Annotated in this window: 47 protein-coding genes and 1 tRNA gene (1 of these 48 running past the window's edge); 11 read left to right on the top strand and 37 right to left on the bottom strand. The window is 57.9% G+C overall.

Annotated features, from left to right (window positions below):
* Window positions 1-280, top strand: partial view of a thioesterase domain-containing protein gene (locus tag AAFN47_RS14155; protein ID WP_499809892.1) — the 3' portion only. It extends 935 nt beyond the left edge of the window; 280 of the gene's 1,215 nt are visible here — the last part of the coding sequence; the start codon falls outside the window, past its left edge; the stop codon is at window positions 278-280.
* A 1-nt stretch (window position 281) separates the two neighbouring features.
* Here AAFN47_RS14155 and AAFN47_RS14150 read toward each other — a convergent pair whose 3' ends face one another.
* Both AAFN47_RS14150 and AAFN47_RS14145 read right to left on the bottom strand, forming a co-directional pair.
* The gene (locus AAFN47_RS14150; protein ID WP_499809891.1) at window positions 282-1,214 is read right to left on the bottom strand and encodes a choline/ethanolamine kinase family protein; all 933 of its coding nucleotides are present in this window, start codon (window positions 1,212-1,214) and stop codon (window positions 282-284) included.
* A gap of 17 nt (window positions 1,215-1,231) precedes the next feature.
* Window positions 1,232-3,649 (bottom strand): GcvT family protein, encoded by a 2,418-nt coding sequence (locus tag AAFN47_RS14145; RefSeq protein ID WP_499809890.1) that lies wholly within the window; start codon window positions 3,647-3,649, stop codon window positions 1,232-1,234.
* Window positions 3,650-3,783: 134 nt separating this feature from the next.
* On the opposite strand from AAFN47_RS14145, the gene AAFN47_RS14140 reads away from it, so the two are divergent.
* Window positions 3,784-4,554 carry a DeoR/GlpR family DNA-binding transcription regulator gene (locus AAFN47_RS14140; RefSeq protein WP_499809889.1) on the top strand — a complete coding sequence of 257 codons (771 nt, stop codon included), beginning with the start codon at window positions 3,784-3,786 and terminating at the stop codon, window positions 4,552-4,554.
* Here AAFN47_RS14140 and AAFN47_RS14135 read toward each other — a convergent pair.
* The 11 genes from AAFN47_RS14135 to AAFN47_RS14085 form a co-directional block, all read right to left on the bottom strand.
* On the bottom strand, window positions 4,542-5,342 hold the full coding sequence (locus tag AAFN47_RS14135; protein ID WP_499809888.1) for an alpha/beta fold hydrolase: 801 nt from the start codon (window positions 5,340-5,342) through the stop codon (window positions 4,542-4,544). The genes AAFN47_RS14140 and AAFN47_RS14135 overlap by 13 nt on opposite strands.
* Window positions 5,339-6,643 carry an O-acetylhomoserine aminocarboxypropyltransferase gene (locus AAFN47_RS14130; protein ID WP_499809887.1) on the bottom strand — a complete coding sequence of 435 codons (1,305 nt, stop codon included), beginning with the start codon at window positions 6,641-6,643 and terminating at the stop codon, window positions 5,339-5,341. Before AAFN47_RS14130 ends, AAFN47_RS14135 begins: the two co-directional genes overlap by 4 nt.
* A gap of 39 nt (window positions 6,644-6,682) precedes the next feature.
* Complete coding sequence (locus tag AAFN47_RS14125) at window positions 6,683-7,513, bottom strand: ABC transporter permease (RefSeq protein WP_499809886.1); 831 nt, start codon at window positions 7,511-7,513, stop codon at window positions 6,683-6,685.
* 26 nt (window positions 7,514-7,539) lie between these two features.
* Window positions 7,540-8,424 (bottom strand): ABC transporter permease, encoded by an 885-nt coding sequence (locus tag AAFN47_RS14120; RefSeq protein WP_499809885.1) that lies wholly within the window; start codon window positions 8,422-8,424, stop codon window positions 7,540-7,542.
* Window positions 8,421-9,785 carry an ABC transporter substrate-binding protein gene (locus tag AAFN47_RS14115; RefSeq protein ID WP_499809884.1) on the bottom strand — a complete coding sequence of 455 codons (1,365 nt, stop codon included), beginning with the start codon at window positions 9,783-9,785 and terminating at the stop codon, window positions 8,421-8,423. Before AAFN47_RS14115 ends, AAFN47_RS14120 begins: the two co-directional genes overlap by 4 nt.
* The gene (locus AAFN47_RS14110) at window positions 9,782-10,879 is read right to left on the bottom strand and encodes an ABC transporter ATP-binding protein (protein ID WP_499809883.1); all 1,098 of its coding nucleotides are present in this window, start codon (window positions 10,877-10,879) and stop codon (window positions 9,782-9,784) included. The genes AAFN47_RS14115 and AAFN47_RS14110 overlap by 4 nt, the downstream gene beginning before the upstream one ends.
* Window positions 10,880-11,089: 210 nt before the next feature.
* Window positions 11,090-12,007, bottom strand: coding sequence for an ABC transporter permease (locus tag AAFN47_RS14105; RefSeq protein ID WP_499809882.1), 918 nt, complete (start codon window positions 12,005-12,007; stop codon window positions 11,090-11,092).
* A complete protein-coding gene (locus AAFN47_RS14100; protein WP_499809881.1) occupies window positions 12,000-13,004 on the bottom strand; it encodes an ABC transporter permease in 1,005 nt (334 codons plus the stop codon). Before AAFN47_RS14100 ends, AAFN47_RS14105 begins: the two co-directional genes overlap by 8 nt.
* A 60-nt stretch (window positions 13,005-13,064) precedes the next feature.
* Entirely contained in the window at window positions 13,065-14,762 is a 1,698-nt protein-coding gene (locus tag AAFN47_RS14095; RefSeq protein WP_499809880.1) for a peptide ABC transporter substrate-binding protein, read from the bottom strand.
* Between the two features lie 597 nt (window positions 14,763-15,359).
* Window positions 15,360-16,793, bottom strand: coding sequence for an aldehyde dehydrogenase family protein (locus AAFN47_RS14090; protein ID WP_499809879.1), 1,434 nt, complete (start codon window positions 16,791-16,793; stop codon window positions 15,360-15,362).
* 23 nt (window positions 16,794-16,816) lie between these two features.
* Window positions 16,817-17,965, bottom strand: a complete 1,149-nt coding sequence (locus AAFN47_RS14085) for a fumarylacetoacetate hydrolase family protein (RefSeq protein WP_499809878.1) — start codon at window positions 17,963-17,965, stop codon at window positions 16,817-16,819.
* A 295-nt stretch (window positions 17,966-18,260) separates the two neighbouring features.
* Here AAFN47_RS14085 and AAFN47_RS14080 point away from each other — a divergent pair.
* Window positions 18,261-18,337, top strand: a tRNA-Pro gene (locus tag AAFN47_RS14080).
* 566 nt (window positions 18,338-18,903) lie between these two features.
* Here the strand turns inward: AAFN47_RS14080 and AAFN47_RS14075 are convergent.
* The 12 genes from AAFN47_RS14075 to AAFN47_RS14020 all read right to left on the bottom strand — a co-directional run bounded on the left by AAFN47_RS14075 (window position 18,904) and on the right by AAFN47_RS14020 (window position 33,163).
* Window positions 18,904-19,923, bottom strand: a complete 1,020-nt coding sequence (locus tag AAFN47_RS14075; RefSeq protein ID WP_499809877.1) for an aldo/keto reductase — start codon at window positions 19,921-19,923, stop codon at window positions 18,904-18,906.
* A gap of 17 nt (window positions 19,924-19,940) precedes the next feature.
* Entirely contained in the window at window positions 19,941-20,909 is a 969-nt protein-coding gene (locus AAFN47_RS14070; protein WP_499809876.1) for an ABC transporter permease, read from the bottom strand.
* A gap of 8 nt (window positions 20,910-20,917) precedes the next feature.
* Window positions 20,918-22,489, bottom strand: coding sequence for a sugar ABC transporter ATP-binding protein (locus tag AAFN47_RS14065; protein ID WP_499809875.1), 1,572 nt, complete (start codon window positions 22,487-22,489; stop codon window positions 20,918-20,920).
* A complete protein-coding gene (locus AAFN47_RS14060; protein WP_499809874.1) occupies window positions 22,486-23,739 on the bottom strand; it encodes a sugar ABC transporter substrate-binding protein in 1,254 nt (417 codons plus the stop codon). The genes AAFN47_RS14065 and AAFN47_RS14060 overlap by 4 nt, the downstream gene beginning before the upstream one ends.
* 182 nt (window positions 23,740-23,921) lie before the next feature.
* Complete coding sequence (locus AAFN47_RS14055; RefSeq protein WP_499809873.1) at window positions 23,922-24,839, bottom strand: alpha/beta hydrolase; 918 nt, start codon at window positions 24,837-24,839, stop codon at window positions 23,922-23,924.
* 54 nt (window positions 24,840-24,893) lie between these two features.
* Complete coding sequence (locus AAFN47_RS14050; protein ID WP_499809872.1) at window positions 24,894-26,921, bottom strand: alpha-ketoacid dehydrogenase subunit alpha/beta; 2,028 nt, start codon at window positions 26,919-26,921, stop codon at window positions 24,894-24,896.
* Entirely contained in the window at window positions 26,918-27,691 is a 774-nt protein-coding gene (locus tag AAFN47_RS14045) for an SDR family NAD(P)-dependent oxidoreductase (protein ID WP_499809871.1), read from the bottom strand. The genes AAFN47_RS14050 and AAFN47_RS14045 overlap by 4 nt, the downstream gene beginning before the upstream one ends.
* A complete protein-coding gene (locus AAFN47_RS14040; protein WP_499809870.1) occupies window positions 27,688-28,473 on the bottom strand; it encodes an SDR family oxidoreductase in 786 nt (261 codons plus the stop codon). Before AAFN47_RS14040 ends, AAFN47_RS14045 begins: the two co-directional genes overlap by 4 nt.
* An 18-nt stretch (window positions 28,474-28,491) precedes the next feature.
* Window positions 28,492-29,484: an ABC transporter permease gene (locus tag AAFN47_RS14035; RefSeq protein ID WP_499809869.1), complete on the bottom strand. Its 993-nt coding sequence runs from the start codon at window positions 29,482-29,484 to the stop codon at window positions 28,492-28,494.
* Window positions 29,481-30,476, bottom strand: a complete 996-nt coding sequence (locus AAFN47_RS14030) for an ABC transporter permease (protein ID WP_499809868.1) — start codon at window positions 30,474-30,476, stop codon at window positions 29,481-29,483. The genes AAFN47_RS14035 and AAFN47_RS14030 overlap by 4 nt, the downstream gene beginning before the upstream one ends.
* Window positions 30,454-31,932, bottom strand: coding sequence for a sugar ABC transporter ATP-binding protein (locus AAFN47_RS14025; protein WP_499809867.1), 1,479 nt, complete (start codon window positions 31,930-31,932; stop codon window positions 30,454-30,456). Before AAFN47_RS14025 ends, AAFN47_RS14030 begins: the two co-directional genes overlap by 23 nt.
* A 112-nt stretch (window positions 31,933-32,044) precedes the next feature.
* A complete protein-coding gene (locus AAFN47_RS14020; protein WP_499809866.1) occupies window positions 32,045-33,163 on the bottom strand; it encodes a sugar ABC transporter substrate-binding protein in 1,119 nt (372 codons plus the stop codon).
* A 204-nt stretch (window positions 33,164-33,367) separates the two neighbouring features.
* Between AAFN47_RS14020 and AAFN47_RS14015 the strand changes: the two genes are divergently transcribed.
* Window positions 33,368-34,378 (top strand): LacI family DNA-binding transcriptional regulator, encoded by a 1,011-nt coding sequence (locus AAFN47_RS14015; RefSeq protein ID WP_499809865.1) that lies wholly within the window; start codon window positions 33,368-33,370, stop codon window positions 34,376-34,378.
* Window positions 34,379-34,623: 245 nt separating this feature from the next.
* Here the strand turns inward: AAFN47_RS14015 and AAFN47_RS14010 are convergent, their stop codons facing one another.
* Window positions 34,624-34,782 (bottom strand): VOC family protein, encoded by a 159-nt coding sequence (locus tag AAFN47_RS14010; protein ID WP_499809864.1) that lies wholly within the window; start codon window positions 34,780-34,782, stop codon window positions 34,624-34,626.
* A 680-nt stretch (window positions 34,783-35,462) separates the two neighbouring features.
* Here AAFN47_RS14010 and AAFN47_RS14005 point away from each other — a divergent pair.
* The 3 genes from AAFN47_RS14005 to AAFN47_RS13995 all read left to right on the top strand — a co-directional run bounded on the left by AAFN47_RS14005 (window position 35,463) and on the right by AAFN47_RS13995 (window position 38,322).
* Window positions 35,463-35,858, top strand: coding sequence for a hypothetical protein (locus AAFN47_RS14005; protein WP_499809863.1), 396 nt, complete (start codon window positions 35,463-35,465; stop codon window positions 35,856-35,858).
* 1,022 nt (window positions 35,859-36,880) lie between these two features.
* Window positions 36,881-37,321, top strand: coding sequence for an excisionase (locus tag AAFN47_RS14000; RefSeq protein ID WP_499809862.1), 441 nt, complete (start codon window positions 36,881-36,883; stop codon window positions 37,319-37,321).
* 101 nt (window positions 37,322-37,422) lie between these two features.
* The gene (locus AAFN47_RS13995; protein ID WP_499810093.1) at window positions 37,423-38,322 is read left to right on the top strand and encodes a site-specific integrase; all 900 of its coding nucleotides are present in this window, start codon (window positions 37,423-37,425) and stop codon (window positions 38,320-38,322) included.
* 408 nt (window positions 38,323-38,730) lie between these two features.
* Here AAFN47_RS13995 and eutC read toward each other — a convergent pair whose 3' ends face one another.
* The 9 genes from eutC to AAFN47_RS13950 form a co-directional block, all read right to left on the bottom strand.
* Entirely contained in the window at window positions 38,731-39,444 is a 714-nt protein-coding gene (eutC, locus tag AAFN47_RS13990; protein ID WP_499809861.1) for an ethanolamine ammonia-lyase subunit EutC, read from the bottom strand.
* Window positions 39,445-39,464: 20 nt separating this feature from the next.
* Window positions 39,465-40,880, bottom strand: coding sequence for an ethanolamine ammonia-lyase subunit EutB (locus tag AAFN47_RS13985; protein WP_499809860.1), 1,416 nt, complete (start codon window positions 40,878-40,880; stop codon window positions 39,465-39,467).
* Between the two features lie 181 nt (window positions 40,881-41,061).
* Window positions 41,062-41,679: an HD domain-containing protein gene (locus AAFN47_RS13980; protein ID WP_499809859.1), complete on the bottom strand. Its 618-nt coding sequence runs from the start codon at window positions 41,677-41,679 to the stop codon at window positions 41,062-41,064.
* Between the two features lie 33 nt (window positions 41,680-41,712).
* Window positions 41,713-42,741 carry a dipeptidase gene (locus AAFN47_RS13975; RefSeq protein ID WP_499809858.1) on the bottom strand — a complete coding sequence of 343 codons (1,029 nt, stop codon included), beginning with the start codon at window positions 42,739-42,741 and terminating at the stop codon, window positions 41,713-41,715.
* Window positions 42,738-43,778, bottom strand: coding sequence for an ABC transporter ATP-binding protein (locus AAFN47_RS13970; RefSeq protein ID WP_499809857.1), 1,041 nt, complete (start codon window positions 43,776-43,778; stop codon window positions 42,738-42,740). The genes AAFN47_RS13975 and AAFN47_RS13970 overlap by 4 nt, the downstream gene beginning before the upstream one ends.
* Window positions 43,775-44,797 (bottom strand): ABC transporter ATP-binding protein, encoded by a 1,023-nt coding sequence (locus AAFN47_RS13965; RefSeq protein ID WP_499809856.1) that lies wholly within the window; start codon window positions 44,795-44,797, stop codon window positions 43,775-43,777. The genes AAFN47_RS13970 and AAFN47_RS13965 overlap by 4 nt, the downstream gene beginning before the upstream one ends.
* On the bottom strand, window positions 44,794-45,711 hold the full coding sequence (locus AAFN47_RS13960) for an ABC transporter permease (protein WP_499809855.1): 918 nt from the start codon (window positions 45,709-45,711) through the stop codon (window positions 44,794-44,796). Before AAFN47_RS13960 ends, AAFN47_RS13965 begins: the two co-directional genes overlap by 4 nt.
* Window positions 45,711-46,682: an ABC transporter permease gene (locus AAFN47_RS13955; protein ID WP_499809854.1), complete on the bottom strand. Its 972-nt coding sequence runs from the start codon at window positions 46,680-46,682 to the stop codon at window positions 45,711-45,713. The genes AAFN47_RS13960 and AAFN47_RS13955 overlap by 1 nt, the downstream gene beginning before the upstream one ends.
* Window positions 46,683-46,752: 70 nt before the next feature.
* Entirely contained in the window at window positions 46,753-48,330 is a 1,578-nt protein-coding gene (locus AAFN47_RS13950; protein ID WP_499809853.1) for an ABC transporter substrate-binding protein, read from the bottom strand.
* 305 nt (window positions 48,331-48,635) lie between these two features.
* On the opposite strand from AAFN47_RS13950, the gene AAFN47_RS13945 reads away from it, so the two are divergent.
* Complete coding sequence (locus AAFN47_RS13945) at window positions 48,636-49,880, top strand: NAD(P)/FAD-dependent oxidoreductase (protein ID WP_499809852.1); 1,245 nt, start codon at window positions 48,636-48,638, stop codon at window positions 49,878-49,880.
* Window positions 49,881-49,882: 2 nt separating this feature from the next.
* Here the strand turns inward: AAFN47_RS13945 and AAFN47_RS13940 are convergent, their stop codons facing one another.
* On the bottom strand, window positions 49,883-51,502 hold the full coding sequence (locus AAFN47_RS13940; protein WP_499809851.1) for a GMC family oxidoreductase: 1,620 nt from the start codon (window positions 51,500-51,502) through the stop codon (window positions 49,883-49,885).
* A 67-nt stretch (window positions 51,503-51,569) separates the two neighbouring features.
* Entirely contained in the window at window positions 51,570-53,051 is a 1,482-nt protein-coding gene (gene pdxR / locus AAFN47_RS13935; protein WP_499809850.1) for a MocR-like pyridoxine biosynthesis transcription factor PdxR, read from the bottom strand.
* A 197-nt stretch (window positions 53,052-53,248) separates the two neighbouring features.
* On the opposite strand from pdxR, the gene AAFN47_RS13930 reads away from it, so the two are divergent.
* The 3 genes from AAFN47_RS13930 to AAFN47_RS13920 are packed head-to-tail and all read left to right on the top strand — an operon-like array spanning window position 53,249 to window position 57,183.
* Window positions 53,249-54,358, top strand: coding sequence for a mandelate racemase/muconate lactonizing enzyme family protein (locus AAFN47_RS13930; RefSeq protein WP_499809849.1), 1,110 nt, complete (start codon window positions 53,249-53,251; stop codon window positions 54,356-54,358).
* Window positions 54,355-55,851 carry an aldehyde dehydrogenase family protein gene (locus AAFN47_RS13925; RefSeq protein WP_499809848.1) on the top strand — a complete coding sequence of 499 codons (1,497 nt, stop codon included), beginning with the start codon at window positions 54,355-54,357 and terminating at the stop codon, window positions 55,849-55,851. The genes AAFN47_RS13930 and AAFN47_RS13925 overlap by 4 nt, the downstream gene beginning before the upstream one ends.
* Before the next feature lie 27 nt (window positions 55,852-55,878).
* A complete protein-coding gene (locus tag AAFN47_RS13920) occupies window positions 55,879-57,183 on the top strand; it encodes an NAD(P)/FAD-dependent oxidoreductase (protein WP_499809847.1) in 1,305 nt (434 codons plus the stop codon).
* Window positions 57,184-57,671: the final 488 nt, after the last annotated feature.

Genomic DNA, 57,671 nt, shown 5'->3' with positions numbered 1-57,671 from the left:
CGCCTACCGCTCAGACGAAGCAATCCTCGCGTCCGAAAAACTCAGACGCGCCTTTTTCGCCTACAGTTCGGACAACAGCATCGCCAGTCACGTCGACATCATCGCCAGCGAATTCCTCGACCGGCGACTGAAAAACCCGATCAACCCGTTGCGGCTGATGATGCCGAACCAGACCGTTATCGTCCAGGGCGCGACCCACATGGACACAGTGTCGACGACCACGTCGGACAACAGCGATATCATCCAGCGCCTGCTGGACGAACCAATCACCGGCGTCTAGCTCAGCCGTTGCTCACGGCTTCCAGATGATCAGCGAATGAAGGCGCGTTCATGAGCGCCTTGCATCGTTCGAAACGGCCGACCGAATAGGCCCAGAAATCTTCCGCCGGATTGTCATCGGCGTGCTGGATCAGGCCCCAGAGCGTCCAGAGCAGGTCGCACATCGCCTTGTAGATGACCACCCTGCCCCGCTGCGCGGCCGTCGGCTCCTGTCCGAAATAGGCGCGCAGCATTTCATCGTCCTGCGCCTCGTCGAACCCGGCCTCCACGGACACATCCCCGACGTCCCAAAGCGGATCGTTCATGCCCGAATATTCCCAGTCGACAATCCACATGACGGTCCCGTCGTCGAGAAAATTCTCGCAGAGCGGATCGCAGTGACAGGGAGCGAGCGCCACTGGCGCCGCCTCAAGCGCTTGCTTCACTGGCTCGGCCGCGGCGACGATGTCGTGGTATCCGTCCGGCAGCGTGGCCTCCTTGTCAGCCAGAACCTTCAGATACTCCTCGATCATCGCGAAGAGCTCGAAGCGAAATTCGAATGTCTCGCCTGAGTTATGGAGCTTGCTCAGCGCCTCCCCCGCGCGGGCTGGCGACCCCGCCCTGGTCCTGAACAGATCCGGCGACATGGTCTCGATATCGTCGATCGCGCGGCTGATCATGACGCCGGAATCCGGGTCGCCCCACAGCACTTCCGCCGACACGCCGGCGCGCCAGGCGGCCTTTGCATTGTGGAGTTCGACCTTGCGGTCGATATAGGCCTCGGTTCCGGCGCCTGGAATACGAACGATGACGGACTGCCCGCCGGTCGCGACAAGGTAGACCTTGTTGGTCATTCCTCCCAGTCGTTTGATCGCGCAGTCCTGCGCCTCGACAGCCTCGAATCCGGGCGCATTTCGTAGAGCCGCGACAACGGCGCCGGTGTCTTCATTCGTCATCGTTCGTTCCCGTGTCCTTATATTTTCAAACGTTGATTGTCCGGATCATAGAGCGGCCCCTGGGCGCGCGTCACCGGGTAACGTTCGCCGAATACTTCCAGCTCGAAACCGGTTTCAGCCTCCAGATCGGCCGGCAGATACGCATAGAGGATCGTCTTTTCGACCGTAAAGCCATAGCCAGCGCTGCAGGCGAGAGAAACTGTTTCGCCATCGAGAAGCAGGGTCTCGCCGCCGGTCAATGGCAGTTTTTCACCGGTCACGAATGTGTTCAGCCGACGCTCCACCCCTTCCAATTTCTGCTTTTCGAGCGTCTTTCTGCCGATAAAATCCCCCTTCGACTTCAGGTGCACCCGGAAGCCGAGACCGGCTTCGATAGGCGTATAGTCTGGCGTTATATCCGCGCTCCAGTAGAGGTACCCCTTTTCCAGCCGCAGCGATTCTATCGCCCGATATCCGACATCGGCGACGCCGTGTGCGAGACCGGCCCGCCACAGCGTGTCGTAGACGTGTAGCCCGAACTCCGTTGGAACATGCAGTTCCCATCCCAGTTCGCCGACATAGCCGATGCGGATCGCGCGCGCCGGCGCTGCGCCAATGGCGATGTCGCGCACCGTTGCAAACGGAAACGCCTCGTTCGACACATCTTCTTCACAGACAGCCTGCAGAACATCGCGGGCTTTCGGTCCGCAGATGTTGATGACAGCGCGCGCGGATGTGACTTCAATCAACTGCGCACCGCCTCCCTGCGAAAGATGCCTGAGGATCCAATCGGAATCGTGAACGCCGAATCCGGATCCTGTGACGATGTAATAATGATCCTGACCGAGCCGGGTAATCGTGAGATCCGTCTCGATACCGCCCGCCTCGTTGCAGAACTGCGTGTAGATAACCGAACCGACAGGCTTGTCGACATTTGACACCGCCATTGCCTGCAAGGCTTCGCATGCGTCTGGGCCTATCAGTTCGAACTTGGAAAAGCTGGACTGGTCGATTAGCGCGACACGTTCGCGAACCGCCTTGTGTTCACCCGCTGAGAAGGCTTTCCAGCCAGGATCGAGAAAGGCAAGCTGATCGACCGGTTCCACGCCATCCGGCGCAAACCAGAGCGGCCGCTCCCAACCATTCTTTGACCCAAAGACAGCGCCCTTTTCCTTTAGGCGATGATAAAGAGGGCTTAGACGCAATTGCCGCGCCGTCTCGTGTTCCTGTCCCGGATAGCGCATTTTGTAGTGATGAGCGTAATGCTCGACGGCGCGGGGATACATGAAACTTCGCGCGCCGTGGTGTGGTCCAAACCGCCGAATGTCGAGCGGCCAGAGATCGAGGCTGGGCCTGCCTTCGAGTATCCATTCCGCGATCATTTCGCCGGCGCCGCCGCCGGCGGCGATCCCGTAAAGAAAGCCGGTCGCGGACATAAGGTTTTCGAAGCCCGGCGCCCATCCCATCACGAAATCGCCGTCCGCCGAATAGGGGATCGGACCGTTGATGACGGTGCGTATTCCGACTTCGTTGACGATCGGCGTAACCTCACCGGCCTTCACGGCCAGCGGCTCGAAACGTTCCAGGTTTTCAGGCAGGAGTTGGCGGGCGAATTCACCGGGAATTCCGCATTCGCCGAACGGAATGGTGTTGTCCTCGTAGCCACCAATGACCAGCCGTCCGCCCGCGTCCGGTTTATAATAGACAAGGCGTTCAGGATCGCGCAGCGTCGGCAGATTGTCTGGAAAGCCGGGGATAGGCTCCGTAACGATGTACTGATGCTCCACCGCGCATGCCGGAATCATGAGGCCAAGTTTGCGGCCGAGCTCGCGGCTCCACATGCCCGCCGCGAGCGTGACGGTCCGGGCCTCGAAGGCGGTGTCTCCCGCCAGCACCTGATGTACGCGCCCGTTTCTGACTTCGAAATCGGTGACCTTCGTGTTCTGGCGGATATCGACGCCAAGCTTGCGGGCCCCCGAAGCGATCGCCTGGCACAGGCTCGCCGGGTCGACATGCCCGTCGGAAGGTATGAAGGCGGCCCCTTCGAGACCGGCCGTCTCGATATAGGGAAACAGCTCCTTTGCTTCGGCCGGCGAAATCATGTGCATTTCAAGATCGAAGCTGCGCGCCATGGTGGCGAGCCGCTTTGCTTCGAGCAGCCGCTCCTTCGTCGCCGCTAATCGGAGGCTTCCAACCTTCTTCCAGTCGAAGGCCATGCCCGTTTCGGCTTCGAGCCGGTCATAGAGCGCCACCGACCGCTTGAGCATGCGCGTCGTGTTGCGGGACGAGCGAAGCTGACCGACGAGACCGGCCGCATGCCAGGTCGCGCCTTCGGTCAACGCCGATTTTTCAAGAAGGGCGATGTCCTTTTCGCCGGCAAGAGCGAGATGATAGGCGATGGAGCAGCCTATAATGCCGCCGCCGATGATCAGATGATTGACCGAAATTGCACTCACGCGCCGTACTCCGCTGGTTTGCCCGGAAAACATTATCCGAGCCAAATGGACATGAATCAACAAATATTGTTGTTTTATGTTGAAATATATAAACTGCTATGATCCGGATGTGGACAAGTGGAAGAAGCAAACCCATGTCGAAATATGAAACCGCGATACGCGAAGCCGTGACGCTGCGCGGCAGCGTTACAGTCGCTGAACTGGCCGACGCCCTCGACGTTTCCGGCCAGACGGTGCGCCGGATAATCAAGCCGATGGTCGACCGGGGCGACGTCAGGAAAGTCCACGGCGCCATCGTCAACGCAAGAAGCGCGATGGATCCGCCATTTCTTGCGCGCATGCATGAACAGCAGAAAGAGAAAGCGGCGATCGCGGCGGCGGTTGCGCAGCTGATCGATGATGACGGTATCGTCGCCATCGACACCGGCTCCACGTCAGCCTATGTGGCGCAGGCGCTGCGTGTTCGCCGCAACCTGACCGTCGTCACCAATTCGGCGTTCGTCGCAAGCACGCTGTCGATGATCGAGGGCAATCGGGTATTCATGGCTGGAAGCCGATTGCGCGATCATGACGGAGCCGCATTCGACCGCGCCGCGTTCGATGTGATCGCCGGCTTCCAGGTGGACTACGCAATCCTCTCGGCCTCCGAGGTCCATCCAGAACGCGGCTTCCTGGTTCAGGAACAATGCGAAAGGGATATCGCCGTGGCAATGATGGAGATCGCATCCAACTGCGTGATGGCGGTCGACGGCGCCAAGTTCAGGGACACGGGGCGGCGACCACTGCTGAGCCTGCCCAAGATGGCAGGCGGCAGCATCGTCGTTACCGAAGCGGCGCCGGACAGCCGCTTCGAGGCACTCCTGAAGCCGTTCCGCGTCGAGATTGCCGCCACTCAGGCTGGATGAGGCAAAAAAACGCGCAACGCCTTCAGCACTTCGTCAGGCTTCTCCCCCGGAAGCATGTGACCCGCGCCGGAGATCACAATCTCTCTCGCATCCGTCAGGGCGGCCGCCATCTTCCGTCCCTGCTTCAGCGGCGTCATCTTGTCATTCTCCGCGAGGATGCAGAGGCACGGACACGCAACGGATCGCGCGGCGTCCTCTCCCGCATCATAGTTGGCGCATGCAGACAAATCGGCGAACAAGGCGCCGGTTTCGTTGTTCGCCATCAAATGCCTGCCGAAATTCATCTGGTCGAGACCCGGCAGCGTAGCATCGTGAAAATGCCCTTCCCGGCCGTGTCCCCAATCCGTCATTGCGGCGATCGCCTTTTCCTCGCGGTTTTGCGCCATGTCGAGCAGAGCCGGATTGACCGGTATCGCGAGCGCCGTCGCAACCAGGGACAGCGACGCGACGACCTCCGGCCGACTGGACGCCAGTTCGAGCCCCACAAGTCCGCCCTGGGAGTGGCCAACAACATGGGCTCGCTTGACGCCTGTCTGCTTCAACAGGTCGGCGCACCATTCAGCCATGTCGCGAATGGAGGTTAGAGCCTCTCCGCCGGACAAACCATGCGCTGGCAGGTCGGGCATCAACAACTGCCAGCCGCGATTGGCCAGAAACCGACCCTGGAGCATCCATGTCAGATGGGTCTGCCCACTGCCGTGAAGGAGGAGCAAAACCGTTCCGTTCGGATCAAACTCTCGGCCGCCGGTGCTGACAAAAACCGGGGCGCCATTGACATCGATCTTCATTTCGAGCCTCCGACAGATTTGCCGGCGATCTTCAAAGCCCTGTCAAAATCCGCCGCCAGATCGTCAAAATCTTCGAGCCCAACGGAAATGCGGATCATGTCGTCAGTCAATCCGGCGTTTTCCATGGCCTGTGGCGTCAGGTGCGAATGCGTCGTCGATCCCGGATGAATGACCAGCGTTTTGGCGTCTCCTACATTGGCGAGATGCGAGGCGAGTTCCACGGATTCGATGAAGGCCCGTCCCGCCTCGCGCCCGCCTTTGACGCCGCAAGCGATGATCGATCCCGCACCTTTCGGCATCAGACGCTTCGCAACCTCATGATCGGGATGATCGGTCAGCGACGGATGCCTCACCCACCCGATCTGTTCATGCGCGGACAGGAACGCGAGCATTTTTTGCGTATTCGACATGTGTCGCTCCATCCGGAGGCCGAGTGTTTCAAGCCCTTGGAGCAGGTGGAAGGCATTGGTCGGCGACAGACACGGACCTACATTGTACATGCCCTCGGAGCGCACGCGCATTGTGAAGGCGAGCGGTCCGAATTCTTCCCACAGATTGACCTGCTGGAAGGCGTAATGCGGGCCTGTCAGCGTCGGGAAGCGATCGTCTTGCCCCCAGTCGAAATTGCCTCCATCGATGATTGCGCCGCCCATGGCCACGCCGTGACCGCCAATCCATTTCGTTAGCGAGTGAATGACTATATTGGCGCCATGATCAAGGGGCCTGAATAGCCATGGCGTATTGAAGGTCGCGTCGAGGACCAGGGGAACGCCGGCTTGCTCGGCGATAGCAGCAATCTTCGGAACATCCATGACGTCCAGACCCGGATTGCCGATCACCTCTCCGAAAATCATCTTGGTGTTCGGCCGGATCGCAGCGGCAAAGCCATCCGGGTCATTGGGTTTCACGAAGGTCGTCTCGATACCGTAACGGCTCAGCGTGTGTTCGAAGAGATTGATGTTCGCCCCGTACATTTGCGACGACGAGACGATGTGATCGCCGGCAGAGCACAGGGCCAGCACCGTCAGAAACAACGCAGACATACCGGACGCTACAGCGACGGCGGCGACGCCGTCTTCAAGCGCAGCGAGGCGCTGCTCGAGCACCGCGACCGTCGGATTACTCAGGCGGGAGTAGATGTGCCCGCCAATTTCCATATTGAAGAGCGCAGCCGCGTGTTCGCTGTCCTCGAAGACATAGGATGTGGTCTGGTGAATCGGCACGGCGCGCGAACCAAACCGCTCGTCCGGACTCTGTCCGGCATGCAATCCAAGCGTATCGAACTTGTAGTCGCCAGCCATGCGCTTTCCTCCTGAAAAACCGCTCTCCCTTAACAAGAACTATCGTCCAAGGCCACCGACGAAAAGCTCTTCCCTGACCAGCCTTTCCGACAGGGCGAAGAGCACGATGCCGGGAAGAGATGCGACGAGCGCGATGCCGGCCGCCGAAGCGTCGAGACTGCCTCCGGAGATTTTTGAGAAAAGAAGTGTCGGCAGCGTCACGATCCGCCCCTGCCCGAGAAAGAAGGTCAGCAGGAAGACATTGGACGACACAAGGAATGTGAAAAGAGCCCCTGCCACCATGCCGGGCATGAGCATTGGCAGCGTTACGCGCAGAAGGATCCGCCCCCGACCCGCTCCGAGTATGGCTGCTTGTTCTTCATAGTCTGGCGCCAGCCCCTGATAGACGGATGTCAGCATACGCACCATGTAGGGAATGGTCGGAATGAGATGCGCAATGATTATACCGGTATAGCTGCCCGCCAAGCCCAGACGGATATAGATCATCAGCAACGCCATGCCGACGACCGCTTCCGGCACGATCAGAGGCATCGACAACAGGAATTCGAAAGCCCGTTTACCCCTGAAACGGTCGCGAGCGAGCGCCCGTGCAGCCGGCAGGCAAATCACGAGGCACAGCAGCGTCGCCGCAAGGCCGATGAACAGGGTGTTGATCGTCGCTATTCCGACTTGCGAGTACGGCGATAGGACGTAGTCCCAAGCGAGCGGAACCGGTGAATCAGCACGGCGTTCCAGCCACCATGCGGACGGCAACAGATCCGGCCACGCCCAGCGAAACGCAAAGCTCTGAATGACAAGCGGCAAGAACGGGCCGAGGACGAACGCCACGACGGCCACAATATAAAAACGCTGGAATACCGAAAGTTTCATTTGCTTCGACGCCGACTGCATCTGGATCAGTTCCTGCCGATGCGTCGCTCGAAGCGACGATAGGTCCAGAGATAGGCCAGCAGGATGCACCCGGACAGCAAACCGATCGAAACAACCGCCGCCATGCCTTGCAGTTGAAGGGCGTAATCGGCGTCGTTGAAATAGCGCCAAGCGATTACCGGAAGCGTGTCTGGATAACCGCCGCCGAGAATGAAAGGCGCTTCGAAAGCGCCGATATTGAAGGAGAAACAGATCAATACCGCGGTGACGACGCCCGGCGCAATCTGCGGCAGCGTCACCCGGAAAAAGATCATCAACGGTCCGGCGCCCAGAAGCAACGCTGCTTCCTGTGTCCGCCGACCGATCCCCACCAGCACCGCCGCGACCGCCAGTGTCATGAAGGGAAGCTGTTTCCAGACATAGACTGCGATCACGCCCCAGCCGTAATGCGTTTTGAGAATGGACGGGAACTCGGACGGTTCATTGATCCAGCCGGCAAAGGCGGCGAGCCTCGACAACATTCCGCCATTTCCGAGCATGAGGATGGCAAGAGCGATGCCAACGGCATAAGGAATGACCAGCGGAAGCTTGTAGACGAATTTGACGAAGCGTCGCCCCGTGAAGCTATTCATCAAAGCAAGGCTGAGGATGAGTGCGAGGACCAGCGCCACGATGGTCGAGGCGACGGCGTAATAGAGCGTCAGACCGAGCGAAATCCAGAAAGCCTCGCCGCTCCACAGCCGGGTGAAGTATGAAAAATCGGGAAAAGTGTTGATCCCGAACCAGGGCGCGAAGCCAAGGCTCTGCAGTACAGCCAGAACGACCGCGCCTCCAAACAGGCCTCCAAGCACCAGAGCGACCGGCGCCAGTTCGAGAATGACGATCAGCCGCGACCGATCGCCCTGCATCATTCCGGCTCGGATTTGCCGACGGCGTTCGCCACTATATCAGCGATCGGCTTGTCGGAACCGCGTTCGATATATTCAAGCCAGGTCGCCTCGATGATATCGACAAGGCTGGCGTTCATGTCGGCGACGGCGTTGGCATCGAGATCCTCGCTTGTAACGCCATGATGGCTTGGCGCAGCGATCTTGACGAGTTCACGATCATTGGCGGACAATTGCGTCGGATCTATTCCCACCGGGTAGCCTACCGTCTTCAACTTCGATGCTTGGGCGTCCACGGAGGACATGTAGTCGGCAAACACAAGCGCGCTGGCCGGATTCGGACTGTTTAAGGGAATCGCCAGGTAGTTCTTGTTTTTGATCATCAGTTTTTCCGGAAAGATGAACTCTTGGGCGGCTTCCGGGTAGCGGCCGGTAATGAGCCCACTATTGACCGCATAGATCCCGAACTTGCAGTTGAAGTAGACTTCCGCGTTAAGGAACATGCTGTCGAGAGCGGCAGTGTCCTCAGGATAGCGCGGCTTGCCGCCGTCAGCCGTCGCCAACAGCGGTTCGATCGATTTCAGATAATCCAGTCCGGGAGCGATCAGACGCGCAAGTTCTTCAGCACCAAGTTCATCGACCGATTTCTGGAACGGCTCCGCGCCGTTTCCGTCGGGATTGTGCGCGTAGATTGCTTCCTGCACGAAGGTGTTGCCGACATAGTGAGGTGGTTTTACGTAGGTAAACTTGCCGGGGTTGTCCTCCAGATAGGCCTTGAGATTGGCGAATGTCGATGGGGTATCGGACGCCTGAACGTACTGACCATTCACGGCGCAGACATATTGTTCGCCCGACCACGGCACCTCCCTCCCCTTTGTCTCGGTTCCGAAATCACGGAGATTGGGGCCCGAGAGCGGGCTGGCGGTATCCCAAACGAAATTCTTCGAGTTGGGCAGCGTCTCGGCGAAACTTCCCCACAACGCGTTCTGCTGGGAGAGCGTGAAGAAATTCTCGCCGTTCAACCAGATAGCATCAACGCTGCCCTCGCCTTCCGCCTTGCCTGCGGCGAGCTCGGTCAGCACAAGATCCACCGCGTCCTTGGTTGCGGCGATACGCACAGGATTGAGCTTGACGCCGTGTTCCGCCATGGCCGGCCGAACCACGCTGTCGATCCACACGTTGAGTGTGTCGTCACCGCCCCAATAGTAGAAATTCAGTTCCTTCTCACTTTTGGCTGTAGCCTTGACCTTGTCCCATGCGATTGCGCCAGCCAGATAATCCTGGCGGAAGGAGGCGGCCGGATCCGCCGCGCGGGCAATCGGCGCCGCTCCTGCAAGGCCAATGGACGCGGCAAGAAGCGCGGCGACCACGCGAGACTTTGTCATTCTATGTTCTCCTTTATAGGGCGGAACGCGCTCGCGCCGCTACGCTCGGGCGGAAACAGCCATAGATGCCTGGCTGGAACCGACAGGTGAAGCGCGGCGCCCGGCTCAAGCCGGCGCGTCGAATGCTCCTCGACGGTAAATTGCATGTCTGCGGCCTCCACGACATAAGAAACCGTGGCGCCGTGAAAATCCACCCGGCTGACGACAACCGGCAGCAGATTGGACTGGTCCGGACAATAGGAAGGAAAAAGTGCGAGAGCCTCGTCTCGTATCATGGCGGTGACGCGTTTTCCGGGTTCGACAGCGATGTCCTTGGAAAGCTCGAGCCCACCCCACGGCATGACCAGTCGTCCTTCGGGACTGACGGTTCCGGCGAATATGTTGGTGGCCTTAAGGAATCGCGCCACCTCCGTATCCGCCGGCCTGTGATACACGGCGTCCGGCGTATCGAACTGCCTGAGCCTGCCCTCAAGCAGGATCGCCACGCGGTCAGCGATCTCCATGGCTTCGTCCTGGTCATGCGTCACGAAAACGGTGGTGATCCCGTAGCGTTGCTGCAAGGTTCTGACGAACCGGCGCATGTCGATGCGCAAGGCCGTGTCAAGGCTGGCGAACGGTTCGTCCATCAGGAGAATGCGCGGTTCGGTGACCAGTGTCCTGGCGATGGCGACCCGCTGCATCTGGCCGCCGGAAAGCTGAGCGGGAAACCGGTCTCGATACGAATCGAGCTGAACGATCTGAAGGATCTCGCGCACCCTCTTTTCGATGTCTCCCCGCGCCAGTTTTCGCGCCTTTAGCCCGAATGCGATGTTGTCCGACACGCTCATATGCGGAAACAGGGCGTAGTGCTGTGAAACCATGCCTACGCCGCGCTTCCTTACAGCGACGTCCGCCATGTCGCGGCCATCGAAGCGAATGGTTCCGGAACCCGGAGCATCAAGTCCGGCGATAAGCCTAAGCAACGTCGTTTTACCGCAACCGGAGGGGCCGAGCAGCGCGACCAGTTCACCGGAACCGACGTTTAGATCGATGTTTTCCAGCGCCGTGAAAGCGCCGAAACGCCTGCTGACGGCTTCCAGTCCGAGAGCGCTCACAATATAATCCCGACGATGGCGCAAGGCCAATTTTGCGGCAACCTTTTTCCATTCACTGCCGTGTCTAACTGTCTCAAAAACCCGCACTCCGGAATTCTCAGGTTCGGCGGGAATGCTGCTGCCATTACCGCCAAACTGTGCGTTTCACGGCTATATTATTGATTCTGTCGCGTAAAACCACTCACATTGCACGCTCGAATTCGTGAGCAGCTATCGGCCACGGATGCGTGGATCAAGGGCGTCGCGGAAACCGTCGCCTATATAGTTAACGCTGAGCACCGTGAGCGAAATGGCGAGTCCGGGCCAGATCACGCGTTCGGGATATTGTTGCAGATAATCCGTGGCGTCATAGAGAAGCCGGCCCCAAGTCGGAAAATCCGAGGGAAATCCAAGCCCCAGGAAGGAAAGCGCGGATTCGGTAATGATCGCGTTGGCGATGCCAAGCGTCGCGGACACCGTGATGGGCGAAAGCACATTCGGAAGAATGTGGCGCAGGATCATGCGAAATGGCGACGTGCCGATCGATTTCGACGCTATCACGAACTCGCGTTCCTTCAATGCAAGCACGTCCCCGCGCACAATACGTGCGGTCTGCATCCAGGATGTAATGCCGATCACGAAAACGATCAGGAAGAATATGCCTGTCTCCGGACCAAAGGCCGATCGCAGCGTGTCCCTGAACAGCATGATGATGACCAGCAGCAACGGCAGGAGCGGCAGCGCCAGGAACAAATCCGTCAAACGCATGAGCGGGCCATCCAGCATATGAAAATAGCCCGAAAGCACTCCGATCAAGGCTCCGACCACCAACGCCAGGAGCATAGCGGAAATCCCGACGGCGAGCGACACCTGCCCGCCGGCCAGCAACCGGGCGAGCGTATCGCGACCGAGCTGGTCGGTGCCCATCGGGTGGTTCCAGCTCGGACCCTGGCTGCGAGCGCGAATGTCGATGTACTGAGGATCTATCGACCAGAGATAGGGCCCGAAGAAGACTGCAAGCAGAATGAAGATGAAAAACGCCATTCCCAACATGGCGCCGCGATGGCGGCGAAACTGATCCCAGACATCAAGCCACTGGGAGCGCGGCTCTGTCGTGTCCACGAGGGTTGAATGGACGGCCTCAGTCATAACGAATCCTTGGATCGAGAAGTCCGTAGAGCACATCGGCTATCAGATTGAAGAACACGATGAGCGCCGCGAAGATGAAGGTCAGCGTCTGGACCGTCGGCACGTCGCCGCCCTGAATGGCGATGATGAGCAACTGTCCGAGGCCGTTCACCTTGAAGATCTGCTCGGTGATGATGGCCCCGCCAAAGATCTGCGGCACGCCAAGGGCGATGACGGTCACCACCGGGATCAACGAGTTTCGCAGTACGTGGATCAGCACCACGCTACGCTCGCGCACGCCCTTGGCGCGCGCCGTGCGAACATAGTCCTGATTGAGATTGTCGAGCGCTGCGGCGCGCATGAATCGGCTGATCTGCGCGGCGTTGTAGAGGGCGAGCACACAGACCGGCATGATCATCTGCCGGACCTGGAACAGGAAACTGTCCCAGTCTGTCACCTTGTGCGTCGTGTCGTATATCGACGGAAACCAGCCGAGCCAGACGGAAAAGACGACAATCGCAAGGACGCCGGTAAAGAATGTCGGCACCGAAAATCCGATCATTGAAACGAGCGTTCCAATCTGGTCGAACCAGCTATACTGGCGGTAGGCGGAATAGATGCCGATCGGCAGAGCGATCATTACGCCGACGACATACGACATCCCGACCACCCACAATGTCTGCGGAAGACGCTGCACGATCAGATCCACGACCGGCGATCGCGTCTGCCAGCTTAACACCCGAAGGCGGTCGCCCTGTTCAAGGCCCAGCCAACTTTCGATGACGTTCAGCGGCTCATTGATGAAGAACTGCTTCAACCACAGCAGAAACCGGATATGGACCGGCTCGTTGAAGCCTAGAGACTCACGAATCTTTTCACGGACTTCCGGCGGAATTGTAAGCGGCAGGTTTGCGGTGGGATCGCTCGGAGCCAGGTCCAGCAACAGGAAAATGATGAGGCTGATGACCAGCAGGGTCGGGATTGCAAGGAGCAATCTTCTTATCGTGTAGTGAAACATTGCGTCGGCATCTCGCGCCTGCAGGAAAGCCGCCCCGGGTTTCCGGGACGGCCATTTTGGTTACTTGACGCGATACCAGTCCGCGACGTTCCACAGTTCGGAGTCCCAGACGTTCAGGACAACGCCGCCGAGCGTGTTGGATTTCGCCGAAACACGTCCGCGATCAACGAGAGGAATGAGGACATACTCCTGCATGAGCATGTCGTTCATTGCCTTGGCGAGCTTGGCGCGTTCTTCAAGCGCGCCGGTCTTCGCCATTTTGGCGACAAGGGCGTCATACTCTTCGCTGCAGTAGCGCGGCATGTTGTTGCCCTGCCACTGTGTTTCAGGCCGCGGCGCCTGCTTGCACTCCCAGTTCGCCATGTAGGATTCCGGATCGGTGCCGTCGAAATTGTTGGCGAACATTTCGAGATCCGCATAGAGCTTCTGGAAGGTGTCGGGGCTTGCCGGGTCGCCTCCGAAGAAGACCGACGCATCGATGTTGCGCAGTTCCGTTTCCACACCGATTTCCGACCACCACTGCTTGATCAGCGCCTGAAAGTCCTGGCGCACAGCGTTGGTCGAGGTTTGATAGAGAATTGAAAGGCGTTTGCCGTCTTTCTCCCTCACGCCGTCGGAGCCCACTGTCCAGCCAGCCTCGTCGAGCAGTTTCTTGGCGCCTTCGATATCCTGGACCAGACAAGCGTCATTGGCCGTCGACTTGTAGATTTCCGGCGCGGGCAGCACGTTGCAGGTCGGACGACCGGCGCTGCCATAACCGATTTCGACCAGCAGTTCACGGTCGATCGCCATTGAAAGCGCCTGTCGCACGGCCTTTTCCGTCAGGAAAGGATGTGGGTGCTTGGCTGTCGAACGCTCAGCGCCAAGCGCCGGATCCGGGTCGGTGAGGTTGACTTCGATACGCTCAACGAGTGTTCCGAAAGCCGATACGGTCTCTCCCTTGCCCGCAGCGGCCATATTCGCAATCACGTCGGGAGCGAGTTGCAGGTTCCAGGCATAGTCGAATTCACCTGTTTCGAGAACGGAACGGCCGGCCGCCATGGCGTCGCCGCCGCCCTTGAGGGTCGCCGTTGCGAAAGCAGGTTTGCTTGCGTCGCGGTAATTTGGATTGGCTTCCAGGGAGATCACGTCGTTAGGACGGAAATCGGTCACGCGGAACGGTCCGGTGCCGATCGGGCCGAAATTGGCGTCGGTGCATTCCGGAGCCTTGGCGCCGAGACAATCGGCAAATTGCGCCGCCTGAAGAATCGGGGACTGTGCGCCAACAAACGGGCCGTAGGGGAACGGTTTGGCCACGCCAAAAGTGACCTTGACTGTGCGATCGTCCAGCGCCTCGATTGAAGTGACGTCGTTGTACTTTTCACTCTGCGCGCACCCGCCTGCCGGATCCGTGCAATATTTCCAGGTGAAAATGATGTCCTCGGACGTCACTGGCGTGCCATCCGCCCAAAGGAGGCCTTCCTTGAGCTTCCAGGTGATCGTGGTGAGATCATCCGAAACGCCGCCGTTTCCGACGGTCGGAATGCTTTCCGCCAGCCACGGGACCATATCGCCTGCTTCGTTGTAGCGGGCAAGCGGCTCCAGCACCAGAGAGGCGGCTTCAAGATCCTTCGTGCCGCCCGACAGATAGGGGTTCATGGTCGATGGCGCCTGCCAGTAGATGATGTTGACATGGCCGTCGGACCCCCTGTCGGCCAGCGCGGCGGGAGCCGAGGCCAGTACGGCGAGCGCTCCCAGTAAACACGTGCTTTTCCTCATTTTTCACTCTCGTTCGTTAGTGTTGGTTTCTACTGCTGCTGGTTGAAACCGCGGCGTTCCCGAATGCGCGCCTGTGACGCGCAATGAACCCGACAGCTTCGATCTTCCGGGTCTTCAGTTCAGATTTTCCGGTCGATGTACTCCGTGCGCAAACAGCACACGGGAATAGAGAATTGCTCGGGAACCAATTGTGCGACAGCCGGTCGCCTGCAGGGTGACATGAAAATTCAACCGTTCGCGGCAAGGCGCAAAACGGTGCATCGGGTCTACTGATCAAACGTTCGGATTTGACGTCGCGCGTCGCCCGCTGCAGCGCCTGAAATACAGCCTTCAGGTTCCTGACATCAAGGACCGACACATCAGTATCGCTCATAAAGTATCACCCGGTTCCCCGAGGGCGTCGATTATTGTTTTTGTCGACGTTCATCCCTCTGGGCGGGCACTATGACAAGTTGATTTCATAAATGCAAACACAAGTATCGAGGATTTGAAGTTCCGGTATTTTTCAAAATCATCCCGATAAAGAGCCTACAGAACAGGGGTAGTATTTTTGATGCAATATCAATCACAAGAGCCCGGCCCCATGCGTATTTCCGATCAGCCACTGGTGTATGCCGTCTTCACCGTGGTGTAGAATTCGGCCGCGTAGCGACCCTGTTCACGCGGACCATAGCTTGATCCCTTGCGACCGCCGAAGGGCACATGGAAATCGACCCCGGCTGTCGGCAGGTTGACCATCACCATCCCCGCCTCGGAGTTGCGCTTGAAGTCAGTGGCGTATTTCAGGCTCTGCGTACAAATGCCGGCGGACAGGCCGAACGGCGTGTCGTTGGCGACAGCCAGCGCCTCGTCATAGTCTTTGACGCGAATGGTGCTTGCGACCGGTCCGAATATTTCCTCGCGCGAAATCCGCATATTGTTGGTGCATTCGGTAAACAGCGCCGGCTGCAGGTAGAAACCGGGCGTCGCCCGCTGCAATCGCGCGCCGCCAAAGGCGAGTTTCGCGCCTTCGGATTGGCCGATCTCGATATAGGACACGTCCTGGTCGAGCTGGCTCTGGTCAACGACCGGGCCGATATGCGTGCCTTCCTTCATTGCGTCGTCGACGACCAGACCCTCAAGCCGCTTCGTCAGCGCCGCCACGAAGGCGTCATGCACGCCCTTTGTCACGATCAGCCGGGAGGATGCCGTGCAGCGCTGGCCTGTCGAGAAAAACGCCCCGTTGGCCGCGCATTCGACGGCCGTCGGAAGATCGGCGTCGTCGAGGACGACAAGCGGATTCTTGCCTCCCATTTCGAGCTGGAATTTGCGCATGTGCTCCACGCTCGCGGCCGCCACCCGCTTGCCAGTCGCGACCGAGCCGGTGAAGGTTATGGCGTTGACATCGGGACTGTCGAGGATCGCCTGTCCGACCACCGATCCGCGCCCCATGACGAGATTGAGAACGCCATTGGGCAATCCCGCGCGATGCAGGATGTCGACAATCGCCCACGAACAGCCCGGAACCAGATCCGCCGGTTTGAAGACGATTGTGTTGCCGTAACACAGCGCCGGCGCGATTTTCCAGGCCGGGATAGCGATCGGGAAATTCCAAGGCGTTATCACGCCAACCACACCAACGGCTTCACGGGTCATCTCGACGCCGACGCCAGGACGCACAGACGGCACGGTTTCTCCGTATAGGCGCAACGCCTCACCTGCGAAGAAATCGAAGATCTGCGCCGCGCGGATCGTTTCGCCAATCCCTTCGGCAAGCGTCTTGCCTTCCTCGCGCGACAGCAGGCTGCCCAATTCTTCCTTGCGGGCGAGTATTTCAGCCGCCGCCTTCTTCAGAATGTCGTTACGCTGCAACAGGCCCGACCGCGACCAGGCGTGTGACGCCGCCTTCGCCGCGGCGATCGCCTGCTCCGTCTGCCCTGCGTCAGCGCGCGCATACTCCCCCACCACTTCGTCGGTGTTGGAGGGATTGATGTTCGGCGCCTCGGAACCGCTAACCCATTCGCCGTCGATGAGATTTGCATGAATGGTCATGTTCGTCATATCCTTCTGTCGGATTAGAGTAGATTGCGGTGCGCCAGATTTTGCATGAGCGCCCGCGCGCCGAAGGTCCAGGGCGGACATTCGGTTGAAAGCTTCACGATATTGGTCAGACTGCCGAGACCGGAGGCAGAAATTTCCACGATGTCTCCCAGCTTGTGGGTGAATCCTTCGCCCTCGACATCGCGATCCTGGGTCGGCGCGAAAAGCGTTCCGAGAAACAGCATGAAGCCGTCCGGATACTGGTGATGAGCGCCGCATGCCTGGCCGACGAGATCCAGAGGATCGCGACTGATCTCCTTCATGGAACTGGAGCCTTTCAGCACGAAACCGTCGTCGCCTTCCACCATCAGATCGAGTTCTGCGTTGCGGACGTCGTCCATGCCGTAGGTTTCGTCGAAGAGACGGATGAAGGGCCCGATCGCGCTTGACGCATTGTTGTCCTTGGCCTTGCCGAGCAGCAACGCCGAGCGGCCCTCGACATCACGCAAATTGACGTCATTGCCGAGCGTCGCGCCCTTAACCCTGCCCTTGCTGTCTACCGCCAGAACCACCTCCGGCTCAGGGTTGTTCCAGGCCGAGACCGGGTGCAGCCCCACCGCCGCGCCCCAGCCGACGGAAGCCATGGGCTGGCATTTGGTGAAGACCTCCGCGTCAGGGCCGATGCCGACTTCCAGGTATTGCGACCAGACTCCTTCCTCGATCAACGCCTTCTTGACCTCTCGCGCCCGCTCCGATCCGGCCTCGAGATTTTTCAGACTGTCTCCGATAATCTCCATGCAGCGGCGTCGAATGGCGTCCGCCTTGGAAGGGTCGCCCGCCGCCCGCTCTTCGATCACGCGCTCGATCATCGAACTGGCGAAGGTCACGCCGCAGGCCTTTACGGCCTGAAGGTCGCAAGGAGCGAGCAGATGGACAGCGTCGGCTCCGGTGTGGAAGCTCCGCGCAGCGATTTCCTCAAGCAAACCGATCGACCGGCCCTCCGTCGCATTGGCATAAGCGACTGCGTCATCGCGTTCGAGGAAGTCTCGCATCGTGGGAACATCTTTCGACGTGATGTCGAACAGCTTGCCGTCGCGCAGAGCGACAACCGACGGGCCTTGCGCATCCGGTCGCCACACCCTTCCAACGAACACGCCGCGGTCCGGCATAGACAGGCTTCTCATCGTCGGTCACCCCCTTGATCGCGGTTTATCCGTGTTGCGCCGCTGGTTGTATCCTGGCGTTTATACCGTAAAAAAACGGAATCGAAAGACGAGGCTACGGAGAATCTCCGGGACCCCGATTTTGGAATGTCGAACGCCGATGCGCGGCATGGACGAACGCAGCTTTCAAACAGACCGAATCCGGACTTGACGCTCACCGCAATCGCCGTTACATGCGGGCGATTGGCGGCCATCCCGAAACTTTCAACGCCGCCGATGACCGGGACGCTCTTGTGGCGTCGCCGGAAATACGGATCGGAGTGTAGCGCAGCCTGGTAGCGCACCTCGTTCGGGACGAGGGGGTCGGAGGTTCGAATCCTCTCACTCCGACCATTTCTTTCAATAACTTAGCTACAATGCTAAAGTCTTACCCACACTGATACCCACCTGAAATAACATCTTCCATCGCAAATGCTGAACATATCAAACCGCGGACGTGTCTCCATCTATTTCCCTTGCTGCGAAGACATAGATCACTATTATTCAGAACAGTGAATTCGAGATCCCGAGATCGAATAGTTTTCGGCCGCCGCGCGGCGCGACTGGCCCTTGGCAATGGCGTCCGCTACATGGCGGCGAAGGTCACAGGAAAGTGCATGGGTCATCAAATCATCTCCTTGACCCAAAGAATCACACCGCCTGCACCATCGGACGCATCTCTAATTCAATCAAGGAGCACTATTCTCTAGCATCTGTTGATTTCGAATTACTTCTTTAGATCTGGCTGAGAACTATCGCGTTCTGAACTAAAATCTGACCAGCAAAGAGAGTGCAAACAAAGTAGCTTTTGGAAAACCATTCGCTCAAATCACGAACAGCGATAAAACCTCACGATGTGTTCGGTTGCATCTGTCAGACCGCTATCTGGCCCGAGATGCGGGTGAGTTTACCAAGTGATTTCAAGCTGGTGTAGGCGCATTCTCGCGTATAAGACCCTCGTTCTTCAGTTCCGTCCAGAAATCCGCCGGGATATCATGATTGATGAGGGCAACATTCTGATCGAGATGCTTCTTCGTCCGGGTGCCCGGGATGTTGGTGGAGATCGCCGGATGCGCCAACACGAACTGCAGAGCGGCAGCGGCCAACGGCACATCGTAGCGTTTGCAGACGGCTTCGATCTTCGAAACATGATCCAGGATATCGGGTCCGGCCTCGCTGTAATTGTAGTGCGCGCCCTTGACGGCACCAGTCGCGAGAATTCCGCTGTTGAACCCCCCTCCGAGCACGATGGAAACGTCGCGTTCCTCACACAATGGCAGGAATGTATCGAGCGCATCCTGTTCGAGCAACGTGTACCTGCCGGCCAAAAGGAAACAGTCGAAGTCGCGTTCTCTGAGGGCAGCCTCGCAGACCTGCCACTCGTTGCAGCCTACACCGATTGCCTTGACCACGCCTTCCGAACGCAATTTTTCAAGCGCCTTGAAGCCACTATCCATGGCGGTACGGAAATGCTCCTTCTGCAGTTCGGGCCCATGGGAGAAGACGTCGATGTCATGAATGAACAGCGTATCGATCTTCGAAACGCCGAGCCGCTGCATGCTGTCCTCGAAAGAGCGCATGCAGCCGTCATAGCTGTAGTCGTGGACGACTTCGAAGGGTGGCATGTCGACCCAGAAGAACGAGGTGAGATTGCCTTCCGGCACCGGCTTTAGCAACCGGCCGACCTTGGTCGACAGTACATATTCGTCCCGCGGAAACTTGCGGAGCGACTCCCCCAGTCTGTGTTCAGACAGGCCGTGGCCGTACATGGGAGCCGTATCGAAATACCGCAGCCCGGCGTCCCAGGCGTGCTGTATCACGTCACGCACATCCTGTTCCGGAACCGCCCTGAATTGATTCCCAATCGGCGCGGTGCCGAACCCCATGGCGGTGACCTCAAGGCCCGTCCGTCCGAACTTCCGTTTCTGTGACGCCTCCATGACGACAACCTCCCTTGCTACTTGATGAATGGGTATTTCGAACGGTCAATCGTCAGGGAGACCGCCAGAATGATGACGATCCCCTTGACGATGTCCTGGGTGAAACTGTTGACCTCGGTGACATCCATGCCGTTGGTCAGGATGGCGATGACGAGCACGCCGAGGAAGGTGCGATGCGGACCGCCGACACCGCCCGAAAGCGCCGTTCCGCCCATGACGACGGCGGCGATGGAATTGAGCAGGAGACTGCTGCCGGCCGTTGGCGTACCGGCTCCGATCTGTCCGGTCATAATGACGCCTGCAAAGCCGCAAATGGCGCCGGCGAGCGCGAAGGTCAGCACCTTGTAGAAGATCACCGGCACACCGGCATTCGCGGCCACGATCTCGCCGCCACCGATGGCATAGAGATAGCGGCCTAGCTTGGTGTAGAAGGCCACGATGGTCAGGAGCGCCACCGCCAGTAGGGCGAACCAGATGACATTGGGGATACCGAGCAGATAGGTGCCGTTGACGATGTCGGTCAGCGAGCCGTCCATGAACAGGATCGACTGGCCGCGTGATATCTGGTTCGACAAGCCTGACAGCACCGACAGCATGCCGAGCGTCACCAGGAACGACGGAACCTTGAGTGCCGTTACCAGACCGCCATTGATAAGGCCGACCAGCGCTCCGACGCCGACCGAGATGAGTGTCGCTCCGACCGCTCCGAACTTGTCGACCGTCAGCGCCGCAAGGATGCCGGTCAGGGTGACCTGTGCTCCCACGGACAGGTCGATGGATCCGATCAGGATCACTACCGTTCCTGCCAGCGCCACGATCAGCAGGACGGCGGACTGACGGCCGATATTGATCGCGTTGGCGTACGAGAAGAACAGCGGATTGACGTAGGTGAAATAGACAATCAGAACGACAATCGCCACTAATGGCAGCAGGATCGTACGAAGGTTGATGTCTGCGGTGATATTCTTTTTACCCGTACCGGTCATCACAGTTCCTAGAGCATGGCAGCCACGACATCGACTTCGCGCGGCTTGTCTTCTTTCGGTGCATCGAAAATGGCTGAAACTTTCCCCTTCCGGAGCACCAGGATGCGATTGGACAGTCCGATCAACTCGGGCAGATTGTCCGAGACGAGCATGATCGCGCCGCCGTTGGCAGTGATTTCCCGCATCAGCCCGTAAATGTCTTCTTTTGCACCGACGTCGAGGCCGCGTCCTGGATCGTCGAGCACCAGGATGCGCACACCGCTCGCCAGCCACTTGGCGAAAACGATCTTCTGCTGGTTTCCGCCGGAAAGCGTCCTGCAGCTTGCTGCCGGTCCGGAAGCCCGTACCTTTAGCCGGTCAATCCACTCCGTGGTCAGGCGGCGGCTCTTCGATTGGGAGATCAGACCCAGAAGGCCCAAGCCGAGTTGCTTGAGATTGGGCAATGTCAGGTTCCACTCGACACTGGCGGTGCCGATAATGCCTTCGGCGTGGCGTTCCGCCGGAACATAGCCGATACCCTGGCGGATGGCGCTCTGCCGAGATCCGGCATCCAGCACAGTACCGAACGCCTCAACGCGGCCTTCGTCCTGGCTGTCGGCCCCGGCAATAATGCGTGCAAGCGACGACTTGCCCGATCCCAGAACCCCGGCAATTCCAAGGATCTCGCCTTCATGGAGATCAAGCGAAACGCTTTCGAGGTGTCCCTCGCGCATGATGTTTTCGGCATGCAGGACTACCGTGTCCGACGGGTTGCGCTGGATTGCTTCGCGGTAATATTCCTCGTTTCTCTGACGCCCGACAATCAACTCGTGGAGTCCGGGCTCATCGATCGAGTTGATGGGCCGCTGGTCGATCACTTCGCCATCCTTGAGGGCGACCACCTCGTCGCACGTCGCAAAGACATCTGCCAGGCGATGCGAAACCAGGACGAAGGATGCCTGCGAACGCCAGCGTCGGATTCCCTCGAACAGCTTCTCGGCCTCCATGTCCGAAAGAGCACTTGTCGGCTCGTCCAGCAGAATGATCGGCTCGACCGGATAAACCCGTTTCAAGGCGAACGCCTTTGCGATCTCCACAAGCTGCCGCTGACCGAAAGTCAGTGAACCGGTCAGGCTGGTCGGGGTGACATCGATCTGCAATTCGTCGAGAACTTGTTTCGCCTCGTCGATCATCGCCTTGCGCAGCAGCCAGCCGCCGACGGCAAATCTCTTTTCCCGGCCGAGGAAGATATTCTCGAAGACCGGTATGTTAGGTATGAGCCCCTGTTCCTGGAAAACAGTGGCGATGCCGTTTCGCGACGCTTCCGTCGGATGACCAAACCGGACGTCCGCACCATTGATCCTGATCGATCCGGAATCCGGTCGCACGGTGCCGTTGACGATCGACAGAAGCGTGGACTTTCCCGCGCCATTCTCGCCCACGAGGCCAATCATCTGATGACGCTGCAGGGTGAAGCTGACATCGGAAAGGGCGCGCACGCCCGGATAGGATTTCGATACGCCGCGAAGTTCGAGTGCAGGTGCAGCGAGGGACCGACCGTCGGTCGATCCCTTCTCAACCTTCGCAATCGAAGACGTCATTTAAATGGGCCGGACTTGTAGTGATCGGCGTAAAGCTTAGCCACCGCGTCGAACTCGGCTTTCCAGTCAGCTGACCTGTAAGCTTCGTTGAGGTTAGCTTCCCCATCCTGACCGGCCCAATGCGTGAACGGATCTATCGGATAAATGTTGTTCTGCGGGTCCCAGGAGTCGGGGTTGAGGGTCCGGCTCATCTTCTTGAAGTCGAATGGCAGTTCCGCGGCCTTGTAGATCTTCTGGTCGATCTCGGCGGCGTTTTCCGCCGTCGCCGTCAGGGAGCCCGTATAGAGAAGTCGCTCTGCAAGCTTTGGTTTCCAGCCGTTGAAGGCATCGAACAGGGTCACGGCAGCAAAGCCCGCCTGATAAGGCGCCAGCGACGTGTTGGTGGCGACATACTGGCCGCCCTTCGCCACTTCCTGCAGACCTTCCGACAGACCGTCGATGCCGGCGATCTTGACGTCGGTCATGTTGCGCTCTTTCAGCACGCTGAGCGCGCCGAGGGCCATGGAGTCGTTCTGCGCGAAGACCGCTTTCATGTTCGGATAGGCTGTCACCATGCTGAGCATGACCGTGCGGGCTTTTTCGCGAACCCAGTCGCCGCGCGGATTACCGACGAGCTTGATGCCCGGGAACTCGGCCGCAGCCTTCTCGACACCGGCCGTGCGGGCGTCGTCGGTGGGTGTTGCAAGCCCTTTGATGTGGACCACCTCACCCTCGCCGCCGATCGATTCGAACAACACCTTGGCGACCTGGTAACCGGCCTCGACGGAGTTTGCGGTCATGTAGTTGATGAAATGATCACCGACGTCCGGCGGCGTGAACCAGGCAGGGATTTCCCACACAGAGGTGTAGTAGATGCCGTTTTCCTGACAAAGCTTCGCAATCATCGGCACTTCGCCTGCGGCAATGACCGTGTTGATCAGCATGTTGACGCCCTGCGTCGGCAGGCCGCGGACCTGCGAGATTTCGCGGGCCGTATCGTTGTCGTGGTAGAGTTCGACCTGCTCGGTACCGAGCGCCGGCGCCGTTGCTTGAAAGCCCTTGATAAATGCCGCCCAATAGTCGTTTGCAGGCGTGGCGACGAGGGTCGCAGCCTTGCCTTCGGCCGCTCTCGCGACGCCATCCAGACCACCTAGGGCGAGGCCTGCCGGAACGCTGACGCCCGCAGCCGCAGCGAGCTGCATGAACACGCGGCGCGACATCGGGTTTCGGATTTGAGTTCCTGCTTTCAGTATTGATTCTTCATCAGACATTACGTTTCCTCCCGTAATTGCAATCGATTGCTTTTGAGGTCAAATAGTGAACCCTGCGAAGTGCGGGGCATTGAATGGTCAACAGTTTAGTCGATTGTCTCCTCCGACAGTTGTTATCTTGCAATGAATGAAAGCAGCTTGTCAATCGATTGCATCGCTGCTTTTTGCCAGTTTTCTTTTCTTCAGGGCTTCAAGGTCTCGACGAACCAGGCGGTCGCCATCTCGGCCGCCTTTTCCACCTTCGACTTGTCCGAATAAAGCGTCATGTGGCTGGTATGCGGAAGCACTTCGAGCTTCTTCTTGTTCGTCGGAATCTGGTTGAACGCATTGATCTCGAGATCCCACAGCGTCAGGTCATCGCCTTCCGCGACGATCATCAATGTCGGCGTGTCGTAGATGCGCCTGACGAACGGACCGACGTCGTAATTCAGGAGCAGGTCGACGGACTCCACCGTGCTCTTGTTCTCATACAAGGGAGCTTCCGTTTCCTTGATCTTCATGAATGTGCGGACTGTTTCCGGGAACGGCCAGGACGAGATCTCCTTCGAGGAATCTTCCGTCGCATGCGGCAGGTAGAGCCGTTCGCCGGGCTTCTCGTAACGCAACGCCCGGTCCTTCAGGATCAGATCCCAAAGCGCCCGGTATTCCATCGTGCCATGGGCGCGGCGCATGTTCTCGTATCCGTCGACCACCGGAATCTGGCTGACGATCGCCTTGATGCGGGGATCGGTTGCGGCAAGGATCAGCGCGTGGCCGCCTGAATAGGAGATGCCCCACACGCCGAGCCGGTCCGGATCGACGTTCTCGTGGCGCTCCAGGAAACTCAGCGCGTTCTGGTAGTCGCGAATCTGCGCCCAGGGGTCAAGGTGCTGGCGGTTGTCGCCGTCCGATACGCCGAGATTGCGATAATCGAAGATCATGGCGTTGACGCCGGCCTCGGCGAAAGCCTGGGCATAGACCGGCATCACGATCTCGCGGACATAGCACCAGCCGCCCGCAAGCACCACGGTAGGCCGCTTCTCCGTGGGGTGCCCCCGATAGAACCATGCCCGGCAGGTTGCGCCCTCCGACTGGAATTCGACATCCAATCTTTCGACCATTTCACTCTCCTTCTTGTCTTAATGGATGATTGGCTTTTCTGGTTATGAAACGCGCTAGCTGCGGTAGCAGACCTCCCGGACGGCCTCAGCGATCACGTCCGCATTCGGAATGAGGGATCGTTCCAGCTTTGCGTTGTAGGGCATCGGCACTTCCTCCATGCCGATCCGCGCGACGGGAGCGTCCAGATAGTCGAAGGCCTGTTCCATGATCTGCGCTGAGATCTCCGCTCCGCACCCGTAGGAACGCCATGCTTCATGCACGACCACGCAACGGTTCGTCTTCTTGACGGAATCGACGATTGTCTCCATGTCGAGGGGACGCAGGGTACGCGGATCGATGACTTCCGCATCGATGCCTTCGCGCTCGAGTGCGCGCGCGACGGAAAGCGCTGCATCGACCATCGCCATGGTCGCAACAATCGTGACGTCTTGTCCCGTCCGCTTGATATCGGCCTTGCCAATCGGCAGCGTGTAATAGGCCTCCGGAACCTCGCCATTGCTGCGCTGATAGAGCAACTTGTGTTCGATGAAGACAACCGGATTGTCGTCCGCGATCGCGGCTGCAAGTAATCCCTTGATGTCATAGGGGTTCGAGGGTGCGATTACCGTCAGACCCGGTATGCAGGCAAACCAGCTCTCCAACGACTGCGAGTGCTGCGCGGCAAGCCGAAGCCCGCCGCCTTGCGGCCCTCTCACGACCAACGGCACGCTGGATTCGCCGCCAAGCATAAAACGCAGCTTCGCCGCCTGGTTGACGATAGCATCCATCATGTGGGTGATGAAGTCGAAGAACTGCACCTCGACCACGGGCCGCAGACCGGTGAGGGCCGCGCCCACGGCGGCATTGATGATGGCGTTCTCGGAGATCGGCGTGTCGCGGACCCGCTTCGCACCGAAGGCGTCGTAGAGGCCCGCGGTGCACTGGAACAGGCCGCCGATGCGGCCGACATCCTCGCCCAGCAGGATAACCCGCTCATCCCGTTCCATCGACTGGTGAAGCCCTTCGCGGACCGCCTCCACATAGCTGATCGTCCGGTTTTCGGAAGCCGGCGCTACGATGACGGGCGGCGCCTGCATCTGTACCGCTTCCGTCAGAATATCGATTGTCGGCTCCGCGGCTTCCATGGCCCGCTCGACGGCACTATCGATCTCGTTGTCGGCCCGGCCGCGGATTTCGTCCAGCGTTGACTGGCCCACCTGCCGCTCAGACAAGAGCTTTTCGGCATGGACGATCGGATCTCGGTCACGGCGCCAACCTTCCTCCTCCTCCGCCGAGCGGTAGGATGGAAGATTGCTGCGCATGGAATGATCGCCCCAGCGATAGGTCATGCATTCTATCAGGCTGGGCCCGCCTCCGGCCCGCGCACGTTCGACTGCGGCGCCGACCGATGACATGACAGCGATGATATCGTTTCCGTCGATCGTCTCGCCGGGAATGCCGTAGGCCGGCGCCCGTGCAGAGATCTGAGGCACGGCAGAAGCCTGTTCAACCCCGAGCGACAAGCCATACTGATTGTTCTCGCAAAGAAAGATGACAGGCAGCTTCCAGAGTGCGGCAAGATTGAGCGACTCGTGAAAGATGCCTTCGTTTGCCGCGCCATCTCCGAAGAAGGAGATGCAGACCTGGTCGGTGCCGCGGATCCGGGCGGAAAGACCGGCGCCGGTACCGATTCCGATGCCTGCCCCGACAATGCCGTTGGCGCCTAGTATTCCGCGCTCCATGGCGGCAATGTGCATGGAACCGCCGAGGCCGTGTCCGTAGCCGGTCACACGACCGAGAAGTTCGGCCATCATCCGCTCGGTATCGGCGCCTTTGGCGATGCAGTGTCCATGTCCGCGATGATGCGACACGATGTAGTCGTCGTGCCCGAGCATCGCACAGGCGCCTACCGCGATCGCCTCCTGGCCTACGCAGGAATGCGCAGTTCCCTTAATTGTGCCGGATTCGAACAGCGCTTCGGCGCGCTGTTCGAATCCCCGCACCCGCAGCATATCGAGATAGCAGCGTTTCAGTACGGCCATGTCCGGGGCGGACGATTGCACCGTGGTATTACCGCCGTCCCGATATGCAGGGGCGGTCATGAGAAGAGGCAACCGCCGTTCACATCGATCGTCGCGCCGGTAATGTAGTTGCTGTCAGGCCCGGCGAGGAAATTAATCGCATCCGCGATTTCCGAAGGATATGCTGCGCGTTCCAACGGGATCTTGTCCCACTCGATCTTCTTCATCTCCTCGAAGGTGATGTTACGCTTCTGCGCCTCTTCGTTCAGGGCATCGAGATGCATGCTTGTCGCGACATTGCCGGGCGCCACCGTGTTGACGCGGATCTTGTCTTTCGCCAGTTCGTCCGCGGCAGTATGAGTCAACGAAATCAGGCCGGCCTTGGACGCGCAATAGGCGCCAAAGAAGCCGTGACCGCTCTTGCCGTACCAACTCGACACGGTGACGATCGCCGCTCCGTTTGCGGCCCTGAGCGCCGGAATGAAGTGCTTCATCAGAAGCATGTTGGCGCGCAGATTGATGTTAAAGACGCGGTCCCACTCCTCGATCTCGAGGTTCTCTATGGCGCCGACCTCCTGCAGTACGCCGGCCACGAGGGCGAGCAACTTCAGCGGCGCGCCGATCTCTGCCACGGCGGCGTCGATCGCTCCGTATTTCGAGGGATCGGTGATGTCGGCGGCGACGCCGATGACCTTCTGGTTTCCGGGAGATTCCGTCGATGCGGCAACGTCCCTGATTGAATCGTCCCGGTCGACCAGGACCAGCGACCAGCCCTCCTTGAGCAGGCGTTCCGTAGTGGCCTTGCCGATGCCTCCGGCTGCGCCGGTCAGCACTCCCGTACGCGCGCTCATTGCAGGATCATCCCGCCGTCGATCAGGACGACCTGGCCGGTCATGTAATCGCTTTGCGGCGACCACAGGAACTGGACGGTACCGACGACGTCGGCGGGCTTGGCTACACGACCGAGCAGGATCTGGCCGGCAAGCGCCCCCATCGCTTCACCGGGAGCGGAGCTCGCACCCATTTCGAGCAGATCGGCGTCGAGCTTTTCCCACAGCGGTGTGTCGACAACACCGGGGCCGAAAGCGTTGACGGTGATGCCGTTGCCGGCAAGCGCCCGTGCAGCCGCCTGGGTCAAGCTGATGACCGCGGCCTTGCTCGCCGAATAGGGGGCGAAATCCGGGAATCCGGACCGTCCAGCGATCGATGCCGTGTTGATGATCTTGCCCTTGACGCCGTCTTCGATCATGGCCTTGGCGGCCTCCTGGATGCCGATCAGAACGCCAAGCGAATTCACCTCGAGAATGGCACGCCAAATCTCTTCGCTTGCGTCGAGGAAAGGCTCGGGCTTGTTGAAGCCTGCATTGTTAATCATGACGTTGATCGAACCGAAGGCCTTGCGGCAGGCGTCGACAGCTGCCTTGACGTCACCACGCTTGGTGACATCGGTCTTGGCGAATGTGACCTTGTCTCCGAAATCCTTCGAAAGTTCTTCGACCGTCTTGTTACCCACTTCCGGATCGACGTCCGCAATGACGACGCCGAAACCGTCCTTCAACAGGCCTATAGCCAGTTCGCGACCGATGCCGCGTGCTGCGCCTGTGACGACGGCGCCTCCCTTTCCGTTACTCATGGTTTTATACCTCCATTGTTACTGTTGGGTTTGGATTGGACTCGAGGCGACCTTCGACCCGGCCGTAGCCGCCTGTCTCCGCCTTCCGAGGCCGTAGTCGAGCAGCAGCATGGCGAGCAGGATGCCGCCGACCGCGATGCTTTCGAACGAGCCGGGTATGCCGCCAAGAGCGACCGCAGAGGCGATCAGCCTGATGATCAGCGCCCCGAGCAGCACATTGATGACCGTTCCGCGCCCGCCTTCCAGCGGAACGCCGCCGACCACGGCGACCGTGATGCCAGCGAGCAGGAAATTCTCGAATCCGAGACCCGATGCGGAACCTGAACGCAAGGCGGCGAGAATGCCCGCGATTGCGCCCAGAACAGCGGAGCCGGCAAATGCCGCCATGTAGACGCGGGTCGTGGAAATACCCGATCCCCGCGCTCGTTCAACATTGCCGCCGACGGCGTACATGGACAGCCCCAACCTGGTTTGCCGCATCGCCAGCCCGACGATTCCAATGATGACAAGGCAAATGACCCCGAGAAGGGTGAACGGTCCCCATTGTGCGACCAGAGCGTCGGAAATCCAGAACATCTCGAATGGCAGGATAGCGGGCCGATCGGGCGTCATCATCAGCGCGAGACCGCGCAAACCGATCAGCATGCAGACCGTCAGCACCAGCGAGTTCACGCCGGTGCGATCGATGATGTACCCGACCAGCGATCCGTAGACCCCGGCGACGGCGAGAGCGACAACGATACCGAGCGCGATCGACACGCCGGCAAGCGTCAGGGCGATGATGGCGGACACAGCCGCGACGGAAGCGACTGCGAGGTCGAGCTGGCCGACAACCATGGTCAGCATGATCCCGGTGCCGACGAGGCCGATGAGACCGACATTCTCGATGATCGATCCCGCATTGGGCACGGAGACGAATCCCGGAATCGTTGCCGACAGTCCGATGAAGAGAAGCACACCGATGGCGATCCGGTCCTGAAAGTTCGCATCCCTGAGGAAAGAGAAATTCATCGGCCGCGACTCCGCAGTATCGTCATGAAGATGAGCACGGCCCCGGCCAGAAGGCCTTTCAGCAATTCTCGCGCTCCGGCGTCGACGCCGAGCAGAAGCATGACATTGCTGAGCATGGTCAGCACAATTGCCCCGTAACCGGCGCGCCAGAGCTGGCCCTCGCCGCCCTGGATGGCGATGCCGCCGACGAGAACGGCAGCAACTACATCGATGGTCAGGCCGCGAAACATGTCGCTCTTGGCCTGTGAGACCTGCCCGACGACCAGGATACCAACGATGGCTGCGGCAAGCGCTGCAACAACAAAGGCGATCATCACGATCCGCTTCGTCGGGATTCCAACGAGTTCAGCGGCTTCGGGATTGGCTCCGGTCAGCACCAGCTGCCTGCCGATCTTCGTTCGAGACAGGAGAAACGAGCCGATGGCAACGAGGATCAGGAATATGATCGCCTGATTGGGAACACCGAAAGTGGTTCCGCCGCCTAGCCAGGCGATCGGATTGGGATTGAGCGTGATCGTACGGTTGTCAGCCAGCAGTACGACGGCGCCGAACAGGGCCGAACCAAAAGCAAGTGTCGTGACGATCGGGTTTAACCCGCGCGAAACGAGATAGCCCTGGATGAGCCCCAGCAGGGCCGACACCAGAAGGGCGGCAAGCATGGCAAGCGCAACCGGAGTTCCGGCGGAATAGAGCGCCGCGAAGACATAAGCGGATGTCACAGCCTGCTGCTCGATCGAAAGGCTGACGAATTTGCCACAGATGGTAATGGCAGCTACGCCGATTGCGGCAATTCCGGTTATCGCCGATGCCTGCACGATTGCGATGAGGTTCGGCGCCGTTCCGAACCCGTCGATCGTGAGTGCCGCAAGTACTCCGAGCGCAACGATCGGGATGAAGGGAGCGAGATCCCTCAACCACTTTCTTTCGGCCGATTTTTCATCGGCCCCGCCCTGCCCCAGGGACAGCGGGTTATCTGCTTTCGAGTCCGCCATGAGTAATCCAGGTTGCGAGTGTGTCGCGGGAAAGCTCTTCCGTGGCTGCTTCATGCACCATCCGGTTCCCGTGAAAGATCAGAACGCGTTCGCCGAAGCCAAGCACCTCGTCGAGGTCGGAACTGGCGAAGAGAACCGCCATTCCCTCTTCGGCCAGGCTGCGCAGCAGCGAGTAGATTTCCGCTCTTGCGCCGATGTCGACGCCGCGCGTCGGCTCCTCGAGAAGCAGGACTTTCGGGTTGTTCGACAGCCATTTACCGATGGAGACCTTCTGCGCATTGCCGCCGGAGAGCGCACTGACTTGCCGATCGCGATAGGCGGGCAGGATCGTCATGCGTTCGGCGATGGCGTTGACGGACTTCCGCATCCGGTTCGGGCTGACGAAACCCCAAAGGCCGGAAGCCGCAAGAGCCGGTGCGCTGAGGCTCTCCCAGACCGAACGATTATTGAAGAAGCCGTCATGCTGGCGGTCTTCCGAGCAATAGGCTACACCATCGATCACCGAAGGCGCCTTACCGTTCGAACCGCCGAAATAAACATTGCCCGTGCGGGTTTTCGATATACCGGAAATGGCCCTCAGGGGCTCGACGAGACCACTGCCGAGCTGTCCACATGTCGCGACCACTTCTCCAGGGCGCAAGATCATCGTTAGCGGCTTGACGACGTCGTCCGTCGTCACGTCTTCCAGGCGGATGACAGGTTCCGGCTGTTCGCCGGAATGGATCAGGCGCTGCGGGTAGAGTTCCTCGAGCTCCCGGCCGATCATGGCATGGACGACGCGGTTGATGCTCGCATGCTGCGTCTTGAACTGATCGGCCAGCTTGCCGTTCCGCAATACCACCACATCATCGCAGATCTCTTCGAGTTCGTTCAGACGGTGGGTGATGTAGAGAATGATCTTGTTTTCCGAAGCGAGCCTGCGCACGGCCCCGTGCACAAGTTCGATATCGTGGTCGGCAAGTGCGGCCGTCGGTTCGTCAAGAACCAGAACCTCAGCATCCTGGGCCAGCATCCGCGCGATTTCCACGAGCTGCCGTTCACCGATGGTAAGATCGGATACTGGCGTATTTGCGGGCACGCGGCCGAGGCCAAGACGTTCGAGATAGGGCTTGCACCAGTCGGCCGCCTTCCTGCGGTTGAGCAACCGCGACGAATGTGCGAGCAGAAAATTCTCCGCAACTGTCAGATTGGAGAGCACGCTGATTTCCTGTTGGACGACGGCGACGCCCGACCTGAGAGCCCGCTCTGGAGAAGAGAGATCGACCGCCGATCCGTCGAGGCTTACTTCACCGGACGAGGGCGAAATCAATCCGGATAGAACCTTGACGAGGGTCGATTTGCCGGCGCCGTTCTCTCCCAGAAGCGCTGTGACCCTGCCCCTTTCTGCGGAGAAGCTGACGCCGGAAAGCGCCTGCACCGGTCCGTAAGCCTTTGAAAGATTTTCGATCTCAAGCATAAGTAGTCGCACCAGACCAGATTACTGCCAATGGATGTTCGAGTACCGCGGCGCGCCGCGCGTCAAAGAAAGTTTGGGAGGGCCGCCCGGAGGCGGCGCCTCCTTTCAAGCGTTAGTAGACGCAGTGATCCTGGAAGGTCTCACCCCAGAGCTTGAATTCCGCCAGCTTCTCTTTTGCCGTGCCCGGATCGGTCCCGACGACAACCTGCGGGTTGGGGATGATGTTGATTTTGCTCGGCGCGGCATTGAATTCGGGCCGCGCATCCGCATCGTCAGGCGCAATGAAAGTGCCGTCCTTTACGGTTTCACCATATTCGAAGTAGCGGGCCACCACATTGATGGAGAACCACCCTTCGAGGCCGGCTGACTGTACGCCGGTGGCGAATTCCTTCGCGGACTCCAGCGCTGAAATGTCCGCGATGCAGGTCGCGCTGAACAGCAACACGTCCTTGCCGGGAACCAGACCGACCTCCTCGAGAGCCTGCACCGCACCCGTTACCGGGCCGTCGGAACCGCCATAAACGAAATCGATGCCACCACTGCGGATGCTCGGGATGAGCTGGCTCATGGCCTTGTAGCCGCTGGCGTTGTCAAATCCCGCATATTCCGACGCAACCACGTTGAAAGGCGCATCCTTGGTGGCTTCCATGAAGCCCTTTTCACGGTCGTCGCCGGCCGAATAGCCGGGGATAAACTTCAGGATGACAAGATTGCCGCCCTCACTGGAAAGTTCACCGCCCTGAGCGAGAAACGCCTCGCGTGCGGCCAGCGCGTTCTTGCCGCCGACCTGTCCGTTGAAAACGTCATCGACGCCGGCATAGGCCACGACCATGTTCTCAGCTTCGGGACGAACGGCCTGATTGACCTGGAAGACCGGCACATCGGTGCGGCTCAGACGGCGCAGGGTTGCGAGCCCCGCCTGGTTGTCGGCGGGCCACCATACGTAAGCGAGCGGCTGGTTGGGCGAATTGATACGCTGCTGAGCCTGCGCGTCCTGCTCGGTCTGATCGAAATTGTTCTCGATGATCGTGAGCTTGTAGTTGGCTTCCTCGGCAGCCTTCTCGGCGCCGCGGATCCACTGAGCCAGATAGGCATTGCTGCGGCTCGGCATCAGCACCACGATTTCCTTGCCTTCGCCGTCCAGCTTGCCGTCCGGCTCCTGGGCGTTGACTGAAAGCGGCAACGCCACCATGAGCGACGCTGCGATCGCGAGGACAGATTTTCTAAGCATAAGCACCTCCCTGCTCTTTGTTGATAACTGGAGGCATAATTGCCTAATAATGCCTTGTCAATCGATTGCAATATCAATTATCAATCGATTGCATAGTTTTTATGCAGCTTTTGTATGATTGCCAAGGATATTCATGTCAATTGATATGTGGGGCATAACAACCGATGCTGGCAGGACCCGGCGCAGCGGGGAGGACTACAACAAATGAGACGACCGAGTATGAAGGAACTCGCCCACCGCCTGGGAGTTGACCGATCCACAATCTCGCGCGCGTTAAGCCAGGACAAAGCGCATCTCGTCGCCCCTGAGACACGCGAGAAAGTCCGGCGAATGGCGATCGACGCTGGATATCGTCCGGATCTGACGGCTGCGTCATTGCGCCGAGGAAGGTCTCAGACGATCGGCGTATTGGTCGCGGACCTCGAAAACGAGACCTTTATAAATGTCATCCGAACGTTGATCGCCTCACTGAATGTGGACGGAATACCCGTGACCACACCCCTGATCGCGGAGACCCGCGATAAGCCGAACGCGGCCAGCCGGTTGATTGAAACTTTTCTTTCGCGGCGGGTCGATGCAATCATTTCGCTTGCTTCGACGGAAGCCGATGAGCGGGCGCTGGAAGACGCCTCACGCGAAGTTCCGGTCATCCTCGCAATCAGGACGCTCGCCGCTCTCAACCTTCCTTCGGCGCTGTGCGACGACCGCGAGGGCGGCGCCATGGTGGCGCGTCATCTCGTGGAGCGCGGACACAAGTTTGTCTGCCAGGTTCAGGGCCCTCCCCTCGCCACAACCTTCAAACTGCGCGCCCAGGGGTTTTCCAGGATCTGCGCCGACTTGGGCGTCAAGGAGGTGACAAAACCAATATACACGGCTGAAGCGACGCCGACGGCAGGTAAAAAAGCGCTTGATCTGGTTTTTGAATGCGAGGAAAGGCCAACCGCGATTTTCGCCCACAACGACGCCATAGCGATCGGCGTAATCGAAGCCCTGAGAGAACGTGGACTCAGGGTCCCCGGAGACATGGCCGTCGCCGGTTTCAACGATACGAGACTAGCCCAAGTCCTCTCTACGCCTTTGACAACGGTAGCCTATCCGATCCGAGAAGTCGGCGAACACGCGGCGCTGCTTTTCCACTCTCTGATCGCAGGAGAAAAAGATAAAGCTGGCAGCAGGACATTTATGCCGGAACTTATCGTTCGCCGATCAGCGTGAAGCATTTGTTCATATTGCGACTGCTCTGACGGCAGAGCCTGGTCCGATGCCATCGCTGTTGCACGAGCTCAATCGCGTTTGATCTATTTCCGCGACGGTGAACCTTCATGTCGTTAGTATCACGCGCGATACACAAGCTGTTTTCACGATTTCGACGACCAAAGCGCCTCTGGGCTGGCACAAGTTGCCATCATGTCTTGTGGATAACTCACGAGCTCCATCTGCATACCCCAAGGCGCCAGAAATTAGACCCATGTCAGGCTTTCCGATGGACCATTCGCCGCCGTCGTGGGCTCACCCTGCACAGTGACGCCATGGGCTTTGAGATGCGTGATGGCGGCCTCGATATCCACTACCATGAAACCAAGGTGGACACCTCCCACATCGCTGTTCGCCGGTGGCATTTGGAGCGCGCCATAAATTTGGTGAACGTCCGTCCACACGATCCGGTGTAACCAGTTTGGCTATTCGGCAAATGACACTCCCGACTGTCTTAAAGCTTCAAACAAGCCGCGAGTAATGTCCTTTTTCGGAGTATCATAGGCTAGCATATGCCGCACGAAGGCTGGTGACTGAACGAATTCTATTGATAGTATTGTATATCCGAATCGCATGCAGAATATTCATTTCCATCCGATTCTCACGACAACGAGCTGACCAGACTACCCCTACCCTGCCCGAAACTTTCTGAATTCAAATATGGTCGCGGTTGACTGCATCCGATCGCGCATAGTCTGCAAGAACAAGCGGCTCTGTGATCAATCAAACGAAGGTGTCTTGCCGGTGTCTTGTCAGGTGTCTTGCTTCAAACCCTTGTAGCGCAAGCGATAAGACACCAAGACACCACAAGACACCCATTTACTCACACATGTGCACGCGCGCGCGTACATGAGAGAGAGGGTGTCTTGGTGTCTTATGGTGTCTTGTTTTATATAAATGATTGATAATAAAAAGAAATATCAAGACAAGGAACAAGACACTTTTGCCTTTACAGCAAGACACCTCGCTCCGGCGAAACCATTAAAATAATCGGATCGTTTGTACGGGTAGGGATCGTGATCTGTTTCGACCAGACGATGAGGCTTTGGGAGAGCGTGCCGACGGGGATTTTCCGGAGGCGGAAACTGAGCCTAGCCGGTATGGCGCGGCGGAGGAGATGGCGCGGCGCGGGCGGCCGAAGGGCGCGTCGAACCAAAAGACCAAGGACTTCGAGCGGTATTACCAGGCGCAGGGCTTCACGGATCCGCTGGTCGCCATGGCGCAGTATCTCACCGCCGACCCGGTCGAGCTCTATCACTGGTTCTTCGAGCAAGGGACGGACGCTAAGCGCCGGCCGGGTCCGTTTGAAATAATCAATGAACAGCAAACTGTCGCGTCGAACCTCGCGCCATACCTGCACGGCAAGAAGCCAACGCAGGTCGAGATCATCGACGAACGGCTTCCGACGCTGATTATCGACCTGGGGACGAACCAGCGGTAGGAAGGCCAGCGGATCGCCGGCCAGAAGGCGCTGTCGACGGGTGAGCCGATCAAGACTACCGAGCCCAATGAAATCAATGAGTTAGAAGCGAACGACTGACGGCGTCTCACGAAATGCCGTCTCACGGTTTTGGTAAGCTGCTGATTATTCTGCATAAAGCTTCAATTATCCTGCTTATTGGGAATCAGCGGGATCGGTCCTGGTTATTCGGCAATACCGCTAAAACGGGCAGCGAGCGGCATCGACCCTGGCGGCAGTTACATCTCCCCGAATACCCGCTCGGGACAAGCCCTTCCCCGGAGCCGGGGGTACCCCGGGGTACAGGGGGTTGGCGTTCTCACACCGATCCCGATTTTGACAATTGCAAACCGGAAAGGATCGACAATTCTCAAGGTTCGGAACACACCTTGGATGTGGCCAGGGTGAGGGTCAGGGCCTAAGCTATCGATGATCCGGACGATGGCCAAATGTGTCGGAAGCCTGGAGAGCATAGATCCAGAAGGCCGTCTTGAGTTGAGACAGCCAACGAAATTCGGATGCCAATTGTCAACCGCTCGTTATTCATCTCCATCCAGGTTTAGGCGATTGCCGAAACCGCGAGCCCTGGTAAAACCTCGATGGACAGATTGATAAAACACCAGAAATAGTGCGGTACGTGGCCATAGTCAGCCAATCCCCACATCAGTGTAATTGACTATTTTTCCTGGCGTAACCGGTTGAGACGAACCGATATGTGTCCCATGGCAATGTGTTGGTTTACCCTGACCTGGAGCTTTTATCGTAGCAGGACAAGTATTGTGCGACGCAAGAGGAACGCGGGGATGGTCGATAAAGGTAGTCTTGCTATTGGTTCCGGGTCCGGCTGGAGAGATGATTTGCCACACAAACATCATCGTCCTCGCTTTGCATGCTGGTGTCTTCGCCAGTTTATTGAAGTGAGAGCAGCGCTACCTCGATCATAGACCGGAACAGCTCGACACCCACTCTGCATCCATACCCTCAATTGTTTTAAACGTTAGCCAATGATCGCGAAGAAACAGTCCGGCAATCCAACGATTTTTCAACCAGAAGAACCCATTCGAATGGACATTGCCGCTAAAATAGCATTCCCTGATGGCACCATGGGGGTGGCAGGTTTGCGCAAGGAACGTGATCGCGGCCGTCTCGTCACCGAAATGATTGCCGGCAAGGAGTACGTCACCCTGGCCGAGATTCAGCGAATGAGGGAACGATGCCGCGTCCATCGAAAGGCGCCAGACTTGTCTGGCGACGAGAAAGCCGGAAGAAGAATGGGAATATCAGAAACGCTGCCGGATGGTACATCGAGGACGGAGGAAAGCGATTCAGCACTGGCTGCGGCAAAGATGGCCGCGTGGAAGCTGATCAAAAACTCGCAGCCTACATCGCCGCCAAGTACACCCCGTCGCGACACCGAGACCGTAGTCCGGATCAGGTCAAAGTAGCTGATATCATAAGCGTATATCTTGAAGACAGGGCGCCCTTTCACAAGGACCCGAAAGAAACAGGCGCGCGGCTACTTCAGGTTCTCAAATTCTTTGGTCGCATGCATCTTTCCGATATCAACGGGAATGCCTGCCGGCGATACGCTTCAGAAGCCTCGACGCCAACAGCAGCACGACGCCAGCTTGAGGATCTGCGAGCAGCGATCAATCACTATTACGCGGAAGGTTATGTAACGGCGGTTCCAGCCGTTATCTTGCCGAACAAGCCGGTCGGACGACAAAGATGGCTGACTCGACACGAGGCTGCGCGGTTACTATGGGCTGCGTGGCGGATGAAACAGAGTTGGAAAGGACAGGAGAGCGACCGCAGAACAGGCCGACACGTCGCACGCTTCATCCTCGTTGGTCTCTACACCGGAACGCGTTCTGGAGCGATCTGCGGAGCAGCTATCAGGCCAACAGAGGGCTGCGGTTATGTGGACCTGGAACAAGGCGTTTTCTTTCGTCGTCCAGCCAGACAACAGGAAACAAAGAAGCGGCAACCTCCGGTCCGAATCCCGGATCGCCTTCTTGCACATCTGCGCCGGTGGTCGACAACACCACTGGAGATCAAGACGAAGAATCGCGGAAAGAGCAAAAACATCGGCCGGATGATCTCCGAGGACTATGTCGTCGAGTGGAGCGGCAAGCCGGTGAGCTCAGTAAAGAAGGGCTTCAAGGCTGCATGCGAAGCAGCCGGTCTAGGCTGGTATGCCGAAGACGGATTGTTTCAGACCGATGTCACGCCGCATGTATTGCGCCACACAGCAGCTACCTGGTTGATGCAGAACGGCGCTACCCTGTCGGATGCCGCCGACTATCTCGGCATGACAGAGGCTGTGCTCCGATCGACGTATTACCACCATCATCCCGATTTCCAGGCAGACGCGGCCGCACGGATTACGGCCAAGCGGCCGTTGCCGAAGCGCACCGAAAGAAGCAACGTGGTGAACTTGGGCTGACCACACCCGTATCATCATTCAAAACACCCACTGCAAATCGGCCCTGCTCAGCGAAAAGCAGCGCGCCAGAATGGCCACGAATTTGATGAAGGTTACACAGCTAGACCTTCAACATCTTGCGAAAATGCACGACGTCTCGATTTCTTCCTCGACGGTCTCTACGGTTCTCTCGGATGTTCCCGCAAATTGAGCATATTCTGCGCGACGAAACGTGCTGAGTGCAGGCGTCTGAAATTACATTCGCGAAACCGAGAAGAGTGTCTGCTCGACAGATTCCAGTTCCATCTCGTCGTCAGGTTTTCGTCGATGCACGATTCGTATCAGGAGTCCTTGGAGTGCATGTCGCACTCTTGAACAAATATTAACCAGCCGAATTACTGATCTAAGGAAAAGGACTCTGAACCGCAATCATTCTGAAGATAGAACATTTGAGTGAAGTGGAGCAGCTTCTTTCAGCCTAACTCCCGAGAGCTTCAGCCTCATCGATTCCCGCACAAGCCAACTGATCTTCTGCGATGCATCGACGACTGAAAGACCTCGGGAATGGATATTCGAAACGCAGTTTCGTTCACTGTCGCGACTCCGGGATGATGCGCCATATGTAACGTAAGCGCTGAGTGAATCTGCGGAAGACAGTCCGGGCCGCTCGCCGATAAGCACGACGACCATTGCCGAGTTCATTCTTTCGGCAATGTCGTCGCCCACTGCAACCCGGGCCTGCTCAGCAAATATTGTGGGACCCATCGTCAATTCCCGCAATGACGCCTCAAGGGACAGCACGAGCTTCGCTGCATGATGATCCACGGCGGAGGAGGAAAGCCCGTCCGCGATTACAACAACAAGATCGAACGGGCCACTTGGCAAAATTGAAGCCGATTCACGGTCAAGCCTCCGACCAAGGTCGGGACGACGCAGATATATCGCGCGATCATGCGCTGCGCTTTGAACGCGTATTATGCGACGCGGGGACAACTCATCGGCAAGTTTTTGGAAGTCGACCTGACCATGGATTGCATCGCGTGCTTTTGCGTAGGCCAGAGAAAAATCAAGGATATGGCGGTTGGGCAATCCGTCCCCTGCCCGTCCCAGACCGATGCGAGCGTGGCTGTAGCGCTTGAGCACGGAAAGATGATCATCCTTGCTCATGCTGACAACTCCGCTGCGAGTATTTGTGAAACCTGAAACGGCGCAAGCTTCGTCGGAATTCTGCCGTTCCTGTCCGCAAGCCCGATGGACATGAGCCAACTCTCGAATTCCGGCGCGGCGCGACGGCGCGTCAGGTGACGCAGACGAACGATGTCGTGATTGGCAAGGCTCTGATAGTTGAGCATGATGTCGTCAGAGCCTGGAACAGCGATCAGAAAGTTGACCCCGGCCATCGCCAGGAGCAGAGCCAGGTTGTCCATGTCGTTCTGATCCGCTTCAGCGTGATTGGTGTAGCAGACGTCGCATCCCATCGGCAGACCGAGCAATTTTCCGCAGAAATGATCTTCGAGCGCGGCCCTCGTGATTTGCCTGCCGTCAAACAGATACTCGGGACCGATGAATCCGACGACCGAATTGACCAGCAACGGGGAGAATTCACGCGCTACGGAATAGGCGCGCGCTTCCATCGTCTGCTGATCGACGCCATGGCTTGCGCCTGCTGACAATGCCGCGCCCTGGCCGGTCTCGAAATACATCACATTGTCGCCCACCATGCCCCGTTTCAGACCAAGTGCGGCGTCCTGAGCCTCACGCAGTGTGGCCAGGGAGACGCCGAACCCGAGATTGGCGCCCTCACTTCCTGCTATCGATTGGAAAACGAGGTCCACCGGCCCCGATCGCTCCATGATCTCGATCGAATTGGTGACATGCGTCAGCACACAAGTCTGGCAGGGTATCTCCAGTCTTTGCCGCAAATCATCGAGCAGAGACAGGAGCATCCGACAATGATCGACGTTGTCGGTTGCCGGATTGATGCCGATGACCGCGTCGCCCACGCCATAAAGAAGCCCATCGAGGGTAGCCGCAATAATGGCCTTCGGATCATCGGTGGGGTGATTGGGTTGCAGCCTTGCCGAAAGACGCCCTTCCAATCCGACAGTCGTGCGAAATGCAGTGACGACATTGACCTTGGATGCGATTTCCACGAGATCGCCATTGCCGCAAAGCTTGGAAACTGCAGCAACCATTTCAGGCGTCAGACCCGGCGCAACGGAATGGAGCACATCGGCGTTCGCCGAACTGGAAAGCAGCCATTCGCGAAATTCCCCGACGGTCATGGCCCCGATGGCTGTAAAAGCCTTCCTGTCATGCGTGTCGACGATAAGCCGCGTGACATCGTCCTCTTCATAGGGAACGAGCGGTTCTTCCAGAAATCGCTCTAGAGGAACATCCGCAAGCGCATACCGGGCCGCCACTCTGGTCGTCTCGTCTGGAGCAGCGACAGCTGAAAGCTCGTCACCGGACTTCCGCGGCGACGCCTGAGCCAGCAATGTCTTGAGATTGTCGAATACGAATGTCTCATCGCCAAGTCGAACCCGCACCGGAGCCGTCTGGGAATTTTGAAAGCGCATGGCAAAACCTCTCGGGAAAGATTACTTCCCCGACGCACAAGTCTGCGCCGTGACTTGCGAATGCAAGCCAGCTATCAGCTTCTACCTCCCGGGCGTCAGCGGAATTCTGGGCTATCGGCGCCCACCAGGCGATGGATGCCGATATGTGTACCTTGTCAAATATAAAGTCGGAAGAAAGGACCTAGCTTGCGCTCGTCTCTGCCCTCGGCGGAAGACCTTTGACTACCCCTGGCTGCTGTATTTCCGGATCATGTCCGGGTCTCGAAAAAACCTCATGAACCATTGGCTCGAAGAAGCTCAGCGGCTTGCATTCGTAGTCCGGATCAAATGAATTCTGATCCCAGCGCTCACAGAATTCGACGCAGGTCTGGTAGTAGGGATTGTCCTTGTACTTGTCGCGCGCGTTCTGGTCGCGTCCGAAGAAGTGATTGTAATACACCGTCTGGAAAAGCCCGTGGTGATGAACGGTCCAGGCGACTTCCTCGCGTACATAGGGTCGAAGGATGGCGGCGGCGAACTGGTCATGATTTTCCGGCGCGAAACCATCGCCGATATCGTGCAGCAGCGCTGCAACGAGCCAGTCTATGTCAGCGCCGTCATTGTAGGCGCGGGTTGCAGCCTGCAAGGCGTGACCGAGACGGCTTACCTTGTAGCCTTCGACTGTTTCCTCTTCCTGCGAAGCGAGCTCGCTGATCAGACGATGCGGCGTCAGCTTCTTGTGATCCTTGTAGTGCTGGCTGAGGAACTCATACTCCTCTTTGGTGCCATCCTTCATCTGAGTGAAACTTACCTGTTTCATTTGCAGTTCTCCTTGTTTGCGATCGTGGTTCGCCTATTTCCAAACCTTTTCCGCCACGCGCAGGAAATTTTCTCCGAGCACGCCCCTGACATCGTCGTCGGAATACCCGTGTTGCAGCATGATTTCGGTCACCTTCGGCAGGTCCTCCGGCGGCATATAGTTGAAACCCTGCATGTTCTGCATGTACTCGGCCGGCCAGGCGCCGGGATTCGATCTCACATCCTCGAGAAAACGCTGCGGGAAGAACACGTAGTCCAGCCCAAGCGCGACGTGCTTCGGCCCCACAAGCTGCGCAATGTAGTCGATGTTCTCGAAGAAGCAGCTTGGCGAGATGTCATAATTCTTCATGAAATGGCCAAAACCGACAATGCCGACGACCCCTCCGCTTTCCGCGCAACCCTTGATCTGATCATCCTTGATGCAGCGTCGCTGCTGACGAATGCCGAACGGGTTGGAATGCGAGAAGATCACCGGCTCGGTCGAGATTTCCATGGCCTCCATGGTGCTCCGGTGCCCCATATGCGTCAAATCCAGGATCATCCCGACCCGGTTCATCTCGCGAACCAGCGCTCGACCGTAGGTACTGAGCCCGGAATCGGCCGGCTCGTAGCAACCGTCCGCTGCTTGCGTCCGGTTGTCTTTGGCGAGCAGCATATGACGCACGCCGAGATCGTAGAATACCTTGACCATCCGTACGTCCCGCTCCAGCATTTCACTCCCCTGGAAGTGAAATCCGATAGCGACCTTTCCATCCGCCTTTGCCTTTCGGATATCCGCGACGCTTTCTGCAAAGACAAACCGATCCGGGCGGGCGACGAAACCATCTCGCGTATCGAGCAGGTAGTGCATGGTCTGGGCGAGCGACATGCGTTCGACTCCGATGCTCAGGGAAAGGAAATCGAAACCCGACGCCTCAAACCGGTCCAGGGCGGATTCCTTCTCGCGAATCTCGGCCTCCGGAATCCACGGAAGCGTCAGGTCGACCACCAGCGCGTCGGCATGCAGCTTTGCAGCTTCCTCGGTGACATTCCATTCATCGAAATTGTTCTCGTGCTTTGTCATTGGCTTTCCGCAATTTCTCCTTGGGGGTGGTGGCACGCGAAAGTATGTCCGCTCTCCAAAACCTGTAGTTCGGGTGCGACGGTTCGGCATTCCGCTGTTGCGAACGGACATCTCGGGTGAAACTGGCAGCCGGGAGGCGGATCGAAAGGAGATGGAATCTCGCCTTCGATCGCTGAATAATTCATGTTGCGCTTGTCGAGGCTCGGCACTTCCTCAAGAAGGCTGCGCGTATATGGATGCTGCGGATTGGAAAACAGCATTTCCGTCGGCGCGAATTCGACCATGCGTCCCAGATACATGATCGCAACCCTGTCACTGACATGCTCGACCACTCCAAGGTCGTGGCTGATGAAGAGAGTCGTCAGGTCAAGTTCCTGTTTGAGATCCAGGAGCAGGTTCAGGATCTGCGCCTGAATGGAAACGTCGAGCGCTGAAACGATTTCGTCGCAAACAATGAAATCCGCCTTGACCGCCAATGTTCGGGCGATTGCGATCCTCTGACGCTGGCCTCCCGAAAACTGGTGCGGATAGCGGGACTTGTACGCCGGATCGAGCCCGCACTGCTCCATAACCTTGTCGAGATAGGCGGAAAGTTCGTTCGGCGGCACAATCCTGTGAACGCGCGGCGCTTCGGAAATTATCTCGCCCACGCGCATGCGCGGATTGAGCGACGCGTAGGGATCCTGGAAAATCATCTGTATGCGCAAAGCCAAATCTTTGGGCCTCTTGCGAGACGTTGCGCTGTCGATCGTCTCTCCGTCAAACTCGATCTCGCCGGTCGAAGCAGGCAACAGACCGCTGACCACCCGACCGAGAGTCGACTTGCCGCAGCCGGATTCGCCGACGAGACCGACAACTTCGCCTTTGTGTATATCGAGATTGATGCCGTTTACGGCGTGGACGGTTTCTTCATTTATGTCGACCCCCAGCTTCTGTGCGAGGCGCGCCGCCAGGTCGAGTTCCCGGGTGAATTTCTTCGAGACATTTTTCAGCCGTACCAGGGGGCGCGCGGCGGGCGTCGTTTCGGTCGATCTCATGCGTTCAAACCCGCCGATTCGTATTTCTCGCCTTCCAGGCAGGGATGGAAGCAACGCACAGTCCGACCTGGTCCGAATGAAGATTCAGGCGGCTCTTCCTGGCAGGCCGAAGTGGCGCGCCAGCACCTCTCGCGGAAGGCGCATCCAGGTTTGATGTTCAGCAGTGAAGGCGTCGTTCCCTCGACCTGCTGCAACTTCCTCCCACGGGTGTTGGAACTGGGGATCGATCCGATCAGCCCGATTGTGTAGGGATGCTGCGGGTTGTCGAGAATGTCATCGACGGATCCGCTTTCAACAATCCTTCCGGCATACATCACGCAAACCTTGTCCGCGAGACCCGCTACGACGGTCAGATCGTGCGTGACCCAGATCAGGCTCGTTCCCTTTTCACGACACAACTTCTGTGTCTCCAGGAGCACCTGAGCCTGCACCGTCACGTCGAGCGCCGTCGTGGGTTCGTCAGCGATGATCAGATCCGGATCGTTCAACAGAGCCATTGCGATCGAAACACGCTGCCGCATGCCTCCGGAGAACTCGTGCGGGTAGGATTTGAGACGCTTTTCCGGCGTCGGAATTCCGACCCGCGCCAGCATTTTTTCCGCCGCTTTCAGCGCCTCGCGCCGAGAAATCTTTTTGTGCGCGCGTAACGTTTCGACCATCTGCGTATCGACTCGCAGCACCGGGTTCAAAGCAGTAGTCGCATCCTGAAACACCATCGAAATCGCCCCGCCGCGCAACTGACGCAGTCGTCGTTCGGATGCGTTGGCTATTTCCTCGCCTTTGAAACGGATCGAACCTTCGACGATCCGGCCGGGCTTCTCGATAAGCCCCATTATCGACATGCCGGTGACTGTCTTGCCGGATCCGGACTCGCCCACAATTCCCAGGATCTCACCTGGCGCGACGGAGTAGGAAACCCCATCGACGGATTTCACGACACCGGATCGAGTGAAGAAGTAGGTCTTCAGGTTCTCTATCTCGATCGTGGGCTCGACGGCCTTTTGCGAGGCCGGCGTCATTGGTCGTTCCTCGGATTGAGGATATCGCGCAGCCTGTCCGCCACAAGGTTGATGCTGCCGATCGTCACGACCAGCGCGATACCGGGATAGACGCTGAGCCAGTAATCTCCTGTGATGATGTATTCATAGCCATTGGCGATCAGGAGCCCCAGCGAAGGCTCGGTAACCGGCAGGCCGACGCCCAGAAATGAGAGAGAAGCTTCGAGAGTGATCGAGAAGGCAACGTTCACGGTGGCGACCACTATCAGCGGCGGCAGGCAGTTGGGCAGCAGGTGACGGAAAATGATACGGTGACGTGGCAGCATCAGTCCGCCCGCCGCCGACATGTATTCCTTCTCGCGTTCGATTACCGCGACGCTGCGTATGACGCGTGCGAAATTGGCCCACTGGCTCAGGACCAGGGCGAACAAGACCTTGTCGACGCCGCGACCCAGAACAGCAAGACAGATCAGCGCGATCAGAAAGCTCGGGAACCCGAGAAAGAGATCGACTGTGCGCATGATTATGCGTTCGCCCCATCCTCCGGCGTAGGCCGCCGTGATGCCCGCAACGCAACCGATAATGACAGCAAGGAACCCGCTGAGAACGCCTACTGTCAAACTGATGCGGAGACCATAGACAATGGCGCTGACGAGGTCGCGCCCCTGATCGTCCGTGCCAAGCCAGTAGGTCATTCCGGTCATGCTTTCAGAGCCGGGCGGCAGCATGTTGTCGAGAATATCTATTTGAGCGAGATCGAACGGATTCTGCGGCGTAAAAACGGGACCGACATAGGCGACGAGGACCACGCCAATCAAAACAACTAGCGCCACGACCGACAATTTGCGTTCAGCATAGCGCGCCACGAAGAGACGAAAGCCGGATGTAGGCTTCTCCACCTCGGTACGCTGCTCTCCGGCGGTCAACTCAGCCATCACATCTTCTCCAGGCGAACGCGCGGATCGAGGAACGAATAGAGGACGTCCACCAACAGGTTGATCAGCATGAAGATCAGGATGGTCACCAGAATGTAGGCGACGATGACGGGCCGATCCAGAAGATTGATCGACTCGATTATCAGCCTTCCCATTCCTGGCCAGGAGAAAATACTTTCAGTCACGACAGCAAACGCCAGGATGACGGAAAACTGCAGGCCGATCACCGTGACGATCGGAATAAGAATATTCTTCAGAAGATGCACGAACACGATGCGCGGGGCGTGCAATCCCTTGGCGCGGGCGCTCCGCATGAAATCCAGCGACATTGTTTCACTGGTGCCCGACGCGGTCAGGCGAATGATCAAGGCCAGCGGATAAAGGGCAAGATTGGTTGCGGGCAAAACGAGATGCCGCAAACCATCGATCGTAAACAGGCTGGATCGTATCCCGAGAAATGTTCCGACTTCGCCCCGCCCCGAAGTCGGCAGCCAATTGAGGTTGATCGCAAATGCGATGATCATGAGGAGGCCAACCCAGAAAGTCGGCATACTGAACAAGATAATGGAACCGGAAATTATCGACCGGCCCGAGAAGCTGTCGGCTCGGAGGCCCGCCCAAAGGCCAAGCGGAATTCCCAAAAAGACGGCGATGACGAGCGCAGAAAAAGCCAGCTCGAAGGTTGCCGGAAAGCGCTCCAGAATCAGGGTGATGGCAGGTCGATTGTGCACAAATGAAGTACCCAGTTTTCCTTCGGCGATATTCTTCAGGAAAATGAGGTACTGCTCCCACATCGGCCGATCCAGGCCGAGTTGCTGGATTGTCTGTTCACGCTGCAACTCCGTCGCCTCTGGGCTTATCAAGACGTCCACCGGATTGCCAATTGCATAAACTCCGGCAAACACGACCAGCGACATGATCAGCAGAACAACGAAGCTCTGCATTAGTCGCCGTATGAGGAATATGGTCATCCGATGGCTCTTGATTAAAGCGAGGCTCGGGCCAATCGATCAGGCGAAGGCCCGAGCCAGGTCTGTCAGTCTACTCGGCGGGTTTGGCCGCCATGGCTGAGAAGTGTTCGTCGACACGCGGAGTATAGCTCACGGTATCCTTGGCGCCGGTGATCACAAACTGGGTATAGAGAGGCACAGCCGCTTTATCCTCGGCGATCATAATGTCCATGGCGCGAATCAAGGATTGTTCCTGCTCATCCATGTCAAACGCACCTTCGGCTTTTTCGATCGCCGCATCGAACTCAGGATTCGAGTAACCGCCTGCATTCCATGATCCTTCACCAGCATCTTTATCGCGGGTGTGGAAGGCGGCGCTCAGCGACATGAGCGACGAGCCGGTGAGTCCGTTATCCCATCCAATAAAGGCGAGGCTGAATTCCCTTTCGTTCATCCGACCGAAGTATATAGACTTGGGCATTGTCGCAACCTCGGTCTTTATGCCAACGCGGGTCAACATCTGGGCGATCGCCTGAACGACCTTCTCATCATTGGGATACCGGTCATTCGGACCATGGATCGTCAGCTGGAAACCATCAGGATATCCGGCCTCGGCGAGCAATGCCTTCGCTCGTTCCGGATCGTAGCTCGCTTCTGGAATGTTCGGGCTATGACTGAACCAGCCGTCGGCGACAATCTGGTTGGCCGGTTCGGCCAGTCCACCCATCACGCGCTCGACGATGGCGTCACGGTTGATAGCAAGCGAGAGCGCTTCACGCACCTTAGGATCCAGTAGCGGATTTGTATCCATGGCATTGCCGTCATTGTCGCGTACGAACGGCGATACTTCGTTATGTGTATCGATGAACAGCCACATGGTCCGCGACGACGGGCGCTGCGCGACGTAAAAACCGTCCCGCTCTTCGAGCGTCTCCACCGTCGCTGGCGGAAGCCCTTCGAGCAAATCCACGTCGCCACCAAGCAGAGCAGCCATGCGCGAAGCGGATTCGGGCATGATGCGGAAAATCACCTTTTCATAGGCCGGCTTTTCGCCCCAGAAATCTTCATTGCGCTCGATAACGTAGCGATCTCCGGGCACATATTCGGAAAACTTGTACGGTCCGGTTCCGATTGCCGCCTTACCTGATGTAAAGTCCTCGGTAGTATCGGTCTCCGCAATTTCAGAGGGAATTATGCCGATACCAGAAATGCGGCGAAGCAGCAGCGCGTACGGCATCTTGGTCGTGATCACAATCGTATGCGGATCTTTTTCAGTTATGGACTCGATCATGTTGGTGTTCGAGACGTAACTCGCCGGATTGTTTGGCACATTGGGCACGCGTTCAAAGGACGCAATAACGTCCTTGGCGTCGAAATCCGAGCCATCATGAAACTTCACACCCTCACGGAGTTTCAGTTCCCAGTTATTCTCGTCGATGTTCTTCCATTCCACGGCAAGACTTGGAATAACGTTGCCATCGCCATCCAGATCCACCAGTTTTCCGTACAAATGACGCGCGTAGGCAGCATTCGTGGAAACATACAGGAAGTGTGGGTCAATCGATGGATCGTTCGGTGTGGCCACGCGCAGTTCACTATCTGCAGCAAAGGACCATACCGACATTACCGAGCTCATTATAAGAACAATCAGTCCCAGGACTCTGTTCATTGTGTTCCCCTTGTGTTGGTAACAGTGTTCGTGCCCGGCACTTTGCACCGAACAGAGACGAAACAATTCACCTAATAAAGCAACGATAAAATTGGTCTTATAATAAGGTCCATTGCGAAAAGATAACCATACCATTAATCTAACGAGGCTAGCTGCGCTCAGTAACAATCCAGTACTGTTGAACTCTCAAAACAGCATAGATTCCTTCACTATTGGCTTTGGATCTTCTGTTTAAATGGACCTGTGTTGCAGACCGCTTTGAGCGTACTTGTTCGGGTTGCATATTATCAAACAGGAGTCGGCCCGTGAGTGTTGGAACAGTCTTGATCGTTGGCGCGGGGATCACTGGCGTGTGTACTGCAGAATGGCTGCGCAGAGACGGGTGGGATGTCACGCTGATCGATCCGCTGGAGCCTGGTTCCGAGGATCAGACATCCTACGGCAACGCAGGCCTGCTGTCTCGTACGTCGGTTATGCCTGTGGCTACGGAATCGATGGTGCGCAAGGCCCCATCCATGGTTCTGGACCCCGATTCCCCTTTATTTCTCAGATGGTCTTACCTGCCCCGCCTCCTCCCCTGGCTCATTCCTTTCGTTCGCAATGCAAAACCGGAACGGGTTCGCGATATTTCAGTCGGCATCGCGACAATGACGTCGGACACAAACGAACAGCATTTGGCGCTCGTTCGCGGAACCGACGCTCAAACCTTCATTTGCAGCGGTGAATTCGTGAGCCTGTTCCCCCAGAGGGAAAATTACGAAAGCGACGTATTCGGAGCCGAGATACGCGGGAAATATGGGCTTTATCCCGAGAAAATGGACCGTGCGGAACTGGTGGAACGCGATCCGAATATCGGACCGCACTACAACTTCGCGACCGTCTTCAAGGACATCTGCTGGTTGTCGTCACCCGGCGGCTATGTCAGAGCCATTTTTTCGCATTTCAAATCCAATGGAGGCGGATATCGGCAGTCCCGCGTAATGTCGATCACGCCTGGAACAGCGCCAAGTGTCGTGCTTGAAGGCGGCGAGATACTTTCCGCCGACAAGATTGTGCTGTCGGCGGGCGCATGGTCCGGCAAAATTGCCCGCGCCTTTGGAGTGAGCATGAATATTGAGGCGGAACGCGGTTATCATATCGCCATTCGAGACCCGCAATTCACCGCACCGCAGCCATACCTTGTATCCGACGCGAAGATCATCATGACTCCGATGGATGGGTTCCTGCGCGCCGCCGGAGTAGCGGAGTTCGGAGGTTTGAATGCTCCCCCTTCAAGTCGCCCGCTCGAGGTGATCAAGAAAGGCGTCCGGAAAGTTTATCCCAATCTCAAGTTCGACGTGACGGAGAACTGGATGGGCCGCCGACCGACCACGCCAGACAGCCTTCCGGTGATCGGGGAAGACATGTCCGCGCCAAATATTTTGCATGCATATGGCGGTCAGCATATCGGCCTGACCATCGGACCTAAGGTGGGACGCATCATTGCCGATCTGGCCGGCAGACGCCGCCCGAACATCGATCTCTCAGTCTACCGTCCGGACAGGTTTTGATATCATTCGTTATGATCTTCGAGGATAAGTTCTGCACCCTTCAAACCGGTCATCATTGCAGGTCCGTTGATGTTTCCGGAAGGCAGTTCTGGAAAGATTGAGGCGTCAACAACCCTCAATCCACCGAGTCCATGCACCCTTAATCGAGCGTCGACGACGTCCGATACGGCTCCCGGGCCCATTTTGCAGGTGCCGCTCAAATGGAATACCGAACTCGCGCGTGCGCGCAGGTCCGCTTCCATCTGCTCGCGGGTTATCGTTGCCGAACCCGGATGGATTTCATCTTCTATTATTTCAGTCAGCGGCTTTGCCGCCGCAATGCGGCGCAGCATCATGCAGCCGTCGATCAATTCCTCTACGTCCTCATCAGCAGAAAGGTAATTCGGTTGTATGACCGGTGGATCGAATGGATTGTCCGAGCGCAATGTGACCGATCCACGGCTTTTCGGATGACAATTGGAAATTCCCAAAAGAAAGCCGGGTTCCCGATCAGGAAGCATAAGCTTCCGCACACCGGGGGCTCCACGGGTGTAACTCAAAGGCGAATAATAGAGCTGCATGTTCGGCCGCACGCGATTTTGATCCGTGCGGAAAAATCCGCCAGCCTGGTTGACGCTGATCGAAAGGGGACCCGACTTGGTCAGCAGGTAGCGTATCCCGACAGAAAGACGTCCCCACCAAGGACGAAGCACCGAATTCAGGGTCGGGCGGTTGGCCCGGTAAATGTAGTCGAGGCCCAAATGATCCTGAAGATTTTCTCCGACGCCACGAAGGGCGTGCACCAGCGGAACGCCGTTCGCAGCGCACAATTCGGGAGCGCCGACACCGGAAAGTTGAAGAAGCTGCGGCGAATTTACGGCGCCAGCGGAAAGGATCACTTCGCGGGAGGCTGCGACCGAGACGATCTGATCGCCCTTAACGTAGGTTATACCCGACGCGCGCCGACCGTTGAAAACGACCTTCGAGACATGCGCGCCTGTAATGACCCGGAGGTTTTTCCTTCGCATTGCAGGCCGAAGGAAAGCCGAGGCTGCAGATGCGCGTATCCCGTCCCTCGTCGTGATCTGGTACAGTCCGACGCCTTCCTGTGACGCGCCGTTGAAATCATCATTCCAGGACAAGCCCGCCGCTTCACAGCCTCCGAAAAAATCAGAACATGTAACATGTTCCGAACCGGTAATTGCGGTGACCCGAAGAGGCCCTCCGAAGCCTCTGTAATCATTGGGGCCAGACGAATTATCCTCCAGACGCCTGAAGAGCGGCAGCACGCTCTTCCAGCCCCAGCCGGGATTTCCGAGTTCTTCCCACAGGTCGTAATCCTGCTTCTGACCTCGAATGTAGACCATTGCGTTAATCGAGCTGGATCCGCCAAGCACGCGACCACGCGGGCAATAGATTTGCCGGTCGGCAAGCCCAGCGACTGGCTCGCTCGTGTACCGCCAGTTCAGGTCACGGTGGTAGAAGGTCTTGCCGTAACCGATGGGCATACGCACCCAGAAATTTCGGTCGCTGCCCCCAGCTTCTACAATGAGAATCCGGTAGCGTCCGTTTTTGCTGAGGCGGTCCGCCAGCACACAACCGGCAGAGCCGGCGCCGACGATGATGAAGTCATAGCTTTCCATGGCCGGTAGCTATCAGGTCGATTACACGCCAGCATCAGCCATTAAGGAATTTCAGGCAAACCATTTCCTATCCAAGCGAATCGATAGCATCAGCAAGCCTGTCTACCCCTGCTCGTATCTGCGCCGGTGTCGACGTGCTGAATCCGAGAGCAAAACCCTTGGCGTCAATAGGCGCGATACAGAAGCGTTCTAGCGGGGCGACAATTACGTCAAGGGCCGCCGCAGCTTCAGCTACGGAGGTTTCGTCATGATCGGTCAACAGATGGCCGACGGTTTGTATGCCGCTTTCGGTGGATTTCACGTCGACCGCCCCGGCGAGCCGCCGTGACGCCGCATCGATCAGAACTTCGTGCCTTTCCATGTAGGCCTTACGCATCCGCCTGATATGACTTGCGAAGTGCCCCTCTTCGATGAAGTTCGCGACAACAGATTGAACCATGGTCGAGGCTCCCTGCAAAGTCGCACCGGCGATGCGGTCGAACACCTCCGACAAGGGGCTGCTTACCACCATGAATGCAATTCGCAGACCCGGAAAGATCGACTTTGAAAACGTCCCGACATAGATCACGCGCCCTACGGTGTCGACGCTCTTGAGCGTTGGCGGTGGATGGCCGGAGTAGTAGAACTCCCCGTCATAGTCGTCCTCGACGATCCATGCGTCCGCCCGTTCCGCCGCTTGCAGCAACTCGAAGCGTCGCTGCAAGCTCATCACGGCGCCCAGCGGATGCTGGTGGGATGGCGTGACAAAGGCAAGGCGGAAGTCGGGTTCGGCTTTCAGGCCCGCCGCGACATTGATGCCCTCATTATCGACAGGCAATGGAACAAGCCTCGCACCACTTGACAGAAGGCTGTTGCGTGCCCCGATTGGTCCCGGATTTTCAAACCAGACCGGATCACCGGGATCAAGCAGCGTATTGCCAATCCTGTTGAACGCCTCCTGCGCGCCGTTGACGATAAAGACTTCTTCGGGTTCGCAAACGACGCCCCTGTTTGCGCGAAGATGGGTGGCGATAGCGCGACGCAGTTCGGGTTGCCCGGCTGGTTCAGGGTAGCCAAGGGCGATCCCGCGCGCCGCGCGCCAGTGACGGGCCATCAGCTTGGACCAAAGCGGAATGGGAAAAAGATCGAGCGCTGGCAACCCGGTCACGAAAGGCCGGGGTTTGGTAGGATGGGCGAGCCTCGGAAAAAATTGTTCGGATGCCTGCTCTGTCAGATTCGCCAGTCGCTTAGGTTGTCTCTTGTGCCTGTCCGCTTCGGTCGAGATGGTTTCGGCCTTCGCCTTGAGGATATCGCTGACATATGAGCCGGAACCCACGTGAGACACGATCAACCCTTCCGCCGCAAGCGACTCGAAAACACCGATCGCCGTCGTTCGTGAAATCCCCTGGTCCTGGGCGAATGTTCGGCTTGAAGGAAGACGCTGTCCCGGCTCCAGCACGCCAGACAAGACCAGATCGCGCATTGCACTGACAAGTTGCGCCACGATCGGCCGACCGGACTCGCGGTCGATCCGTAATGTCGGGAGAAGCACACCGCCAGCGTATTTCACGAATAATCTCTCCAATCGGATAGTTGAACGGGAACTGCAAGTATTAGAATTGGCATTCCAGCTTAATCAAAGTGGACCTTAACAAGGGACCAATTTGTGCACAATGTCTGCCCCTGACAAGACTGTTGTTGACCATGTGCAGTGCGGTAAGCCCGTTAAAGGCGCCTTCGCCGTCAAGAAACTATGTGAAATTCTACATGAAAATCAAAACTATAGAGACATTCTCGACACCGCACGTTGCCTTCGTGAAGGTAACCGCGGCAAACGGAGCGTGCGGCTGGGGTCAGGTTGCCCCTTATCATGCGGATATTACCGCTCAGGTGCTTCACAGACAGGTTGCTCCCTGGATTTTGGGACAATCTGTCGACTGTGATCTTGAGGATGTTCTGAACCTGGTCGGTGAGCGGGAGCACAAGTTCACCGGCTCTCATCTCAGACGCGCGATGGGAGGCGTAGAGACTGCCCTGTGGGACCTGCGCGGAATTCTTGCCGAAAAGCCTGTCGTCGAACTTCTTGGAGGAAAGCCGACCTCGCTCCGCGCTTACGCTTCCTCCATGAAGCGCGACATAACGCCTGAGGCGGAAGCCGAACGTTTCAAACGACTCCGCCATGAATACGGCTTCGACGCGTTCAAGTTCCGCGTCGGCGCAGAAGTTGGCCGTAATCAGGATGAATGGCCAGGACGGACCGAAGAAATCGTTCCGACAATACGAAAAGCGCTCGGCGACGATGTTGACCTTCTTGCCGACGCCAACAGCTGCTACACCCCCGCACGGGCGATCGAGGTAGGTCGCATTATGGAAGACAACGGTTTGGTCCATTACGAGGAGCCCTGCCCGTACTGGGAACTTGAGCAGACGCTGGAGGTCACGAACACGCTGGACATAGACGTTGCAGGCGGTGAACAGGATTGCGAGTTTTTCGTATGGAAGCAGATCATCGAGCACAGGGTGGTCGATATCGTGCAGCCAGATGTTCTCTATCTCGGCGGGATGTGCCGGTCCCTCAAGGTTGCCGCAATGGCGGCGGATGCAGGCCTGCCGGTGACCCCCCACGCCGCCAATATGAGCCTGGTTACGCTATTCACCATGCATTTCCTGGCGGCAATTCCCAATGCTGGAAAATATTTGGAATTCTCCATCGAGGGACCAGACTACTACCCCTGGCAGGAAGGTCTATTTGTCCGCTCGCCGTACACCATTGAGGGTGGTCATATCCGAGTTTCCGACGAACCTGGTTGGGGTGTGGAGATCGACCCACACTGGCTCGAGCAATCCGAATACCAGTTAAGCGAGATGGATCAATGAGCGACGGCTTGTCGACGCTGGTCGCCGAATACAAAGACACGCGCCGGATAACTGATCTGCCGAATCGACATTTTATTGCCGGAAAATGGACGCCGCCCATCAATGGTGGAATGATGGAGAGCTTCGATCCGGGTAATGGCGAAGCGTTTCATGAATTCGCTGACGGCGACGCCGCCGACATCGAGTACGCTGTCGAGAACGCGCATGCCGCATTCAATGGCGAATGGAGTGCAGCGACGCCGGCGTCGCGCGGCGCCGTACTGTCGCGCGCATCGTCCCTGATCCGGCAACATGCAGCACGGCTCTCCGTAGCTGAATGCCTGGATACCGGTAAGACCTTGCAGGAAGCCGAAGGCGACGTGATGGGGGCGGCGCGCTGTTTTGAATACTACTCCGGTCTTCCCGACAAATTCGAGGGGCGCTCGATCCCGCTCGGACCCGAATATCTGGCATACACCAATTGGGAGCCCGTCGGCGTCACCGGCCACATCATCCCTTGGAATTATCCTATTTCCACCGTTTCGCGCAGTATAGCGCCGGCGATAGCGGCCGGCTGCACTGCTGTCGTAAAGCCTGCAGAACAGACGCCGCTGACCGCTCTGATGATCGCGGAACTGCTTATTCAGGCCGGCCTGCCCGCGGGCGTATTGAATGTCGTTACGGGCAGAGGGATCACCGCCGGCGCTCCGCTTGTTTCACATCCGCTCGTGCGCCACATCAGTTTTACCGGCTCCACCAGTACGGGCATCGAGGTTATTCGTGCTGCGGCGCGCAATGTCACAAGCGTACTCCCGGAGCTCGGTGGTAAATCACCGCTGGTGGTTCTCGACGACGCCGACATGGCTGCAGCGGTCGATGGCGCAATCGGGGCCATCTATGAACACGCCGGTCAAATCTGCTCTGCAGGCTCCCGCCTCATCGTCACCCGCAAGTCCCACTCCTCTCTGATGGAAACCCTTGTGTCGCGCGCAAGAGGATTGACGCTGGGCCACGGACTGCGGCGACCCGACATGGGGGCGATCAACTCTTCGGAGCATCTCGCAAAGATCTCTTCCGCTGTAGACGCCGCTCGCGCCCGCGCGCTGAAAATCGTCACAGGCGGGACAGTCACGACGGATCCGGAAACCGGCAAGGGATGGTTCTACGAACCAACAATTTTCGACGACGCGCCTGTCGACGATCCGATCGCACAAGACGAAATTTTCGGTCCAGTATTGACGGTTCAGATCGCGGAAGACGTCGAAGAGGCGATAGCAATAGCCAATTCGACCAATTACGCGCTCGTCGCCGGTATCTACACGCGTGACTTCGCCACTGCGCATCAACTCGCACGCCGCATCGACGCTGGCCAGATCTTTATCAATGAGTATTTCGCCGGCGGGATATCGGTGCCTTTCGGCGGCAACAGGATGTCGGGATTCGGGCGAGAGAAAGGAATTGAGGGGATGCGCACATACCTGAAACTCAAGAGCGTCGCCGCTCGGATTTCTTGACGCAACGCCACTGGAACGGGGACAAATTTGCATAGCAATCAGAACCGTGTGTTCACACAGGATATCAGGACCGACCCTTACTGGTGGGAGGCCTCTCCTCGTCCCAAAATGCGGGACGTGCCTCTGCCCGACAAAGTGGACGTTCTCGTAATCGGTTCGGGCTACACAGGTCTCAACGCCGCTCTGGTGACTGCGCGCGCCGGACGCTCGACGCTCGTCCTGGAAAAGGGAGTCGTGGGTGAAGGCTGCAGCACACGCAATGGCGGACAGATCAGCACGAGCGTCAAGCCCTCGTTTGATCAGCTCTCTCGGCGCCATGGCGACAAGACCGCCTATGCTATACTGCGCGAGGGACACGCTGCGCTGAAATGGATCGAGGATTTCACACGGGACGAAAAAATCGATTGCGGCTTCAGGGTATGTGGACGCTTTCACGCCGCCCATACACCCAAGGCTTTCGAAGCCCTTCGCCGGGACGCCGAACAAAAGATTCCGGGTCTGGAGGTCGAGACTGAAATCGTTCCTCGTTCGGAGCAACATCGGGAGATCGGCACCGACGGCTATCATGGCGGGGTGATCTTGCATCGTCATGCTGTACTCGATCCCGGCCGCTATCATACGGGATTGCTTCAACGCGTGATGGAGGCTGGCGCGACAGTCGCCGACCATTGTCCGGCGGACCGTATTGAGAGAACCGGAAACGGTTATGTTGTCCATACACCTCGCGGCCGTATTGTCGCCCGGGACGTTGTCGTTGGAACGAATGGCTATACCGGTCAGGTCACCTCCTGGCTTCGGCGCAGAGTAATTCCAATTGGCAGCTACGTGATCGCGACAGAATCGATGCCGCGCGAAACGATGGCCGAAGTCATCCCTCAAGACCGGATCGTTTCTGACACCAGAAAGGTCGTCTACTACTATCGGCTTTCACCTGACGGAACGCGAATGATCTTCGGCGGACGCGTCAGCCACGGAGAGACCGACCCAATGGTCAGCGGCCCGCTTCTCCATGCAGAAATGATCCGTTTGTTCCCCCAACTCCGGAATGCCAGAATAAGCCATTCCTGGGTAGGATTTGTGGGCTATACTTTTGACACACTTGCTCATTCCGGCAGTCACGACGGCATGTACTACGCGATGGGCTATTGCGGTTCCGGCGTATCCATGGCGAGCTACCTCGGAAGGCGATCAGGCCAGAAGGTCCTCGGCCTCGCAGAAGGCAATTCGGGATTCGATAAAACCGAATTTTACACGCGTCCGCTCTACTATGGCAATCCCTGGTTCCTCGCGCCTTCGGTCTATTATTACCGGTGGCGTGATTCCAGGAACTGAACACCTTACCTCCGAATGGATAGACTGAAGCTGAGCTTTTGGTTCGCTTTGACTCAACAGAGATGAATCAATGCACCTGCCCGGACAGCCCTAAGTCCAACTGACGCCAGGTCCGTGCTTAGCGAGCGCAAGAATGCATGCAATTGGCGGAACTTCGAGCGCATTCACGACGACGAGCAAGGCTGCAAGTTCACTTGATCATTTTACCCACCTGTTACCCACCTGAAACCCTCGAACTGAACGTGAACATGCGTGATAAATGGCGATGAAAAAACCCAGAAAACTGGGCTTTTCCTCGAAGATAACCATGTTCGGGACGAGGGGGTCGGAGGTTCGAATCCTCTCACTCCGACCAATTTTTTCAGGGTCCATTCTTGTCACATGGTTTACATTTGATACCGGAGAGATGGTTTACACTTTCTCCGGTGCGAATGGGTTTTGTGCCGGTTCGACACGGTCCTCCTTGTTGTCGAAGAAGCCCAGATCAT

The sequence above is a fragment of the Hoeflea sp. CAU 1731 genome, from assembly GCF_039888615.1.
Lineage (GTDB): Bacteria > Pseudomonadota > Alphaproteobacteria > Rhizobiales > Rhizobiaceae > Flavimaribacter.
This window is presented reverse-complemented; position numbering and strand designations above follow the sequence as displayed.

Excerpts from the sequence above, each read along its gene's own strand:
- AAFN47_RS13970 (WP_499809857.1), bottom strand. The coding sequence starts at position 43,778 with ATGAGATCGACCGAAACGACGCCCGCCGCGCGCCCCCTGGTACGGCTG.
- AAFN47_RS14090 (WP_499809879.1), bottom strand. The coding sequence starts at position 16,793 with ATGACCATTCATGCAAATCTCATCGACGGCGAATGGGTTAGCGGTTCC.
- AAFN47_RS14060 (WP_499809874.1), bottom strand. The coding sequence starts at position 23,739 with ATGTCTGATGAAGAATCAATACTGAAAGCAGGAACTCAAATCCGAAAC.
- AAFN47_RS14135 (WP_499809888.1), bottom strand. The coding sequence starts at position 5,342 with ATGAAGATCGATGTCAATGGCGCCCCGGTTTTTGTCAGCACCGGCGGC.
- AAFN47_RS14100 (WP_499809881.1), bottom strand. The coding sequence starts at position 13,004 with ATGTTTCACTACACGATAAGAAGATTGCTCCTTGCAATCCCGACCCTG.
- AAFN47_RS14070 (WP_499809876.1), bottom strand. The coding sequence starts at position 20,909 with ATGACCGGTACGGGTAAAAAGAATATCACCGCAGACATCAACCTTCGT.
- AAFN47_RS13985 (WP_499809860.1), bottom strand. The coding sequence starts at position 40,880 with ATGCGCTTTCAAAATTCCCAGACGGCTCCGGTGCGGGTTCGACTTGGC.
- AAFN47_RS14085 (WP_499809878.1), bottom strand. The coding sequence starts at position 17,965 with ATGAGAAGCCTGTCTATGCCGGACCGCGGCGTGTTCGTTGGAAGGGTG.
- AAFN47_RS14015 (WP_499809865.1), top strand. The coding sequence starts at position 33,368 with ATGAGACGACCGAGTATGAAGGAACTCGCCCACCGCCTGGGAGTTGAC.
- AAFN47_RS13975 (WP_499809858.1), bottom strand. The coding sequence starts at position 42,741 with ATGACAAAGCACGAGAACAATTTCGATGAATGGAATGTCACCGAGGAA.
- AAFN47_RS13965 (WP_499809856.1), bottom strand. The coding sequence starts at position 44,797 with ATGACGCCGGCCTCGCAAAAGGCCGTCGAGCCCACGATCGAGATAGAG.
- AAFN47_RS14030 (WP_499809868.1), bottom strand. The coding sequence starts at position 30,476 with ATGGCGGACTCGAAAGCAGATAACCCGCTGTCCCTGGGGCAGGGCGGG.
- AAFN47_RS14140 (WP_499809889.1), top strand. The coding sequence starts at position 3,784 with ATGTCGAAATATGAAACCGCGATACGCGAAGCCGTGACGCTGCGCGGC.
- AAFN47_RS14000 (WP_499809862.1), top strand. The coding sequence starts at position 36,881 with ATGATCGCGAAGAAACAGTCCGGCAATCCAACGATTTTTCAACCAGAA.
- AAFN47_RS14130 (WP_499809887.1), bottom strand. The coding sequence starts at position 6,643 with ATGGCTGGCGACTACAAGTTCGATACGCTTGGATTGCATGCCGGACAG.
- AAFN47_RS14105 (WP_499809882.1), bottom strand. The coding sequence starts at position 12,007 with ATGACTGAGGCCGTCCATTCAACCCTCGTGGACACGACAGAGCCGCGC.
- AAFN47_RS14115 (WP_499809884.1), bottom strand. The coding sequence starts at position 9,785 with ATGACAAAGTCTCGCGTGGTCGCCGCGCTTCTTGCCGCGTCCATTGGC.
- AAFN47_RS14045 (WP_499809871.1), bottom strand. The coding sequence starts at position 27,691 with ATGAGCGCGCGTACGGGAGTGCTGACCGGCGCAGCCGGAGGCATCGGC.
- AAFN47_RS14040 (WP_499809870.1), bottom strand. The coding sequence starts at position 28,473 with ATGAGTAACGGAAAGGGAGGCGCCGTCGTCACAGGCGCAGCACGCGGC.
- AAFN47_RS14120 (WP_499809885.1), bottom strand. The coding sequence starts at position 8,424 with ATGATGCAGGGCGATCGGTCGCGGCTGATCGTCATTCTCGAACTGGCG.
- AAFN47_RS14095 (WP_499809880.1), bottom strand. The coding sequence starts at position 14,762 with ATGAGGAAAAGCACGTGTTTACTGGGAGCGCTCGCCGTACTGGCCTCG.
- AAFN47_RS13930 (WP_499809849.1), top strand. The coding sequence starts at position 53,249 with ATGAAAATCAAAACTATAGAGACATTCTCGACACCGCACGTTGCCTTC.
- AAFN47_RS14125 (WP_499809886.1), bottom strand. The coding sequence starts at position 7,513 with ATGAAACTTTCGGTATTCCAGCGTTTTTATATTGTGGCCGTCGTGGCG.
- AAFN47_RS13925 (WP_499809848.1), top strand. The coding sequence starts at position 54,355 with ATGAGCGACGGCTTGTCGACGCTGGTCGCCGAATACAAAGACACGCGC.
- AAFN47_RS14025 (WP_499809867.1), bottom strand. The coding sequence starts at position 31,932 with ATGCTTGAGATCGAAAATCTTTCAAAGGCTTACGGACCGGTGCAGGCG.
- AAFN47_RS14035 (WP_499809869.1), bottom strand. The coding sequence starts at position 29,484 with ATGAATTTCTCTTTCCTCAGGGATGCGAACTTTCAGGACCGGATCGCC.
- AAFN47_RS14150 (WP_499809891.1), bottom strand. The coding sequence starts at position 1,214 with ATGACGAATGAAGACACCGGCGCCGTTGTCGCGGCTCTACGAAATGCG.
- AAFN47_RS13940 (WP_499809851.1), bottom strand. The coding sequence starts at position 51,502 with ATGGAAAGCTATGACTTCATCATCGTCGGCGCCGGCTCTGCCGGTTGT.
- AAFN47_RS14065 (WP_499809875.1), bottom strand. The coding sequence starts at position 22,489 with ATGACGTCTTCGATTGCGAAGGTTGAGAAGGGATCGACCGACGGTCGG.
- AAFN47_RS14075 (WP_499809877.1), bottom strand. The coding sequence starts at position 19,923 with ATGGAGGCGTCACAGAAACGGAAGTTCGGACGGACGGGCCTTGAGGTC.
- AAFN47_RS14020 (WP_499809866.1), bottom strand. The coding sequence starts at position 33,163 with ATGCTTAGAAAATCTGTCCTCGCGATCGCAGCGTCGCTCATGGTGGCG.
- AAFN47_RS13950 (WP_499809853.1), bottom strand. The coding sequence starts at position 48,330 with ATGAACAGAGTCCTGGGACTGATTGTTCTTATAATGAGCTCGGTAATG.
- AAFN47_RS13980 (WP_499809859.1), bottom strand. The coding sequence starts at position 41,679 with ATGAAACAGGTAAGTTTCACTCAGATGAAGGATGGCACCAAAGAGGAG.
- AAFN47_RS13960 (WP_499809855.1), bottom strand. The coding sequence starts at position 45,711 with ATGGCTGAGTTGACCGCCGGAGAGCAGCGTACCGAGGTGGAGAAGCCT.
- AAFN47_RS13955 (WP_499809854.1), bottom strand. The coding sequence starts at position 46,682 with ATGACCATATTCCTCATACGGCGACTAATGCAGAGCTTCGTTGTTCTG.
- AAFN47_RS14010 (WP_499809864.1), bottom strand. The coding sequence starts at position 34,782 with ATGCCACCGGCGAACAGCGATGTGGGAGGTGTCCACCTTGGTTTCATG.
- AAFN47_RS14050 (WP_499809872.1), bottom strand. The coding sequence starts at position 26,921 with ATGACCGCCCCTGCATATCGGGACGGCGGTAATACCACGGTGCAATCG.
- AAFN47_RS13995 (WP_499810093.1), top strand. The coding sequence starts at position 37,423 with ATGCATCTTTCCGATATCAACGGGAATGCCTGCCGGCGATACGCTTCA.
- AAFN47_RS14055 (WP_499809873.1), bottom strand. The coding sequence starts at position 24,839 with ATGGTCGAAAGATTGGATGTCGAATTCCAGTCGGAGGGCGCAACCTGC.